59 protein-coding genes (1 of these 59 cut by a window edge) are annotated in these 52872 nt (G+C 70.4%); 30 read left to right on the forward strand and 29 right to left on the reverse strand.

The genetic code is table 11. The features are described from left to right. The 3 genes in view from KV106_RS25895 to KV106_RS25905 are tightly spaced (at most 32 nt apart) and all read right to left on the reverse strand, a layout consistent with a single transcriptional unit that may run on beyond the window. Window positions 1–102: the 5' end (the start) of an AraC family transcriptional regulator gene (locus KV106_RS25895; RefSeq protein WP_261213413.1), read on the reverse strand. Its footprint begins 930 nt before the window's first position; 102 of the gene's 1032 nt are visible here — the first part of the coding sequence; the start codon lies at window positions 100–102; its stop codon lies beyond the left edge, outside the window. Then, window positions 99–560 (reverse strand): (2Fe-2S)-binding protein, encoded by a 462-nt coding sequence (locus KV106_RS25900; RefSeq protein WP_261213415.1) that lies wholly within the window; start codon window positions 558–560, stop codon window positions 99–101. Before KV106_RS25900 ends, KV106_RS25895 begins: the two co-directional genes overlap by 4 nt. A gap of 32 nt (window positions 561–592) precedes the next feature. Next, window positions 593–2884: a xanthine dehydrogenase family protein molybdopterin-binding subunit gene (locus tag KV106_RS25905; protein WP_261213416.1), complete on the reverse strand. Its 2292-nt coding sequence runs from the start codon at window positions 2882–2884 to the stop codon at window positions 593–595. Window positions 2885–3289: 405 nt separating this feature from the next. On the opposite strand from KV106_RS25905, the gene KV106_RS25910 reads away from it, so the two are divergent. From KV106_RS25910 to KV106_RS25930, 5 genes are all read left to right on the forward strand, one after another. Next, window positions 3290–4711: an EAL domain-containing protein gene (locus tag KV106_RS25910; protein WP_261213417.1), complete on the forward strand. Its 1422-nt coding sequence runs from the start codon at window positions 3290–3292 to the stop codon at window positions 4709–4711. Further along, complete coding sequence (locus tag KV106_RS25915; protein ID WP_057596902.1) at window positions 4708–5040, forward strand: hypothetical protein; 333 nt, start codon at window positions 4708–4710, stop codon at window positions 5038–5040. The genes KV106_RS25910 and KV106_RS25915 overlap by 4 nt, the downstream gene beginning before the upstream one ends. 125 nt (window positions 5041–5165) lie before the next feature. Then, complete coding sequence (locus tag KV106_RS25920) at window positions 5166–5933, forward strand: Crp/Fnr family transcriptional regulator (protein WP_057596903.1); 768 nt, start codon at window positions 5166–5168, stop codon at window positions 5931–5933. Window positions 5934–6111: 178 nt separating this feature from the next. After that, on the forward strand, window positions 6112–6375 hold the full coding sequence (locus tag KV106_RS25925; RefSeq protein WP_261213419.1) for a hypothetical protein: 264 nt from the start codon (window positions 6112–6114) through the stop codon (window positions 6373–6375). Between the two features lie 183 nt (window positions 6376–6558). Continuing rightward, window positions 6559–6987, forward strand: a complete 429-nt coding sequence (locus tag KV106_RS25930) for a hypothetical protein (protein WP_057596905.1) — start codon at window positions 6559–6561, stop codon at window positions 6985–6987. A 33-nt stretch (window positions 6988–7020) separates the two neighbouring features. Here the strand turns inward: KV106_RS25930 and KV106_RS25935 are convergent, their stop codons facing one another. From KV106_RS25935 to rtcR, 5 genes are all read right to left on the reverse strand, one after another. After that, window positions 7021–7305 carry a hypothetical protein gene (locus tag KV106_RS25935; RefSeq protein WP_057596906.1) on the reverse strand — a complete coding sequence of 95 codons (285 nt, stop codon included), beginning with the start codon at window positions 7303–7305 and terminating at the stop codon, window positions 7021–7023. A 134-nt stretch (window positions 7306–7439) separates the two neighbouring features. Beyond that, complete coding sequence (gene lhpI, locus KV106_RS25940) at window positions 7440–8411, reverse strand: bifunctional Delta(1)-pyrroline-2-carboxylate/Delta(1)-piperideine-2-carboxylate reductase (protein ID WP_261213421.1); 972 nt, start codon at window positions 8409–8411, stop codon at window positions 7440–7442. Continuing rightward, the gene (locus KV106_RS25945; protein ID WP_261213423.1) at window positions 8408–9292 is read right to left on the reverse strand and encodes an alpha/beta hydrolase; all 885 of its coding nucleotides are present in this window, start codon (window positions 9290–9292) and stop codon (window positions 8408–8410) included. Before KV106_RS25945 ends, lhpI begins: the two co-directional genes overlap by 4 nt. Beyond that, the gene (locus tag KV106_RS25950; protein ID WP_261213425.1) at window positions 9289–9873 is read right to left on the reverse strand and encodes a 3'-5' exonuclease family protein; all 585 of its coding nucleotides are present in this window, start codon (window positions 9871–9873) and stop codon (window positions 9289–9291) included. Before KV106_RS25950 ends, KV106_RS25945 begins: the two co-directional genes overlap by 4 nt. Next, window positions 9870–11480, reverse strand: a complete 1611-nt coding sequence (rtcR, locus tag KV106_RS25955; protein WP_057596594.1) for an RNA repair transcriptional activator RtcR — start codon at window positions 11478–11480, stop codon at window positions 9870–9872. The genes KV106_RS25950 and rtcR overlap by 4 nt, the downstream gene beginning before the upstream one ends. Window positions 11481–12176: 696 nt before the next feature. On the opposite strand from rtcR, the gene KV106_RS25960 reads away from it, so the two are divergent. The 7 genes from KV106_RS25960 (at window position 12177) to rtcA (ending at window position 18554) form a co-directional block, all read left to right on the forward strand. Then, window positions 12177–13328 (forward strand): slipin family protein, encoded by a 1152-nt coding sequence (locus KV106_RS25960; protein WP_261213428.1) that lies wholly within the window; start codon window positions 12177–12179, stop codon window positions 13326–13328. A gap of 289 nt (window positions 13329–13617) precedes the next feature. Beyond that, window positions 13618–14844: an RtcB family protein gene (locus KV106_RS25965; RefSeq protein ID WP_057596596.1), complete on the forward strand. Its 1227-nt coding sequence runs from the start codon at window positions 13618–13620 to the stop codon at window positions 14842–14844. 60 nt (window positions 14845–14904) lie between these two features. Continuing rightward, the gene (locus tag KV106_RS25970; protein WP_261213431.1) at window positions 14905–15822 is read left to right on the forward strand and encodes a zinc-ribbon domain-containing protein; all 918 of its coding nucleotides are present in this window, start codon (window positions 14905–14907) and stop codon (window positions 15820–15822) included. Next, window positions 15819–16031 (forward strand): hypothetical protein, encoded by a 213-nt coding sequence (locus tag KV106_RS25975; protein WP_261213432.1) that lies wholly within the window; start codon window positions 15819–15821, stop codon window positions 16029–16031. The genes KV106_RS25970 and KV106_RS25975 overlap by 4 nt, the downstream gene beginning before the upstream one ends. A 9-nt stretch (window positions 16032–16040) precedes the next feature. After that, window positions 16041–16496, forward strand: a complete 456-nt coding sequence (locus KV106_RS25980) for a hypothetical protein (RefSeq protein ID WP_261213434.1) — start codon at window positions 16041–16043, stop codon at window positions 16494–16496. Window positions 16497–16523: 27 nt separating this feature from the next. After that, window positions 16524–17402 (forward strand): nucleotidyltransferase domain-containing protein, encoded by an 879-nt coding sequence (locus tag KV106_RS25985; RefSeq protein WP_261213436.1) that lies wholly within the window; start codon window positions 16524–16526, stop codon window positions 17400–17402. 66 nt (window positions 17403–17468) lie between these two features. Beyond that, complete coding sequence (gene rtcA / locus KV106_RS25990) at window positions 17469–18554, forward strand: RNA 3'-terminal phosphate cyclase (protein WP_261213437.1); 1086 nt, start codon at window positions 17469–17471, stop codon at window positions 18552–18554. 9 nt (window positions 18555–18563) lie between these two features. On the opposite strand, the gene KV106_RS25995 is transcribed toward rtcA, so the two are convergent. After that, window positions 18564–19013 (reverse strand): MarR family winged helix-turn-helix transcriptional regulator, encoded by a 450-nt coding sequence (locus tag KV106_RS25995; RefSeq protein WP_057596600.1) that lies wholly within the window; start codon window positions 19011–19013, stop codon window positions 18564–18566. A gap of 74 nt (window positions 19014–19087) precedes the next feature. On the opposite strand from KV106_RS25995, the gene KV106_RS26000 reads away from it, so the two are divergent. From KV106_RS26000 to KV106_RS26025, 6 genes are all read left to right on the forward strand, one after another. Next, entirely contained in the window at window positions 19088–20074 is a 987-nt protein-coding gene (locus KV106_RS26000) for a Bug family tripartite tricarboxylate transporter substrate binding protein (RefSeq protein ID WP_261213439.1), read from the forward strand. A 7-nt stretch (window positions 20075–20081) separates the two neighbouring features. After that, the gene (locus KV106_RS26005; protein ID WP_261213441.1) at window positions 20082–21053 is read left to right on the forward strand and encodes an amidohydrolase family protein; all 972 of its coding nucleotides are present in this window, start codon (window positions 20082–20084) and stop codon (window positions 21051–21053) included. Between the two features lies 1 nt (window position 21054). Further along, window positions 21055–22293: a 3-hydroxybenzoate 6-monooxygenase gene (locus KV106_RS26010; protein ID WP_261213444.1), complete on the forward strand. Its 1239-nt coding sequence runs from the start codon at window positions 21055–21057 to the stop codon at window positions 22291–22293. After that, entirely contained in the window at window positions 22290–23681 is a 1392-nt protein-coding gene (locus KV106_RS26015; protein ID WP_261213446.1) for an MFS transporter, read from the forward strand. The genes KV106_RS26010 and KV106_RS26015 overlap by 4 nt, the downstream gene beginning before the upstream one ends. After that, window positions 23678–24091, forward strand: a complete 414-nt coding sequence (locus KV106_RS26020; protein WP_261213448.1) for a DoxX family protein — start codon at window positions 23678–23680, stop codon at window positions 24089–24091. The genes KV106_RS26015 and KV106_RS26020 overlap by 4 nt, the downstream gene beginning before the upstream one ends. 98 nt (window positions 24092–24189) lie before the next feature. Further along, window positions 24190–25251: a maleylacetate reductase gene (locus KV106_RS26025; RefSeq protein WP_261213450.1), complete on the forward strand. Its 1062-nt coding sequence runs from the start codon at window positions 24190–24192 to the stop codon at window positions 25249–25251. A 45-nt stretch (window positions 25252–25296) separates the two neighbouring features. Here the strand turns inward: KV106_RS26025 and KV106_RS26030 are convergent, their stop codons facing one another. Both KV106_RS26030 and KV106_RS26035 read right to left on the reverse strand, forming a co-directional pair. Beyond that, window positions 25297–25758 carry a hypothetical protein gene (locus KV106_RS26030; protein WP_261213452.1) on the reverse strand — a complete coding sequence of 154 codons (462 nt, stop codon included), beginning with the start codon at window positions 25756–25758 and terminating at the stop codon, window positions 25297–25299. A 168-nt stretch (window positions 25759–25926) separates the two neighbouring features. Then, window positions 25927–27570, reverse strand: a complete 1644-nt coding sequence (locus KV106_RS26035) for an adenylate/guanylate cyclase domain-containing protein (RefSeq protein ID WP_261213453.1) — start codon at window positions 27568–27570, stop codon at window positions 25927–25929. A 53-nt stretch (window positions 27571–27623) separates the two neighbouring features. Between KV106_RS26035 and KV106_RS26040 the strand changes: the two genes are divergently transcribed. Then, window positions 27624–28370 carry a Crp/Fnr family transcriptional regulator gene (locus KV106_RS26040; protein ID WP_261213454.1) on the forward strand — a complete coding sequence of 249 codons (747 nt, stop codon included), beginning with the start codon at window positions 27624–27626 and terminating at the stop codon, window positions 28368–28370. Window positions 28371–28382: 12 nt separating this feature from the next. On the opposite strand, the gene KV106_RS26045 is transcribed toward KV106_RS26040, so the two are convergent. Beyond that, window positions 28383–28847, reverse strand: coding sequence for a DoxX family protein (locus KV106_RS26045; RefSeq protein WP_261213455.1), 465 nt, complete (start codon window positions 28845–28847; stop codon window positions 28383–28385). Window positions 28848–28999: 152 nt separating this feature from the next. After that, entirely contained in the window at window positions 29000–29932 is a 933-nt protein-coding gene (locus tag KV106_RS26050; RefSeq protein ID WP_057596609.1) for a LysR family transcriptional regulator, read from the reverse strand. 163 nt (window positions 29933–30095) lie between these two features. On the opposite strand from KV106_RS26050, the gene KV106_RS26055 reads away from it, so the two are divergent. The 3 genes from KV106_RS26055 to KV106_RS26065 all read left to right on the forward strand — a co-directional run bounded on the left by KV106_RS26055 (window position 30096) and on the right by KV106_RS26065 (window position 32468). Continuing rightward, window positions 30096–30971, forward strand: coding sequence for an intradiol ring-cleavage dioxygenase (locus tag KV106_RS26055; protein ID WP_261213457.1), 876 nt, complete (start codon window positions 30096–30098; stop codon window positions 30969–30971). A gap of 29 nt (window positions 30972–31000) precedes the next feature. After that, window positions 31001–31465, forward strand: a complete 465-nt coding sequence (locus KV106_RS26060) for a nuclear transport factor 2 family protein (protein ID WP_261213459.1) — start codon at window positions 31001–31003, stop codon at window positions 31463–31465. Window positions 31466–31706: 241 nt separating this feature from the next. Next, window positions 31707–32468, forward strand: coding sequence for a sulfite exporter TauE/SafE family protein (locus KV106_RS26065; protein WP_261213461.1), 762 nt, complete (start codon window positions 31707–31709; stop codon window positions 32466–32468). A 16-nt stretch (window positions 32469–32484) separates the two neighbouring features. Here the strand turns inward: KV106_RS26065 and KV106_RS26070 are convergent, their stop codons facing one another. The 5 genes from KV106_RS26070 to KV106_RS26090 form a co-directional block, all read right to left on the reverse strand. Then, entirely contained in the window at window positions 32485–32844 is a 360-nt protein-coding gene (locus KV106_RS26070; protein ID WP_057596612.1) for a DUF1428 domain-containing protein, read from the reverse strand. Window positions 32845–32908: 64 nt separating this feature from the next. Continuing rightward, complete coding sequence (locus KV106_RS26075) at window positions 32909–34384, reverse strand: DHA2 family efflux MFS transporter permease subunit (RefSeq protein WP_261213463.1); 1476 nt, start codon at window positions 34382–34384, stop codon at window positions 32909–32911. 61 nt (window positions 34385–34445) lie between these two features. Further along, a complete protein-coding gene (locus tag KV106_RS26080) occupies window positions 34446–34865 on the reverse strand; it encodes a VOC family protein (RefSeq protein WP_261213465.1) in 420 nt (139 codons plus the stop codon). 49 nt (window positions 34866–34914) lie between these two features. Then, complete coding sequence (locus tag KV106_RS26085; RefSeq protein WP_057596446.1) at window positions 34915–35451, reverse strand: SRPBCC family protein; 537 nt, start codon at window positions 35449–35451, stop codon at window positions 34915–34917. A 45-nt stretch (window positions 35452–35496) separates the two neighbouring features. Beyond that, the gene (locus KV106_RS26090) at window positions 35497–35922 is read right to left on the reverse strand and encodes a VOC family protein (protein ID WP_261213468.1); all 426 of its coding nucleotides are present in this window, start codon (window positions 35920–35922) and stop codon (window positions 35497–35499) included. A 160-nt stretch (window positions 35923–36082) separates the two neighbouring features. On the opposite strand from KV106_RS26090, the gene KV106_RS26095 reads away from it, so the two are divergent. Then, complete coding sequence (locus KV106_RS26095; protein ID WP_057596448.1) at window positions 36083–36748, forward strand: TetR/AcrR family transcriptional regulator; 666 nt, start codon at window positions 36083–36085, stop codon at window positions 36746–36748. A gap of 17 nt (window positions 36749–36765) precedes the next feature. On the opposite strand, the gene KV106_RS26100 is transcribed toward KV106_RS26095, so the two are convergent. The 5 genes from KV106_RS26100 to KV106_RS26120 all read right to left on the reverse strand — a co-directional run bounded on the left by KV106_RS26100 (window position 36766) and on the right by KV106_RS26120 (window position 41840). Then, entirely contained in the window at window positions 36766–37266 is a 501-nt protein-coding gene (locus KV106_RS26100) for a MarR family winged helix-turn-helix transcriptional regulator (RefSeq protein WP_057596449.1), read from the reverse strand. A 73-nt stretch (window positions 37267–37339) separates the two neighbouring features. Next, a complete protein-coding gene (locus KV106_RS26105) occupies window positions 37340–38335 on the reverse strand; it encodes a Bug family tripartite tricarboxylate transporter substrate binding protein (protein WP_093347478.1) in 996 nt (331 codons plus the stop codon). Between the two features lie 29 nt (window positions 38336–38364). Then, window positions 38365–39129 carry an SDR family NAD(P)-dependent oxidoreductase gene (locus KV106_RS26110; RefSeq protein WP_261213475.1) on the reverse strand — a complete coding sequence of 255 codons (765 nt, stop codon included), beginning with the start codon at window positions 39127–39129 and terminating at the stop codon, window positions 38365–38367. Window positions 39130–39160: 31 nt separating this feature from the next. Then, window positions 39161–41020, reverse strand: a complete 1860-nt coding sequence (locus KV106_RS26115) for a feruloyl-CoA synthase (RefSeq protein WP_261213477.1) — start codon at window positions 41018–41020, stop codon at window positions 39161–39163. Between the two features lie 46 nt (window positions 41021–41066). Next, the gene (locus KV106_RS26120; protein ID WP_057596453.1) at window positions 41067–41840 is read right to left on the reverse strand and encodes a crotonase/enoyl-CoA hydratase family protein; all 774 of its coding nucleotides are present in this window, start codon (window positions 41838–41840) and stop codon (window positions 41067–41069) included. Window positions 41841–41943: 103 nt separating this feature from the next. On the opposite strand from KV106_RS26120, the gene KV106_RS26125 reads away from it, so the two are divergent. After that, complete coding sequence (locus tag KV106_RS26125; RefSeq protein ID WP_057596454.1) at window positions 41944–42822, forward strand: amidohydrolase family protein; 879 nt, start codon at window positions 41944–41946, stop codon at window positions 42820–42822. Here KV106_RS26125 and KV106_RS26130 read toward each other — a convergent pair whose 3' ends face one another. Then, window positions 42823–43710, reverse strand: a complete 888-nt coding sequence (locus KV106_RS26130; protein WP_261213479.1) for a MurR/RpiR family transcriptional regulator — start codon at window positions 43708–43710, stop codon at window positions 42823–42825. Between the two features lie 134 nt (window positions 43711–43844). Here KV106_RS26130 and KV106_RS26135 point away from each other — a divergent pair, with 134 nt between their 5' ends. Further along, complete coding sequence (locus KV106_RS26135) at window positions 43845–44840, forward strand: Bug family tripartite tricarboxylate transporter substrate binding protein (protein WP_057596456.1); 996 nt, start codon at window positions 43845–43847, stop codon at window positions 44838–44840. Then, a complete protein-coding gene (locus KV106_RS26140) occupies window positions 44837–45787 on the forward strand; it encodes a M14 family metallopeptidase (RefSeq protein ID WP_261213482.1) in 951 nt (316 codons plus the stop codon). The genes KV106_RS26135 and KV106_RS26140 overlap by 4 nt, the downstream gene beginning before the upstream one ends. On the opposite strand, the gene kefC is transcribed toward KV106_RS26140, so the two are convergent. Together kefC and kefF are read right to left on the reverse strand one after the other, a co-directional pair. Next, entirely contained in the window at window positions 45784–47634 is a 1851-nt protein-coding gene (gene kefC / locus KV106_RS26145) for a glutathione-regulated potassium-efflux system protein KefC (protein ID WP_057596458.1), read from the reverse strand. The genes KV106_RS26140 and kefC overlap by 4 nt on opposite strands. Beyond that, window positions 47635–48351: a glutathione-regulated potassium-efflux system oxidoreductase KefF gene (kefF, locus tag KV106_RS26150; protein WP_261213483.1), complete on the reverse strand. Its 717-nt coding sequence runs from the start codon at window positions 48349–48351 to the stop codon at window positions 47635–47637. Window positions 48352–48430: 79 nt separating this feature from the next. Between kefF and KV106_RS26155 the strand changes: the two genes are divergently transcribed. Together KV106_RS26155 and KV106_RS26160 are read left to right on the forward strand one after the other, a co-directional pair. Further along, complete coding sequence (locus tag KV106_RS26155) at window positions 48431–49051, forward strand: ParA family protein (RefSeq protein WP_261213484.1); 621 nt, start codon at window positions 48431–48433, stop codon at window positions 49049–49051. 94 nt (window positions 49052–49145) lie between these two features. Further along, a complete protein-coding gene (locus KV106_RS26160; RefSeq protein WP_172705582.1) occupies window positions 49146–49607 on the forward strand; it encodes a MaoC family dehydratase in 462 nt (153 codons plus the stop codon). 21 nt (window positions 49608–49628) lie between these two features. Here the strand turns inward: KV106_RS26160 and KV106_RS26165 are convergent, their stop codons facing one another. The 3 genes from KV106_RS26165 to KV106_RS26175 form a co-directional block, all read right to left on the reverse strand. Further along, window positions 49629–49922 carry a hypothetical protein gene (locus KV106_RS26165; protein ID WP_057596462.1) on the reverse strand — a complete coding sequence of 98 codons (294 nt, stop codon included), beginning with the start codon at window positions 49920–49922 and terminating at the stop codon, window positions 49629–49631. Between the two features lie 131 nt (window positions 49923–50053). After that, window positions 50054–50515 carry a tRNA (uridine(34)/cytosine(34)/5-carboxymethylaminomethyluridine(34)-2'-O)-methyltransferase TrmL gene (trmL, locus tag KV106_RS26170; protein ID WP_261213487.1) on the reverse strand — a complete coding sequence of 154 codons (462 nt, stop codon included), beginning with the start codon at window positions 50513–50515 and terminating at the stop codon, window positions 50054–50056. A 19-nt stretch (window positions 50516–50534) separates the two neighbouring features. Then, window positions 50535–51251 (reverse strand): ComF family protein, encoded by a 717-nt coding sequence (locus KV106_RS26175; RefSeq protein ID WP_261213490.1) that lies wholly within the window; start codon window positions 51249–51251, stop codon window positions 50535–50537. 23 nt (window positions 51252–51274) lie between these two features. Here KV106_RS26175 and KV106_RS26180 point away from each other — a divergent pair, with 23 nt between their 5' ends. Beyond that, entirely contained in the window at window positions 51275–52192 is a 918-nt protein-coding gene (locus tag KV106_RS26180) for a methyltransferase domain-containing protein (protein ID WP_057596465.1), read from the forward strand. 178 nt (window positions 52193–52370) lie between these two features. Further along, entirely contained in the window at window positions 52371–52847 is a 477-nt protein-coding gene (locus KV106_RS26185) for a DUF2244 domain-containing protein (protein WP_057596472.1), read from the forward strand. Window positions 52848–52872 lie beyond the last annotated feature (25 nt).

Here is a 52872-nt window from a genome sequence, read left to right on the forward strand (position 1 = left end):
GCCCGCGCGGCGCAGCATCGACTGCGTGTCGAAGCCCAGCAGCCGCAGCCGCTGCTGCATCACGGCGGGCACGACGATCAGGTCGGGCGGGCGCTGGGTCATCGCGGGTCGTCGCCCGCCGCGAGGTGGATCGCCGCGCGGATGCGCGGATAGGTGCCGCAGCGGCAGATGTTGCCGCTCATCGCGGCGTCGATGTCGGCGTCGCTGGGCTTCGGCGTGTGGCGCAGCAGCGCGCAGGCCGACATCAGCTGGCCGCTCTGGCAGTAGCCGCACTGCACCACGTCGAGTTCGGTCCAGGCGCGGCGCAGCGCGTCGATCTCGGGGCCCTGCACGCCCTCGATGGTCGACACCGCGCGGCCCTGCACGGCCGCCAGCGGCGTGGCGCAGGAGCGCACCGCCTCGCCGTCGAGCATCACGGTGCAGGCGCCGCACAGCGCCTTGCCGCAGCCGAACTTGGTGCCGGTCATGCGCAGCTCGCCGCGCAGCACCCACAGGAGGGGCGTGTCGTCCTCGGCCGTCACGGCGACGGGGCGGCCGTTGATCTGGAGCGTGGTGGTCATGGGCTTCCTTCCTTTTCTATCGGGCCGTGCGTTCAGGCCAGGCGCAGCGGCAGCGAACGCAGCCGCTGGCCGGTGAGTGCGAACACCGCGTTGGCCACGGCCGGCGCCACCGGCGGCGTGCCCGGCTCGCCCACGCCGGTGGGCGGCGCGCTGCTCGGCACGATCGCGATCTCGATCTGCGGGCATTCGTTCATGCGCAGCGGCGCGTAGTCGTGGAAGTTGCTCTGCTGCACCTGGCCGCGCTCGATGGTGATCTCGCCATGCAGCGCGGCCGAGAGGCCGAACACGATCGCGCTCTCCATCTGCTGGCGCACCAGGTTCGGGTTCACGGCCAGCCCGCAGTCGACCGCGCAATACATGCGCCGCACGCGGATCTGCCGCTCGGGCGTCAGCGAGACCTCGGCCACCTGCGCCACCACGCTGCCGAAACTGCGGTGCAGCGCGAGGCCGCGCGCGCGGCGCGTGCCGTCGGCCTCGGGCGCCAGCGGCGTGCCCCAGCCCGACATCGCCGCCACCCGCTGCAGCACGCCCAGGTGCCGCGCCTCGGCCGGGCTGCCCGCCAGCAGCGCGGTACGGAAGGCCACCGGGTCCTGGCCCGCGGCATGCGCGCATTCGTCGATGAAGCTCTCGGTGAAGAAGCCGTTCTGCGAATGGTTGACCGAGCGCCAGATGCCGACCGTGACGGCCGACTCCATCGTGCGATGCGCCACGCGCGCGTTGGCGAAGCGGTAGGCGGTGGTGGCCGTGCCCTCGGCCGCCGCGCTCAGGAAGGCCGGCGAGCCCAGGCTCGAGCCCGCGGTGTCGACGCGCCAGGCCACCAGCCGGCCCTGCGCATCGAAGCCGGCCTTGCTGCGCGCCACGTAGGCCGGGCGGTAGTAGTCGTGCGCCATGTCCTGCTCGCGCGACCACATCAGCTGCACCGGCATGCCGTCCGTTTCGCGCGCCAGCGCCGCCGCCTGCATCACGAAGTCGCCGAGGTAGCGGCGCCCGAAGCCGCCGCCGAGGTAGGCCAGCCGGATGTCGACCTTCGCGGCCTCGATGTCCAGCACCTTGGCGATGCCGCCGCGCAGCATGCCGGGCCCCTGCACGCCGACCCAGACGGTGGCCGCGCCGTCCTTGAACTGCACGGTGCAGTTCATCGGCTCCATGGTGGCGTGCGCGATGAAGGGCACGCGGTACTCGGCCTCGATGGTGCGCTCGGCGCTCTTCATCGCGGCATCGGCGTCGCCGGTCTCGAGGTGCACGTCGGCCTGGTCCGGCGCATCGAGGCTCTGCGCGAGCCGGTCGATCAGCGCGCGGCTCGACAGGCTGGCGGCCGCGCCGTGGTCCCAGTCGATCATGACCTTGTCGAGCGCGCGCATCGCATGCCAGGGCGTGTCGGCGATCACCGCCACCGCGCCCGAGGTCATGCCGCCCGAGCCCAGGCCGCCGCCCACCGGCGCGAGCGCCACCACCTTGCGCACGCCGGGCATCGCGCGCGCGGCCGTGTCGTCGAAGCGCGCCACGCGGCCGCCCAGCGTGGGGCACATCGCGAGCGTGGCGTGGAGCAAGCCGTCGGGCGGCAGCGCGTCGAGCCCGTAGCGCGCCGAGCCGTCGAGCTTGGCGGCGCTGTCGAGGCGGTGCACCGGCCGGCCGATCAGCGTGTAGCGCGAGGGATCCTTGAGCGTCGGCTGCGCGGGCAATGGCAGCGTCGCCGCGCGCGCCGCCAGTTCGCCGAAGCGCGCGCTGCGTTGCGAGGCCGGGTGCGACACTCGGCCGGCCGCCACCTCGCATTCGGCCGCCGGCACGCCCCAGGCCGCCGCCGCGGCGCCCACCAGCATCGCGCGCGCCGAGGCGCCGGCCTCGCGCAGCGGCAACCACTGGTCGACGATGCCGGACGAGCCGCCACTGCCCCAGAGCCCGGGCACCTCGCGCAGCAGCTTGCTGACCACGTGGCGGGTGCCGCGCTTGAGCGCGCCGTCGTCGTCGGGCTTGAACATCGGCAGGTTGTCGAGCAGCGCCGCCTGGTTGTTGTAGATCGGGTCGTAGCCGGCCTGCTCGAGCCGCAGCTGGGCGAGGTCGGCATCCATCTCCTCGGCCAGCAGCATCGCCAGTCCGGTATGGATGCCCTGGCCCATTTCGGCCGCGGCCATCATCAGCGTGACCGTGTCGTCGCTCGAGACCTTGACCCAGCCGTTCAGAGCCACCTGGCCGCTGGCCGTGGCCGGCAGCGGCTCGGCGGTGGTCAGCCGCTGGCGCGTGGGCGAAGCGGACCAGCCGACGACCAGCGCGCCGAGGGTGGCGGCCGTGCCGAGCAGGAAATGGCGGCGTTTGAGGGCGGGCATGGGGCGAACTCCGGGCGGCTTCGGAGGGCCGCGATGGGCGGGAGTGTGCGCGGCACGGCGCGCGCTGGCCAATCCGATCGCGCCAATCGAACGGCGGATCGCGCCAGCCCGCCGCGGGCCGTGGCGGGTGCCGGTTTCGGCGCCACGCGCCGGCCAGGCGTTTTCGGCCGTTCGGCGCGTTTTTTGAGCCCCTGCGTTACAGCGCCTGTGAGCTAGGACACATTTGTCACCAGAAAGTTAATGCGGGTTGCTACCGGGATCCGTAGTATTCATTTCGGTTTAAGCATTCCATGCGCAATCCGCATAACGGCCCGTTCTCGAACGTGCAGCGGCCGACCTCGGCGTCGGCAGTGGAACCACCCAGCGTGTTGCGGTTCGGCGAACTTACCTAGCGGAGGAAACCAGATGGCCGTACGTGATCGCGTCACCAGCCCCGTGGCGCTTGCCTTGCCGACGCCAGGGCCCGGTCATGTCGTGCGGTCCTTCGTCGCGCCCGTGGTCGCGCGCCTGCGGGCGGGCTTCGATGGCATGCGCCGCCGCAGTCCGGTCGCGCCGCGCCATGTGCCGATGCCACGACCCGCGGCCTCGATGGCCGTGCCGACCGTCCCCGGCGCCGGCGCGCCGGTGCGGGCCTGTGCCTTCGTCTTCATCGCGAACCTGCCGCAGCTCATGGAGGTCTACGGCGCCGAGTTCGCGCTGCATGCCAGCATCGAGATCAAGTACCGCCTGCTGACCGGCTTCGTCAGCGTGGCCGACGCCGACCTCGCGATGCTGCGGCACGACTGCTTCCTGCTGTGGAGCAACCCGGCGTTTCCGGTCGAGGACGCGCAGGCGCGCCAGGGCGCCTCGGCGCGGCTCGAGAGTCTGCTCACCGGCCTCGGCGGCACGCCGGTGCAGCTACGCGACACGCGCGCGCTGGTGCAGCTGCACGTGGGCTGGAGCGACGCGCCCAGCCCCGGGCGCATGAGCCAGTCCGAGGTCGAGCTGCGCCTGTGGGCCGCGCAGCCCGCGCCAGACTTCCAGCTCGTGCGGGCCGAAGGCTGGCAGCAGCTTTACCGCGAGGACATGGCGGTTGCGCTGCAGGTCGGCGACGCACTGCATGCGCGCCGTCTCGCGATCGAATGGCATCCCGTGGTGGGCGCCCCGGCGCAGGCCGCCGCCTTCGCGGCGCCGCTCTATCACGAGGCGCGTTTCCACACCGAGGGCGAACCGCACGCCGCCTCGCTGCGTTCCGAACTCTTCATGCCCTGTCTGCAGCGGCTGGGCCTGGTGCGCACCTTCGACCACCTCGCGGCCGGCTGCGTGGTGCGGCAGCTGCGCCTGGGCGGCACCGTGCGCCTGGGCCTGAGCATCTCGGCGCAGAGCGCGCGGCGCGACCACTGGTGGGCCTCGCTGATGGTGCTGCTGCGGCGCGAGCCCGAGCTGGCGGCGCGCCTCGTGGTCGAGATCGCCGGCGAGCCCACGCTGCCCGATCTCGAATCGGTGCGCGACTTCTGCCTGCAGTTGCAACTCTGCGGCTGCCGCGTCGCCATCAAGCATTTCGGCGGCGACTCCGGCAACCTCGCCGCCGCCAAGGTCTGCCGGCCCGACATCATCAAGCTCGACCCGGTGTTCATCCGGCGTGCGCGCGAGGACCGCTTCGGCCGCGAGCTGCTCGAGGAGATGCTCGCGCTGTGCGGCAGCTTCGCGCCCTCGATCGTGGTCGACGGCATCGAGCGCGAGGAGGACATCCGCGTGGCGCTCGAGGCCGGCGCCGAATGGCTGCAGGGCTGCGGCGTGCCGCTGCACGATGGCGCGCCGGCGCGCGGCCCCGGAGGGCGCGCGTGAATCCCTCGCCCGACTTCCATCTGCAGCTTGCCCGCCTGGGCGCGCAGATCGACAGCCTGCAGCGCACCCTGCACGAGGTCATGCGCCACGGCGTCCTGCTGCATGGCGACGGCGCGCGCGAGAAGCTGCTGGCGCGCGACCAGTACCTGGCGCTCGAAGCCGCGATCCGCGAGCAGGAGCTGCGCGATTCGCCCGCGCTGCGTGCCGTGCGCTCGGTGTGCGCGGCTTGCGCGGCGGGCGCGCAGGCGCCGTCCGCGGCTGCGATGCCCGATCGCGCCGATGACGCCGATGGCTCGCGATCTCGTGGCGTGTCCGACTCCATCGCCTAGGGCCCGTCCGTGGCGCCGAGCGCCGCATCCGTTGGTCGGCGCGCGCTGCCGTCCACGTCGGCCGCGCACGTTCCCCTGCATGTCCCGCCCGGAGAAAGCGAATCGGATGGAGCCTGTTTCCGACCATGTATCTGCATTCCCTTTTTCGAAACGTTCCGGCGGCGGAGCGCGCGGCGCTGGTCGCGCGCAGCGAACTGCGTTCCTTCCGGCGCAACGAGACCGTGCTGCGGATGGACGAGTGGACCGACAAGGTCTATTTCGTCGCCTCGGGACTGCTGCGCGTGGTGGTCGGCGGCAACGGCGGCAGCGCGGGCGTGACCACCGACTTCGTGCGCCCGCGCGACCTGTTCCTGAGTCCGACGCTCGACGAGGCGCGCTACCAGTCGATGGCCAACCTCGTGGCCGCGCTGCCGAGTTCGGTCTACCTCATTCCGGCCTCGGCGCTGCACGACATCTGCGCCCGGCATCCGTCGGTGGCGCTCGAGCTGCTCGAGCTCACCGTCAAGCGCATGACGATCATCCGCAGCCAGTTGCGCCGCATCTCCTCGCTGACCTCCGAGACCCTGGTCGCGCGCGTGCTCTATGAGTTGACCCAGCTCGCGCCGGCCGACACCGGCGGCTTCGACAAGCGCATCTCGCAGGCCGTGATCGCGTCGTACGCGGGCCTGTCGCGAGAGGTCGTCAACAAGACCATGCGCGAGATGGAGAGCCGCGGCCTGTTGTGGAAGGACGAGCACGGCATCCACGTGGTGGCCGATTTCGCGTCGACCGACCATGGCAGTTTCGAGTCGCTCGAGCCGCGCGTGCCCGGCGATGAACGCGACGAGGCTGCGCCGTTCGACGATCTCGATCTGCTCAAGGCACTGGGCGAGCGCGGATCGAGCGCGAAGTGATGCCGCGTGCTCGCGTTGTTTTCGCGCGCTGTTTGGCACGAGCTGTGAACCGCCACACAGTTGCGATGCGATCGAAGGTGCATCGACAAGGATCGATTCCTAGCATCGAGACCACGCGGCGATCCGTGCGATTCGGACCCTCGCCGCAACCACCGATTGCGCACCTTTCGAGGCTTTCATGAGTTCCATCTTTTCCGCCTGCAACTGCAGCATCCACTACCTCGGCCGGGTCCAGCGTTCGGGCTGGATGCGGTTCTTTCCCTGGATGCGGCTGTACCAATGCGCGAACTGCAGGAAGCTGCAGTTGCTGCCGCAGAAGGAGGTGGATCGGGCCAAGGTGGAATATGGAAGCCGGGGCGCGTATCGCGATCGGCTGGCGCCGCGGTCGGTCGATCCGAACAAGGGCCTGGGCATCGGGGAGCGGCCCAAGGTCGGCGGCTGAAAGAGCGTACGGCGCACTCGCGCCCCGCCCTGGCAGAAACCGCCCGACTCTGCTGGCGCACTCCTCGTCAACCGGCACGCGCCCGGGGGCGTCATCAGTTCGCCTTACAGGAGGACTACCGTGATCCAGGGTTTTCCCTAGAGAAAAACCCTGTCCAAACAACTCCTCCGACATCCAACCGACATGAAGACCTCCTACCAACTCGCCCTCGCGGCCGCTTTTTCCGTGATGGCCGTGGCCTCCGTCCAGGCCCAGACCACGGGCGGCCGCAGCCGCGAAGCCGTCGAAGCCGAAGCCATTGCCACGGCCCATGCGCCCAACCAGAACGTGGTTCGCGGCTCGCGCGGTCCCGAAACGGTGAAGCCGATGGCCGACGCCGATGCCATGTACCAGCAGGCCGTGGCCACCGCCCACGCGGCCGACCAGAACGTGACCCGTGGCTCGCGCGGCCCCGAAACGGTGAAGCCGATGGCCGACCCGGCCAAGGTCTACAACGAAGCCGTGGCGGCCGCCGCGGCGCCCGACCAGAACGTGGTGAGCGGCTCGCGCGTGAACAGCAAGGTGATCTCGACGATGCAGAACCCGGCGCTGACCGCGGCGCAGGGCAAGTAAGCGGCAAGCGGCCCGCGGCGCTCCGGGACCTGCTCAGGCGAAGGAGGTGCGCGGCGGCGAACCCGATGCCATGCGCCTCAGCATCGCGTTCTGCCGCGCCTCCTCGGCGTCGCGCAGGCTCTTGGCGGCGCGCGCCGCCACGTAGCTCACGTACAGGGTCTCCACCGCGCGGCCCCAGTCATGGGCCTGCTGCGAAACGCCCTCGGCCTGCACCGGCGAGCCCGTGAGCCCATGCGTCGACAGGTCGTCCTCGGGGCGCGCCGGCACGTCGATGCCGGCCTTGCCGAGGATGGCGGCTTTCTGAACGATGGTGAGCATGCGTGGGTCTCCCTGTGTGCCGTGCCAGATTAACGGCCTCCCCCGCGAAGCGCCATCCGTCGCTTGACGTATGCGCGCGCCGTCGCGGGGCGCCGACTGGCCATAAGCACTAGGCGTGCCATGCAGTCATAGGTCTACAGCGGCGCCGCGGCCGACGAGGACTGCCACACCAGCGTGGCAGCGGTCAGGTCCTCGAGCGCGCTGCCGACGGCCTTGAAGACCGTGCGTTCGTCGCTGTCGGGTTGCGTGCGTCCGCCACGTTCGCCACGGCACAGCGCGGCCAGCGTGCCCTGCACCGCCTCGGCGCGCAGCGTGCCGGCCGCGATCGCGTCGAGCAGGTCGCCGGCCTTCGTCAGCGCTTCGGGCGTGTCGATGAAGGTGCGCGCACCCTCGAAGCATCGTGCATCGGCCTCGCGCATGGCGGGCGTGAAGCTGCCGATCAGGTCGAGGTGCGAACCCGGCGCGAGCCATTCGCCGCGCACCAGCGGCGCGGTGGCCAGCGTGGCGCAACTGACGATGTCGGCCTGCCGCACGGCGGCCTCGAGGCCCGCGGGGCCCGGCGCGGCCACGCGCGCACCGGCCCAGCCCTGCGCGCGCCATTGCGCGGCCAGCGCCTCGGCGCCTTCGATGCGATGGTTCCACACCGTCACTTCCTCGATGGGGCGCACGCTCGCATGGGCCGCGGGCAGCATGCGCGCGATGCGGCCGGTGCCCAGCACCAGCAGCCGACGCGCATCGCCACGCGCCAGGAACGAGGCGCCGAGCGCCGAGGCGGCGGCGGTGCGGTGGGCCGTGAGCTCGTCGCCGTCCATCAGCGCCAGCGGCACGCCGGTGCGCGCGTCGTACAGCACGTAGGTGGCATGCAGGCCGGGCAGGCCGCGCGCGCCGTTGCCCGGAAAGATGTTGATGGTCTTGATGCCGAGAAAGCCGGCCTCGCTCCACGCCGGCATGATCAGCACGGTGCCCTTGTCGCCGCTCGCGTTGTCGATGGCGTGCACGTGGCGCTGCGGCACCTGGGCCTCGGCCGCGAAGGCGGCGCGCAGCGCGGGCACGAGGCGCTCGAAGCCCAGCGGGGCGCGGGTGGCGGCGGCGTCGAAGTGCTTCATCGGGCGGGCGGGGTGGGTGCGATGGGGGCGGTCGCCAGCGCGGCTTCGAAGAACCCGGCGAGCGCGCGCTGGTAGGTGGTGCCGAAGCGGGCCTCGTTCATCGGCTCGAGATGGCCGGCGTCGGGCACCTCGATCAGCCGCTTGGGCTCGCGCGCATCGGCCAGCAGGCGCCGCGAGTGGTCGACGGGGATCACGGCATCGGCCGTGCCGTGGATCAGCAGCAGCGGGATCGGCGAGAGGGCGGCCACGTACTTCGAGGCGGCGTAGCGATCGCCCACGAGCAGGCCGGCGCCCGAGACCTTGTCGTTGGCGATCGACGCGTAGGAATAAAAGGTCGACTCGATCGCCACTGCGCGCACGCCGGCGCGGTTGCCCGCGCCCACGGCCGCGATCGCGTTGGTGCCGCCGAGGCTCTGGCCGAACACCAGCAAGCGCGCGGGATCGACGTCGGCGCGCGAGCGCACGTGATCGATGGCGCTGCCCGAGTCCTCGAACACGCCGCGGGGCTCGGGCTTGCCTTCGGAATCGCCGTAGCCGCGGTAGTCGAACACGAAGACATTGAAGTCCTGCTTCGGCAGCCAGGCGACGAAACGCCAGTGCGAGGACATGTTCTGCGCATTGCCGTGGAAATGGATCACCGTGCCCTTGGCCTCGCGCGGATCGGCGCGGCCCGCGGCCGGAATGAACCAGCCGCTGAGCGCCGTGCCGTCGGTGCTCTGGAAGCGCACCCGCTCGTAGCGCAGCCCCAGCGCATCGGGCGTTTCGTAGCGCACGCGGTCGGGGTAATAGAACATCGACTCGACGCAGCCGCCGAGCAGCAGCAGGGGCAGCGCGAGCAGCGCACGGCCGGCCAGGCGCGCGAGACGGCGTGGAACGCTCATGGCGTGGCGGCGCGGCTTTCCGCCAGCATGTTGCAGAACAGCGCGCCCTGCTCGATCGCATCGTCGAGCGCCACGTGGGTGTGCGGCAGGCCGGGGTCGAACCAGCGCCGCGGCATCGCGCGCTTGGTGCTGTCGCGGTAATCGGTCTTCAGCAGGGCCATGGCGAAGGACTTGACGTCGAGCGCCGAATGGCTGAACGGGCTCTCGCCCGCGAAGCGCATCAGGTACCAGTAGACGAACAGGAAGTCGAAGCCCGCCGGGTAGGCCACGAAGACCGGCCGCGCCTTCAGGCCCTTGAGCCAGGCCACGTAGTTCTTCATCGCGTGCGCGGGTTCCTGCGGGTCGCGGCGGCAGGCGGCCCAGGCTTCGGGCTGCGTCCGCCACCACGCGGCGGTCTTCGGGTCGGCCTCGGCGCCGGGCAGGGTGTGCAGGTTGGCGCTGAAGGTGGACACCAGCTTCTTGTCGGCCGTGTAGGCGGCCGAGCCGAAGCTCAGCATCGAATGCGGGCCGGGGATGGGGCCGTCGGATTCGACGTCAGTGCTGATGTAGATCTCGGTCATGGGATTCGATGCTTCGTTCATGCGCTCGTCATGGTGCCCCATTCCAGCCCGAACTTCGCGAGGTACTTGCGCAACCGATCCGCATCGTTCACCACGCTGCGCTGCGCCCGCGAGGCCTGGAACAGCTGCCGCCCCGCGTCCGACAGGCTGCGCGATTTCCGGCACACGCGCAGCACGGCCTCGAGCTGCAGCCGGTCGAACAGGTCGAGCGAGGCGGCGCGCGCCTCGCCGAGCAGCGCGTCGAGGTCGACGGCCCGCGACTCGCCTGCGGAAAGCGCCGGCTGCGCGCGCTTCCACAGCCAGCGCAATCGCGCGATCTCGGCCTCGACCAGCGCGACCGGGATGCGCCCGCCATCGGCCAGCGTGGCCAGCCGCGTGACGCTGGCCGAGAGGTCGCGGAAGTTGCCGCTCCACAGCGCCTCGGGGCTCTGCGCGAAGCGCAGGTAGGCGGCGCGCGCCTCGGCGTTGAAGCGCACCACGCGGTGGTTCTCGGCCGCATGCAGCGCCAGCAGGTGGTCGACGTTGGGCTCGATGTCCTCGGGGCGCTGGGCCAGGCCCGGCAGGTCGTAGGTCCAGAGGTTGATGCGCGCGAACAGGTCTTCGCGGAAGCGCCCCTCGGCCACATCGCTGCGCAGGTCGCGGTTGGTGCCGGCGATGAGCTGGAAGTCGCTCTCGACCTCCTTGTCGGCCCCGACGGGGAAGAAGCGCTTCTCCTCGATCGCCTTGAGCAGCATGGCCTGCTCGTCGAGGCCCAGTTCGCCGATCTCGTCGAGGAAGAGCACGCCCTGGTGCGCGGTGCGCAGCAGGCCGGCGCGCTCGCTCGCGGCGCCGGTGAACGAACCCTTCTTGTGGCCGAACAGCGTGGAGGCGGCTCCGTCGCCGCGCAGGGTGGCGCAGTTGACCTCGACGAAGGCGCCCGTGGCCTGGTGGCGCGACTGCTTGAGCTCGAACATGCGCCGCGCGAGGAAGGACTTGCCCGCGCCCGTCGGGCCCACCAGCAGGATCGGCGCGCGCGAGCGCACCGCCACGCGTTCGATCTCGTCGATGAGTGCGTTGAAGCGCGCGTTGCGCGTGGCGATGCCGCTCTTGAGGAAGGCCACCGCGTCGCGCTGCTCGGCGTCGAAGCGGCGCGCGATGACGTCGTAGCGCGAGAGGTCGAGGTCGATCAGCACGCACTTGCCGGCCTCGCCCTCGCGCTGGCGCCGCGGCGGCGAGGTCTGTGCCAGCACGCCGGGGATGGTGCGCGACTCGGACAGCAGGAACATGCAGATCTGCGCGACGTGGGTGCCGGTGGTGATGTGCGACCAGTACTGCTCGCGCTCGGTGTCGAAGGGGTAGGCGCGTGCCCAGTCGTACAGGCGCGAGTAGACCTCGCCGAAATCCCAGGGGTCGGCCAGGTCCATCGGCACCAGGTTGACCGTGGTCTCGGGCGAGACGGCCGCGATGTCGGCCTTGACGAGCTCGGCCAGCGTCTTGTGCTTGAGCGTGTAGAGCAGCTCCATGCGCGCCACCACCATGTCCTCGTGCTGCGCGAGCGAAACGGTGGGGCGCCACTTGCTCCAGCGGCCGGCGCCCTGGCCGGCGTCGAGCTGGGTGCCGAGGAAGCCGATGACGACGATGGGTTTCATGGATAAGAAACTAGCTCAATTTATAAGTTTATCTAGATGCTAGCCGGATGAGCGGCGAGATGTCAAAGAAGGGCAAGAAGTTTTTCCCAGGAATATCAATGACTTGCACGCTTCCGATCGCTCCGTGCCACGGATTGCCGCGACCTGGCACGCGGCCTGCAATGAAGAACCCGTCCGGATGCAGTTCATCCGCTCGCAGGTACCGCATGAAAGCGGTCCGGTGCCGCAGGCCAGACCTGTCTTGGGTCGGCGGTATGCCGCTGTCGAACTGCCTGGCGACTGGACTCGATCCAGTTTGCTCATGGTTGAGCACCGTGTGGTTCACATGGCGTTGCGGGTTCGATTCCCGCGAAACACCCGGCGGTGCGTGCACCGCCATCTGATGGGGCGAAAGCCCCCCGCCCCGGCACACCGGAGCGATGGCGCAGGGCCCCGGCCCTGCGGCGCGCGACACCGTGCCAAGCGCAGGCGGCTTGCGCACCGTGCGTGCGTCAGGGAACTGCGCGCGGCCATCGACGGCGAGGAAGGTGAGGAGGGCGTTGCGATCGCGACGACAGGAGTCACCACCGGACCGCGCGAGCGCCGCGCTGCAGCCCCTGGCGACCGCGAGGCCCGCCGCCTGCCCTTTCGAGGGTCTGGATTCATTGCCAGGAACAAGACGACGAAACGAACGAAAAGCGAAGTAGGAGAGAAGAAATGTTGGGCTTCCACCAGATCACCATCAAGAAGAACGAGCGCGCGCTGCTGCTGCGCAACGGCGATTTCGAGCAATTGCTCGGCCCGGGAAAGCATCGCGTGTTCGCGGGCTTCGATACCGTGAAGCTCGAGCGCTTCGCGCTCGGCGAGCCGGTGTTCGAGCACGAACTGGCCGACTACTTCCTGGCGCGCGAGCCCGAACTGGTGGCACGCGAGTTCGTGCAGGTTTCCTTGGGCGAGACCCAGGTGGGCCTGCGCCACGAGGACGGAGTGCTGGTGCAGATCCTGCCGCCCGCAACGCGCAAGCTGTACTGGCGCGGGCTGCGCGAGCAGCGCGTCGACGTGATCGATGTGGCGGTCGATGCGCGCCTGCCGGCCGATCTGCTGTCGAAGCTGCAGAGCGTGGCGCTGCGTCCGCGTGCGGTGCAGGGCCTCGAAGGCGTGCTGCTGGTGCAGGTGCCCGAGTTCCACGTCGGCGTACTGACCCTCGAGGGCCAGATGCAGGCGCTGCTGCCGGCGGGCAACCACGGCTTCTGGCGCTTCAACCGCCAGGTGGCGGTGAATTGCATCGACCTGCGTTCGCAGATCGCGGAAGTGAGCGGCCAGGAGATCCTGACCCGCGACAAGGTGGGGCTGCGGCTGAACCTGTCGGCGGTGTGGCGCTTCGCCGACGTGCGGCAGGCCCTGGCCCAGATGCCGAAGCCGGCCGAGCATGTCTATCGCGAATTGCAGTTCGGTCTGCGCGCCGCGGTGGGCGAACAGACGCTCGATGCGCTGCTGGAGAACAAGGCGGCCATCGACCAGACGGTGCTGGCGCAGGTGCGCGAACGGCTCGAGGGTTCGGGTGTCGTGCTCGAGAGCGTGGGCGTGAAGGACATCATCCTGCCGGGCGAGATGAAGACCATCCTCGCGCAGGTGGTGGAGGCCGAGAAATCGGCCCAGGCCAACGTGATCCGCCGCCGCGAGGAAACCGCGGCCACGCGCTCGCTGCTGAACACCGCGAAAGTGATGGAGGGCAACCCTGTCGCATTGCGGATGAAGGAACTCGAGACGCTGGAACGCGTGGCCGAGCGGATCGACAAGATCTCGGTGGTCGGCGGCCTGGACCAGGTGCTCAACGGGCTCGTGACGCTGCGGCCGAACGGGGCTTGAGCGACGGGAGATGAGGGTTAAGGGCACGCAGGCATTGAAGGGAGCGCCACTGCCAAAAATGTTGATGTTGCCGGCAGCCTGGGTAAGACCAGGTACGGCGGGCAAGTCGGTCGACGAGCAAGGTTGAGGATGCAGGTGCTGGCTCCGATGACGGGTCTGTCACTGGCGCGCGTTTCCAATCGTCGACTGGGCCGCTGGATTCAAGCACCACGGTCGCCGTATTGATGCGGGTTCGAATCCCGCCGTGTCCACCAGAATGATCGTGAAGAACAGATAGACGGAGAGAAAAATGAAAGAACAGAACTACAACCTGCACGAAGTCCCCAACGGCGTGCCCGTGAAGATGTGGACCCGCGGCGTGCCCGTGGAAGACGAGGCGCGCAAGCAGCTCGAGAACGCGGCTCGCCTGCCGATCGTGTTCAAGCACATCGCGGCCATGCCCGACGTGCACTACGGCATCGGCGCGACCGTGGGTTCGGTGATCCCGACCTTCAAGGCCATCATCCCGGCCGCGGTGGGCGTGGACATCGGCTGCGGAATGATGGCGTGCAAGACCACGCTGCATGCCAACGACCTGCCCGACAACCTGGGCCCGCTGCGCTCGGCGATCGAGAAGGCCGTGCCGCACGGCTCGAACCCCAAGCGCATGGGCCGCGACAAGGGCTCGTGGGAAACGCCGCCCGACGAAACCGACGCTGCCTGGGCCAAGCTGGTGGATGAGTTCGATGCGATCTGCGAGGACTACCCGCGCATCAAGAACACGAACAACCACAAGCACCTGGGAACGCTGGGGACCGGCAACCACTTCATCGAGGTCTGCCTCGACGAGGCGGGTTCGGTGTGGTTCATGCTGCACTCGGGTTCGCGTGGCGTGGGCAACGCGATCGGCACGCACTTCATCGAACTCGCGAAGAAGGACGCCGAGCTGCACCAGCGCAACCTGCCCGACCAGGACCTGGCGTACTTCGAGGAAGGCGCCCGGTACTTCGGCGACTACGTGCGCGCGGTGGGCTGGGCCCAGAAGTTCGCGCGTGCGAATCGCGAGGTGATGATGCAGCGCGTGGTCGCGGCCGCGCGCAAGGTCATCGCGAAGCCCTTCGAGGCGCACGTGGAAGCGGTGAACTGCCACCACAACTACGTGAGCCGCGAAACGCACTTCGGCGAGGACGTGCTCGTGACCCGCAAGGGCGCGGTGAGTGCGAAGGCCGGCGAGCTCGGGATCATCCCCGGCAGCATGGGCGCCAAGAGCTACATCGTGCGCGGCAAGGGCAACCCCGAGAGCTTCATGAGCTGCAGCCACGGCGCCGGTCGAAAGATGAGCCGTACCAAGGCGAAGAAGCTGTTCACGATCGCCGACCAGATCGCCGCGACCGAGGGCGTGGAATGCCGCAAGGACGCCGACGTGATCGACGAGATCCCGATGGCCTACAAGGACATCGACGCGGTGATGGACGCGCAGAAGGACCTGGTGGAGGTGGTCTACACGCTCAAGCAGGTGGTGTGCGTGAAGGGTTAGTGCAAGGAGGTCGTCCCGATCGGCCTCCCTTTTTCAGAGAGACCGGACGAGGACGACGAGATGAAGAGCAACAAGCAACGCCGCGCCGAGATCCGCGGCCGCCGCCTCGAGCGCGCGGCGCGCATCGAGGCGCAACTGCGCCTGCCCGACCAGCGGCACCTGCTGTCGCGGCGCGCGCCGGGCCTCGAGCCTGCCGACGTGGCGGTGCTGGCACGCCACAACAACACCTACGGCGCGCTGCCCACCTATTACGTCGACCGCGCCTTCACCTGCCGCGACTGCGGTGCCGAGCAGGTGTGGACGGCGAAGCAGCAGAAGTGGTGGTACGAGACGATGCACGCCAGCATCGACAGCCGCGCGGTGCGCTGCCTGCCATGCCGGCGGGCGTTGCGCGCGGCGCGGTCCGCCTCGCGCGAAGGCGAGGGCGCGAACCTGCTGGGCGAGATGTCGCAACGGCTGCGCGCGTTCGCCAAAGCACCTGCTACGCCCGCGGCGCGCGCCGAAGTCGACGCCGCGCTCGAGAGCAAGTGGTGGGGCCTGCGCACGCTGGCGGTCGAGGCACTGGGCCATTGGGGTTCGGCGGCCGATCTCGCGCGGCTGCGCGCGCTGGTCGATGCCTGGCAACCGTCGTGGAACAGCTGGGAGCGGCAGGGCGCGCAGGCGGCGGTCGAGGCGCTGGCCGCGAAGCTGCGCCATCCCGCCGACGAGGACTGGGCACTCGAAGCCTGCCTGCGCGGCCATGCGAACCCGTGGAACTGGCGTGCCTTTCTGGCTGCCATTCCATCGGCGCGCCTTGCGGCATGCGGCGAAGCGGAGTTCGCGCGGCGCGGCGAAGGGCATCATCGGCTGTTGCGATGGCTGGCGGTGGCGCATTGCCTGGGTCTCGCGCCCGGGCCGGCGCAGGTCGCGGCCTTGAACGCCCATGCGGACAAGAAGGTCCGCCAGTGGGCCCAACGATTCGGGAGAAAGCCGGAATGAGCGCATCGAAGGACGAGGTCGTGCCGATGGCATCGGAGGCGGCGGCCGCCCACGACGCGCTGCGCGCCACGCTGCAGCGCGTGGGCGTGGTGTTCGAGTTCAGCGTCTGCCGCGTGGCCGGCGAGGCACCGGTGGTGGGCGAAGCGCATCACCGCGAGGTGTTGCGGCGGCTGGGCGAGGAAACGATGGCGCGGGCCGAACGCCACTGACGCGAGGCCATGGAAAAGAACCCGTCCCTGCAGCCGGCCAGCTTCGATGCGCAACGGGCCTTCGACGTGGCGAGCGCAAGCGCGACGCGGCTCGACGCGGCGGCGGTGGTCGCGGCCGACAGCTATCCACCGAACCATCGCATCGCGCACACGCGCGACCTCGACGAGGTGGACTGGTTCGAGTGGCTCTGCCAGGCCTTCGGCGATCCGCCGTATCCGTTGACGGTGGCCGACGAAGCCGAGCGAGCCACGCTGTTCCCGCGCTTCTGCGAGGCCATCGGGCTGCTGCCGGACGAAGGCCTCGTGCTGCTCGATTGGGTCGGCGATCCGGAGCGCGAACCCGAGCGCAGCACGTGGAGTGCGTATTTCGAGGACGGCAAGGAGTGGTGGGGCATCTGGTGCTTCACCGTGTGGAATCCGCGGCGCGGCACGCTGGCCGCGGTGATGGCGAGCACGACGGATTGAATGACGAACGACAGGGAAAGGACAACGATGAAACCGCAACGACATGAAGAAGAACGCATCCGCTCGGCCCACCCGGTCGAGCCCGCCATGCGCGCGCAGATCATGGAGGAACTCGCCGCCATCGAGGCCCGGCACGAGGTCACGGTGCTGTTCGCCTGCGAATCGGGCAGCCGCGGCTGGGGCTTTGCCTCGCCCGACAGCGACTACGACGTACGCTTCATCTACGTGAACCGCCTGCCGTGGTACCTCACGGTGACGCCGCGGCGCGACGTGATCGAGCTGCCGATCAGCGGCGAGCTCGACATCAACGGCTGGGACCTGCGCAAGGCGCTGGGGCTGATGCGCGAATCGAACCCGACGCTGCTCGAGTGGCTGCGCTCGCCGATCGTCTACCGCGAGGACGCGCAGGCGATGCCGCGCTTTCGCGCGCTGTCGGAGGCCGTGTTCTCCAACGCGCGCGGCTGGCATCACTACGCCTCGATGGCGAAGAAGAACTTCCGCGAGCACCTGCAGGCCGAGACGGTGCGCTACAAGAAGTACCTCTACGTGCTGCGCCCGCTGCTGGCCGCGCGCTGGATCCGCATGCGGCCCGATGTGCCGCCGATGCGCTTCGCCGATCTCGCGCAGCACACGCTCGATGCGGTGCGCGACGCCGCGCTGATCGACGAGATCAACGCGCTGCTCGAGGTGAAGATGCGCGCGGGCGAGGCCGCGACCAGCCCGCGCTGGCCGGGCATCCATGCCTTCATCGAGGCGGAGCTGGCCGCGCATGCGGCCGAGCCCGTGACGGCGCTGCCGCCGGCCGATGCGTCGGGGCTCGATGCCTTTCTCAGCGAGACGGTGCTGCGCTTCGGGGGCAGCGATGCGAAGAGCGCGGTGCGCCACGAGTCGCAGGGTTGCGGCTGAGGACGTAGCAAGGACAACGGGGAACAGGGGCGTGCGATAACCGCACCCACGACAAGAAGAACAGCCATGAAAGAAGAAATCCAACGAGAACAGGCGCATGCGGCGCCGTTGCAGACCGTCGTGCTCGACGGCTCCCAAGGCGAGGGTGGTGGCCAGATCCTGCGCACCAGCCTCGCGCTGTCGATGGTCACGGGCCAGCCCATGGCCATCGAGAAGATTCGCGCCGGCCGGGCCAAGCCGGGCCTGATGCGCCAGCACCTCGCGTGCGTGAACGCGGCCGCCGCCATCAGCGGCGCGGCCGTCGAGGGCGCCGAACTCGGTTCGCAGTCGCTGCGCTTCGCGCCGGGCCCGGTGCGCGCGGGCGAGTACCGCTTCGCGATCTCGGGCGCTGGCAGCTGCATGCTGGTGCTGCAGACCGTGCTGCCGCCGCTGCTGCTGGCTGGCGTGGCGAGCCGGCTGCACCTGAGCGGCGGCACGCACAACCCGATGGCGCCGCCGTTCCATTTCCTCGAGCGCGCCTTTGCGCCGCTGGTGCGCCGCCTCGGCGCCGACCTGCGACTGCAGTTGCGCCGCCACGGCTTCTATCCGGCCGGCGGCGGCGAGGTCGAGGCGGACATCGTGCCGGCGACTGGCGCGCTGCAGCCCTTCGACCTGCTCTCGCGCGGCGAGGCGCTGGAGCGCCATGCCGAGTGCCTGGCGCCGGGCATCGCGCGCCATGTGATGACGCGCGAACTCGAGACCCTGGGCGCGGCGATGGGCTGGACCGGCGAGCAGCTGCGCTACGGCGCCACGCGGCAGAACGAGGGCCCGGGCAATGCGCTGATCGCGACGCTGGTGCATGCCGAGGTGACCGAGGTGTTCACGGCCTTCGGCGAGAAGACGCTGAGCGCCGAGCAGGTGGCGCATGCGCTGGTGAAGGAGCTGCGCGGCTTCCTCAAGAGCGAGGCGGCCGTCGGGCCGCACCTGGCCGACCAGCTCGCGCTGCTGCTGGCGCTGGCCACCTGGCAGAGCGGCCGCGGCGCCGCGTTCACCTGCAGCGAGGTGACCGAGCACACGCGCACCAACTGCGCGGTGATCGAGCGCTTCCTGCCGGTGCGCTTCGCGATCGCGCAGGCGCGCGCGGCCTCGACGGTGCGCGTCGAACCGGCCTGAGCCGGCGCCTCAGGCCAGCGGCGTCGCGTTCGCGTACAGCCGCAGCAGCATCGCGCGCAGGGTCTTGACTTCGGCCGGGCTGAAGTCGGAGATCGCGACCGCCTCGTAGTGCTGCGCGAGCGGGATCAGCTCGAGCGTGAGCGCGAGCCCGCGCTCGGTCAGCGCGATGCGCACCGCGCGCTTGTCGGTGTCGCACTTCTCCCGCATCACCAGCTCGTTGGCCGCCAGCCGGTCGACGATGCGCGACAGCGCCGACAGGTCGGTCGAGGCATGCGTCGCGAGCTCCGAGAGCGTCTGGCGCGGCGTGTGCTGCAGCGACGCGCACACGCGCCACTCGCTGAGGCTCAGCCCATAGGGCTTGAGGGCCTTGGCGAAGGCATTGCCCATGCGCGCGCCGGCGCGTGCCAGCAGGAAGGGAATGGCCTTTTCGAGGTCGTGTTCTTGGCTCAGGGTTTTCATCTAGACATGCTTGATTGTTCAAGTATATAGTCCGCCCACTTATTTGAATAATCAAGTAAATGGAGACAAAAAAGATGAGCCTCGGACACTCGCGCAGGCACGCCGTCGCGGCCCTGCTGGCCCTCGTTTCGGCACTGCCGGCCGCACAGGCGCAGACGGCGGCGAAATGGCCCGCCCAGGCCGTGCGCTTCATCGTGCCGTTCCCGGCCGGCTCGGCGCCCGACGTGCTGATCCGCCTCGTGGGCGCGAAGCTCGGCGAGAAGTGGGGCCAGGGCGTGATCGTCGACAACAGGCCCGGCGGCAGCGGCGTGATCGGCATGAACGGCATCCTCGCCGCGCCCGCCGACGGCTACAGCTTCGGCTTCGTGCAGGGCTCGGCGATCTCGGTGGCGCCGAGCACGATCAAGGGCGTGAGCTACGACTTCAACCGCGACTTCGTGCCGGTCACGCTCGCGGCGGTGGCGCCCTTCATGCTCGCGGTGCCCGGCAACTCGCCGCACAAGACGCTGGCCGACTTCATCGCGGCCGCGCGCGCCAGGCCGCAGGGCGTCGAGGTGGCCGACAACGGCCGCGGCACGGCGCCGCACCTGGCCTCGGCGCTGCTCGGGCTGCAGTCGGGCGCGCAGTTCCTCGAGGTGCACTACCCGGGCGGCGCGCAGGCGATGCAGGCCACGCTCGGCGGCCAGACCCAGATGATGGTCGAGACCTACAACGTGGTCGCGGGCAACGTGCAGGGCGGCCGCATGCGCATCCTGGCCAGCATGGGCGACCGCGTGGAGCCCGGCCTCGAGGCCTTCCCGCTCGCGAGCAAGACCGTGCCCGGCGCGGTGGCGCACGGCTGGTTCGCGGTGATCGCGAAGAAGGGCGTCGACGCGCAGGTGCTCGCGAAGCTCAACAAGGACATGAACGAAGCGCTGCTGCTGCCCGAGGTGGTCGCCAAGTCGCGCGAGCTCGGCACCTATCCGCGCCCCGGCACGCCCGAACAACTGGCGCGCTACATCGCCGAGGACCGCAAGACCTGGCAGGACGTGCTCGACAAGCTGAACATCAAACCGGAGTGAACACCCCATGAAAGACAAGATTGCGCTCGAAGAGCATTTCGCGATCGACCTGACGATCGCCGACTCGCAGGTCTATGCACGGCCCGAGGTGTGGCAGACGCTCAGGAGCAACCTGCTCGACTTCGAGCAGCAGCGCCTCGAGCAGATGGACCAGTGGGGCACGGCCTTCTCGATCCTCTCGCTGAACTCGCCCGCGGTGCAGGGCATTCCCGACGCGAAGCGCGCGGTGGAAGTCGCGAAGCGCGCCAACGACGTGCTGGCCGAGCAGGTGCGCCGCCATCCCGCGCGCTTCGGCGGCTTCGCGGCGCTGCCGCTGCAGGACCCCGAGGCGGCGGCGCGCGAACTCGAGCGCTGCGTGAAGGAACTGGGCTTCCACGGCTTCCTGGTCAACGGCTTCTCGCAGGTGGGCGACGAGCAGACGGTCGTCTACTACGATGATCCGCGCTTCGCCGATTTCTGGCGCGCCGCCGCGGCGCTGGGCAAGCCCTTCTACATGCATCCGCGCGACCCGCTGCTGCCGCGCGAGCCGATCTACGAAGGCGCGCACTGGCTCACCGGCCCGACCTGGGCCTTCGCGGTGGAGACCGGCATCCATGCGCTGCGCCTGCTGTCGAGCGGCCTGTTCGACCGCCATCCCGAGCTGCAGATGATCCTCGGCCACTTCGGCGAGGGCATCCCGTTCAACATCTGGCGCGTCGACCACATCCTGCGCAAGGGCCGCCGCGGCATGCCCTGCGACAAGGAGATCGGCGACTACCTGCGCAGCAACGTGCACATCACGACCAGCGGCAACTTCCGCACGCCCACGCTGCTGTCGACGATGCTCGAGGTGGGATCTGACCGCATCATGTATTCGGTCGACTATCCGTTCGAGAAGCACGAGGACGCGGCACGCTGGTTCGACCGCTGCGAGATCAGCGAGAACGACCGCCGCAAGATCGGCCGTGACAACGCGCGCCGGCTGTTCGGGCTGAACTGAGATGGGCGCTGCGAAAGACACACGGCCGGTGCTGGTGGCCGGCGGCGGCATCGGCGGGCTGGCGGCGGCGCTCGCGCTGGTGCGCGAGGGTTACCGCGTCAAGGTGATCGAGCAGGCCGGCCGGATCGGCGAGATCGGTGCCGGCATCCAGCTGAGCCCGAACGCCTTCGCGGCCTGCGATGCCCTCGGGGTGGGCGCGCAGCTGCGCGCCAAGGCGGTCTACACCGACGAGATGGTGATGTTCGACGCGCTCGATGCGCGGCGCGTGGCGGGCATCTCGCTGGCCGACGCTTTCCGCGAGCGCTTCGGCAATCCCTATGCGGTGATCCACCGCGCCGATATCCATGGCGCGCTGCTCGACGGCGTCCAATCGGCGCGCGACGGGCAAATCGAGTTCCTGACCTCGACCAAAGGCGTGAAGATCGAACAGGACGCGGAGGGCGTGACCTTGATCGACGCGCAGGGCGGGCGGCACGAAGGCCAGGCGCTGATCGGCTGCGACGGCGTGCGCTCGGTGGTGCGCCAGCAGTACGTGGGCGACGGCATCCGGGTGTCGGGCCACGTGGTGTTCCGCGCGGTGGTCGACACGGCCGAGTTCCCCGAGGCGCTGCGCTTCACCGCGCCGTGCATCTGGGTCGGCCCCAACTGCCACCTGGTGCACTACCCGCTCAAGGGCGGCGACAAGTTCAACCTGGCCGCCACCTTCCACAGCGACCGGCCCGAGGAATGGGGCTCGATGGATGGCGACCCGGCCGAGCTGCTGCGCTTCTTCGCCGGCACCTGCGAGCGGGTGCAGCAGATCCTGCGCGTGCCCCAGGCCTGGAAGCGCTACTCGACCGCCGACCGCAACCCGATCGAGCAATGGACCTTCGGCCGCGCCACCCTGCTGGGCGATGCGGCGCACCCCATGGTGCAGTACCTCGCGCAGGGCGCCTGCACGGCCTGCGAGGACGCGGTCACGCTCGGCCTCGCGCTGCGCCGCGAACAGGGCGACTGGCCGCGCGCGCTCGCGCTGTACGAGCGTTCGCGCGTGGCGCGTACCGCGCGCGTGGTGCTGTCGGCGCGCGTGGTGCTGTCGGCGCGCGAGATGGGGCGCATCTATCACGCCAAGGGCGTGGAGCGGCAGGTGCGCAACAACATGTGGAAGGGCCGGCCGCAGGAGCGCTTCTACGACGCGCTCGAATGGCTCTACGGCTGGAGCGCCGAGCACTGCCTGGATCTCGACGAGGCGCTCGCGTGAGAGCCATCGCCGAATCCGCGGGCACGGGCGGTGCCGCCGACGTGCGCGCGCCGATCGACATCCCCGCGCTGATCGACAGCCATCCGGTCAGCAGCTTCCAGCGCTGGATCCTGGTGCTGGTGGGCTGCGCGGTGGTGATGGACGGATTCGACGTGCAGGCGATGGGCTTCGTGGCGCCCGCGATCGTGCACGAATGGGGCATCGAGAAGGCCGCGCTGGGTCCGGTGTTCGGCGCCGGCCTGCTGGGCATGCTGGTCGGCTCGCTGGTGCTGAGCATCTGCGCCGACCGCTTCGGCCGCCGGCCGGTGCTGATCGCGGCCACGGTGTTCTTCGCGCTGTGCATGCTCGCGACCACTCTGGTCCACACGCTGGGCCAGCTGCTCGCGATGCGCTTCGTCACCGGCATCGGGCTGGGCGGCATCATGGCCAACGCCAGCGCGCTGGCCAGCGAGTACAGCCCGCACCGGCGGCGCGTGACGCTGATGATGTGGGTCTCGTGCGGCTTCACCGGCGGCGCGGTGCTTGGCGGCGCGATCAGCGCGCTGCTGCTGCCGCTGGGCGGCTGGCGCGCGGTGTTCGTGTTCGGCGGCGTGGTGCCGCTGGTGATCGCCGCGCTGATGCTGCGCTACATGCCCGAATCGATGCAGTTCCTGGTGCTGCGCGGACGCCGGCTCGACCGCGTGCAGCAATGGCTGCGCCACATCGCGCCCGGCGTGCCGGTGGATGCCGCCAGCCGCTACGTGGTGCACGAGGCGAAGCAGGACGGCGCGCCGGTGGCCGAGCTGTTCCGCAGCGGCCGCGCGCGCGCCACGCTGCTGTTGTGGGGCATCAACTTCCTCAACCTGCTGAACCTGTTCTTCCTCGCCAACTGGCTGCCCACGCTGGCGGTCGACGCGGGCTACAGCGCGAACGTGGCGGTGGCCGCCGGAACGCTGCTGCAGGTGGGCGGCGTGGTGGGCACGGTGGCGATGGGGCCGCTGATCGACCGCGTGGGCTTCTACCGCGTGCTGGTGCCGGTGTTCGCGCTCGCGGTGCTGACCATCGCGCTGATCGGCCAGCCCGCGCTGCCGCTCGCGGCCATGCTGGCGGCGGTGGTGGTCAGCGGCTTCTGCATCGTCGGCGCGCAGCCGGCGCTGATCGCGCTGGCCTCGAGCGTTTACCCGACCACGGTGCGCGCCACCGGCATGGGCTGGAGCCTCGGCATCGGCCGCGCGGGCTCGATCGCGGGACCGCTGGTGGCGGGCTGGCTGATCGGGCTGCACTGGTCGAACGGCGCGCTGTTCGTGGCGGCGGCGCTGCCCGCGCTGCTGTCGTGCGCGATGGTGTTCTGCATGGGGCGGACTGGATTCACGAACAGCGCCACGGTGCGCGAAGGAGAGAGAGCATGACGAATGGAACGGCGACGAGGCCGATGGATGGCGGCGCGGCGGTGCTGGCGGCCCGCGTGCTGATGGCCGCGATCTTCCTGATCGCGGGCGTGCGCAAGCTCATGACCTATGGCGCCACGCTCGGCTATTTCGCCAAGCTCGGCATCCCGCTGCCCGACGTGGTGCTGCCGCTGACCATCGCGCTCGAGATCGGCGGCGGCCTGCTGCTGGTCGCGGGCTGGCGCGTGAAGTGGGTGGCGGGTGCGCTCGCGCTCTTCACCCTCGCCACCGCCTTCGCGGCGCATGCCTTCTGGTCGGCCGACGCGGCGCAGTTCAATGCGCAGCTCAACAACTTCCTCAAGAACGTCGCGATGGCGGGCGGTTTCCTGCTGCTGATCGTGCGGGCCCGCGCCAGGGACACTGTGCGCTGAGCGGAAAACTGCTTTCCGTTGGCGGCATGGCAGCGCGCACTGGCGCGCGGGAGACTCGCGGCGGGCGCCTCGCGTCCCGAATCCGAAAGCCCGACCCCATGACCCATTCTTCCTTCGTCTACAACAGCGCGCCCCAGCGCGTGGTCTTCGGTGCCGGCGCGCTGCGGCACCTGGCGCGCGAGATCGAGGCGCTCGGCGCTCGGCGCGCGCTGGTGCTGTCCACGCCCGAGCAGCGGCCGCAGGCCGAGCGCATCGCCGCGCTGCTCGGCGACCATGCGGCCGGCGTGTTCGACCGCGCCGTGATGCACGTGCCGATCGAGACCGCGCGCGAGGCGCGCGAGGTGGCGCGGCGGCTCGATGCCGACTGCGCCGTGGCCATCGGCGGCGGCTCGACCACCGGCCTGGGCAAGGCGATCGCGCTCGATTCGGGGCTGCCGATCCTCGCCATTCCCACCACCTATGCGGGCTCCGAAATGACGCCGATCTACGGCATCACCGAGGCCGGCCTCAAGAAGACCGGCAAGGACGCGCGCGTGCTGCCGCGCACCGTGATCTACGACCCCGAGCTCACGCTGAGCCTGCCGGTGGCGATGAGCGTGACCAGCGGCATCAACGCGATCGCGCATGCGGCCGAGGGCCTCTACGCGGTCGATGCCAATCCGATCATGGACCTGATGGCGGTGGAGGGCATCGCCGCGCTGGGCCGTGCGCTGCCCGTGCTGCGTGCCTCGGCCCAGGACGTGGCGGCGCGCGGCGATGCGCTGTACGGCGCATGGCTGTGCGGCACCGTGCTCGGCAACGTCGGCATGGCGCTGCACCACAAGCTCTGCCACACGCTCGGCGGCAGCTTCAACCTGCCGCATGCCGAGACCCACACCATCGTGCTGCCGCATGCGCTGGCCTACAACGCCGCGGCGGCGCCGCGCGCCATGGAGCGCATCGCCGGCGCGCTCGGCGGCGGCAGCGCGGCGCAGGCCGTGTACGAGCTCGCGCGAGACAACGGCGCGCCGGTGGCGCTGCGCGACATCGGCATGAAGGAAGCCGATCTCGACGTGGCCTGCGCGCAGGCGCTGCAGAACCAGTATCCGAATCCGCGGCCGCTGGAGCGCGACGCGATCCGCGCGCTGCTGCAGAACGCCTGGGAAGGCGCGCGGCCCTGAGCGGCGGGACCTTCGCGCCTTGCGCGCGAGGTCCGTCTGCCGCTCTCAGTTCGCGGCCGCTTCGCCGCCCGCGGGCTGCGTGCTGGCCACCGAGGGCACGCCCTGCAGCTGCTTCACTTCGGCCAGGTAGGCCGGGCTGTTGCGCAGGCGCTCGTAGGCGGCCGTGCGTTGGCGGAAATCGGGGTTGGTGCTGTCGATGCCGTCGATGCGCGCGTACTGGTTGAGGCCGGCGCGGGTCCACAGCGCGAGGTCGGCCTTGACTTCGGCACGGCTCAGCGCGCCCGCGGCCACGTTCTCGCCGGCTTCGCTGCCGACCCATGCTTCCTGCGGCGCCTGGGCCACGGTCTTCGAACGGTCCAGGTCGGCGCGCACGTCGGTGCGGCTCAGCGCGCTGCCGGTGGTGGCGATCGGCGCGCCCACCCAGGCTTCGGCGGGCACGGTCTGGGCCGAGGCGGCGCCGGCTGCGAGTGCGAGAGCGGAGAGGGCGATGAGTTGCTTGGTGTTCATGGTGAGAGTCCCTTCGGATGTCTGTGTGGGCGGCGGACATTCGTCGTTGCCACGGGATGCAGTGTGAAACCGCATCGTGGTTCGCGCTGTGCGTTTGCGCACTGCTTTCGATCGATCGCGCGCGGGCCGTGAACCCCACTGGCAGTGGGGAGAAACGGGGATGAGGGCTCAGGCCGTTCGTGCCGCGTACAGCACCGCCAGCGGCTCGGTGCGCCCGCGCACGGCGAGCATCTCGGGCGCGCCGAGCGCCTCGGCCGCGCCGGCCTGCTGCGCCGCGAACAGCGAGAGCACCAGCCGCGCCGAGGCCTTCTTCGAATGGTCCTGCAGCCGGCTCGCGGTGTTGACCACCTCGCCGATCGCGGTGAAGGTGGTGGTCTCGAGGTAGCCGACCTCGCCGACCGCGGCGCGGCCCGCGTGCAGGCCCATGCCGAAGTCCAGCCGCTGGCCGAACTGGGCCTCGAAGCCCTCGCTCCAGGCGTCCATGCGCTCGCCGATCAGCGTGGTGGCGCGCAGCGCCTGGCGGCAGGCGGTGGCGAGGTCGGTCTCGAGGCCGAAGATCGCCATCACGCTGTCGCCGATGAACTGGTTGGGCACGCCGCCGGCCTCGCGCACGGCGGCGCCCACGGTGGCGAAGTAGCGGTCGAGCACGTAGGCGAGGTCGAAGGGCCACTGGCGTTCCGACAGCCCCGACCAGCGCCGCAGGTCGACGAACAGGATCGCCACGTCGCGCTCGTGGCCGAAGCTGCCCACGGGCGCGGGCCGGCCCTCGTTGGGGCGCGGCGCGAACAGCGGCGTGACCTCGATGTCGCCGCGCGGGCGCAGCTGACAGGCCAGGCGTACGTCGGCCGGCGCGCGCACGCGTTCGAGCGTGCGCTGCTCGTCGCGGCCCGGCGGGTCGACGTGGCCGGCCGGGCCGTTCACGCGCACGCGGCAGGTCGAGCAGCGCGCGCGGCCGCCGCAGGCCGACAGGTGGGCGATGCCGTGCGAGCGGCTGGCCTCGAGCACGCTCCAGCCGCGCGGCACGTGCACCGTGCGCTCGGGATAGCGCAGCGCGACCGAGGGCCGGCCCGACCAGCGATAGAAGGCCGTGCGGCCCCAGCGCGCGAGCAGCAACGCGGCCAGCGCCAGTGCATAGAAGAGCTTGATGTTGCGCTCGATCGCGCCGAGCGCGCGTGACTGCTCGGCAGTCGGGACCACCGTCGGCGGCACGCCGGTCCACTGGAACTCGCGCCCCATCGAGACGAAGCCCAGGGCGGCCAGCAGCGGCAGCACGACGGCGATGGCCAGCAGCAGGTGCGAGAAGCGGCGGTACCAGGGCTGCACGCGCAGCGCGAAGTGCAGGCCCAGGCAGCCGTGCGCCCAGGCCGCGAGCATCAGCGCGAACTGCGCGCTCGCGCCCGGCAGGTCCCACAGGCCCCAGACCACGCGCGCGTACGAGCCATCGATGCCGTAGAGGGTGTGGGCGCCGCGCATCGCCGTCAGGTGGGCGGCCAGCAACAGCGGCAGCGAGAAGCCCAGCAGCACGCGCAGGCCCTCGAGCGGCGGCATGCGCAGCGTGCGCCGCTCCCACAACGCGACCACGGCCAGCGCCAGGTGCGCCAGCGCGGCGCCATACAGCAGCAGGGTGCCGGGCAGGCTGTGCCAGAAGGCGCGCAACTGGTCGAGCACCGCCTCGGCCCGGGCGAAGGAGGCGATGCCCAGCGCATGGTTGAGCAGGTGCAGCGTGACGTAGGCCATCAGCACGATCCCGCTGGCCCAGCGCAGGTTGCGCCGCGTGGGCGTTCTCAGGGCGGATGGGGAACGTCTTTGCATGCGGCGGGTCGGAAGGGCACCCGAGCATAATGCGCGGCGCCCACCGACCCGGCATGGCCTCCACCACACCTTCCCCGTCTTCCGCCCCGGCTTCGGCCGCCCCGCGTTCCAGCCTCGCGCTGCGCCAGATCGCGCTGCTCGCGGGGCTGTCCGACCAGCGCCTGGACCAGCTCGCGCAGCAGTGCCTGTGGCACAGCGTGGCGGCCGCCAAGCCGCTGCTGCTGCGCGCCGAGCAGCAGGGCGAGGTGTTCCTGCTGGTCTCGGGCCGCGTGCGCGTGACCACCTATTCGGCCAACGGCCGCCAGGTGACCTTCCGCGACTCCGAGGCCGGCGAGCATTTCGGCGACATCGCCGCCATCGACGGCGGGCCGCGCTCGGCCGACGTGGTCACGCTCGAACCCTGCGTGGTCGCCAGTCTCGACCGCGCCGCCTTCCTGGCCCTGCTGCGCGACGAGCCGCTGGTGGCCGAGCGCGTGATGCAGCGGCTGGCCGCGCTGGTGCGCCAGCTCAGCGAACGCGTGATCGACCTGAGCACCCTGGGCGTGCAGAACCGGCTGCATGCCGAACTGCTGCGGCTGGCACGCGGCGCCGGCGTCGACGGCAACCAGGCGCGGCTCGAGCCCGCGCCGCGCCACGCGGCCCTGGCCAGCCAGATCAGCACCAACCGCGAGCAGGTCACGCGCGAGCTCAATGCGCTGGTGCGCAGCGGCGTGCTGCGCAAGGACGGCCGCGCGCTGGTGCTGGAAGACGCCGGCCGATTGGAGCGGATGGTGGCCCAGGTGCGCGGCGACGCGTCCTGAGCCTGCGCGCGCTCAGTTCCAGCGGCCGGTCGTGCCGCCCACGCTGAAGCGGCCAGCGCCCAGCAGCACCACGGCGAGCGCGCCGAACAGGTACAGGCCCTGCAGTTCCAGTGCCCAGCCGCCCTGCTTGGTCAGCGCGAAGAAGTCGCCCATGTGCACCAGGCCGAAGGCGAACAGCATGTTGACCACCACCACGGCGGCCGCGGCGCGGGTCCAGAAGCCGGCGATCAGCAGCAGCGGCGCGACGATCTCGCCGACGTAGACCAGGTAGGCCAGGCCGCCGGGCAGGCCGGACTTGGCCAGCATGCCGCCGATGAAGCCGACGCCGGCCGAGAGCTTGAAGATGCCGTGCAGCAGTACGAGCACGCCGATGGCGACGCGCAGCAGCAGCTTGCCGGCGTCGTCGCCGTTGGCGAGGGTGGGGGCGGCGAACGACGAAGCGATCGGCGCATGCGTGGTGGCGGCCTGGGTGTTCATGGCGGTTCCTCGAGCGGTCAGGATGGAAAAAGACAGTGCCCGCCCGCGGGATGCGGGCAGGTCCGTTTCGAGTGTGCGCAGGGGGCGGCGGGCCGGTCGGTGCGTTTACGCACCTTTTTTCGCGAAAGCCGGGCGGGGGCGGCGGCGGGGGATCAGCGGCCCAGGAAATGTCCGGTCCACTTGCGCTCGTAGTCCATCTTGTGGAAGTGCGCCGCCATGAAGTCGATGAAGCTGCGCACCTTGGCCGACAGGTGCTTGCGGCTCGGGTAGGCGAGGTTGATGCGCAGGTGCGGCAGGTCCCAGTCGTCGAGCGTGGGCACCAGCCGGCCGGCCACGATGTCGTCGTAGACGATGTAGGTGGGCTGCACCAGGATCCCCATGCCGTCGAGCGCCGCGGCGCGCAGCACCTGGCCGTCGTTCGATTCGAGCAGCCCCTGCACCGCCACCGTGCGGACTTCGCCGTCGCGGCCGGTGAAGCGCAGCTCGTTGGGGTTGTTGGCGTAGGTGTAGATCAGGAGCTTGTGCTGCAGCAGCTCCTCCAGCGTCTTCGGGAAGCCGTGCTGCGCGAAGTAGCGCGGCGAGGCCGCGAGGATGCGCCGCGTCTCGCCGAGGCGGCGGATCGTCACGTTGGAATCGGGCTCGTACTCGCGCGTGCGGATCGCCACGTCGATGTTGTTGTCGATCAGGTCGAAGTAGCGGTTGGCCGCCTCCACGTGCACCTTCACGCCGGGGTAGCGCTGGGTGTACTCGCGCAGCAGCGGCGCGATGTGGTGGATCGAGAACGACAGCGAGGCCGTGATGCGCAGCGTGCCCGTGGGCTGCAGCGCGGTGGCGTTGACGGCCGTCTCGGCATCCTCGAGGTCCGACAGGATGGTGCGCGCGCGGCCGCAGAACTCGCGGCCGGTGTCGGTCAGGTAGAGCCGGCGCGTGTTGCGCTCGACCAGCCGGGCGCCCAGCCGCGCCTCGAGCGCGCTCAGGTGGCGGCTCGCGGCCGCGTTCGACAGCCCCAGCGCCTCGGCGGCGCGGCTCAGGCTGCCGGCGTCGGCAATCTGCACGAGCAGGGCGATTTCGGTCCAGCGGTCCATGGGTGTCTCCGGCGAGCGTCTTTTTCGGGCTGGGCGATTTTGTGCCAGGCGATGGGTCGACCGTTCCGCTGGGCGGAAAAATCATTTGCGCCGAGGTGCTTTGCGCCCGCCGGTGCGCCGCCTAGAGTCGGGCGAACCCCTCGAACGAATGGAGACAGCCGCCATGCGCAATCTCAACCAGGACAACATCACCCAGGCCGTGCTCGCGCGCTTCGCCGACACCCCGAACCCGCGGCTGCACGAGATCGTGACCAGCCTGGTGCAGCACCTGCACGCCTTCGCGCGCGAGGTGAAGCTGACCGAGGCGGAGTGGAAGCAGGGCATCGACTACCTGACGGCCACGGGCCGGATGTGCGACGACACGCGCCAGGAGTTCATCCTGCTGTCGGACGTGCTGGGGCTGTCGATGCTCACGATCGCGATGAACAACGACAAGCCCGCGGGCTGCACCGAGGCGACGGTGTTCGGGCCCTTCTACGTCGAGGGCGCGCCCGAGTACGCGCACGGCGACGACGTGGCCAACGGCGCGGCCGGCGAGCCCTGCGACGTCAGCGTCACCGTGCGCGGCCTCGACGGCGCGCCGGTGGCCGGTGCCGTGGTCGACGTGTGGCAGGCCGACGCGGGCGGGCACTACGACGTGCAGCGTCCCGAGCTCGGCCATGCCGAGAACCGCGGCCGCCTGCACACCGGGCCCGACGGCGCGCTGCATTTCCGCAGCGTGCTGGCCGAGGCCTACCCGATCCCGACCGACGGCCCGGTGGGCCAGCTGCTGGATGCCACCAGGCGCCATCCGTGGCGGCCCGCGCACCTGCACTTCATGATCCAGGCGCCGGGCTACGAACGGCTCATCACCCACGTGTTCCGCGAGGGCGACCAATGGCTCGATTCCGATGCGGTGTTCGCGGTGCGCGAATCGCTGGTGGCGCCCTGGACGCGGCAGGCCGACGGCCGCTGGCGGCTCGATTTCGACTTCGTGCTGAACCCGCTGGCGCCGTCGCCGGCGACCGGTGCGGCGAAGGCCGTGGCCCAGCCCGCATGACATCCACCCCCCGACAGGAGACGCAGGGAATGAACGACACGCTGCAGCAGGAGCTGCTGATCCGCCGCATGATCGAACGCTGGGCCGTCTGGCGCGATGCCGGCGACTGGGAGCGCTTCGCCACCGTGTGGCATCCCGAGGGCGTGATGATGGCGACCTGGTTCCAGGGGCCGTTCTCCGAGTTCATCCGCGTCACGCAGGAGGGCTGGGCCAAGGGCGTGAGCATCCTGCACTTCCTCGGCGGCTCGGCGATCGAGCTGGCGGGCGAGCGCGCCATCGTGCAGACCAAGATGACGATCTCGCAGCGCGGCCCGGTCGAGGGCGTGCCCTGCGACGTGGTGTGCACCGGCCGCTTCTACGACTTCGTGGTGCTGCACGAGGGGCAGTGGAAGCTGCTGCACCGCCAGCCGATCTACGAGAAGGACCGCATCGACCCGATCGACCCGGCCGCCACCGTGACGCTCGATGCCGCGAAGCTGGCCGAGCTGCCCTAGGGCTACCGCCACCTGGCCTACATCCAGCAGCGCATCGGCTACACGGTGAAGCTCGACATGCCGATGCTCAAGGGCCCGGCGGTCGAGGCGCTCTACCAGCGCGGCGCGCGCTGGCTCGCGGGCGGCGCGCTCGAGCGCTGAGCCGGGCCGGATCGGGGCCGCAGCGGCCCGCGCGCCTTCCTGCTACGCTCGCCGGGGCCCGCCGCGACGACGGGCTTTTTTTCGCGCGCCCTCCCTGCCCATGGTCTTCCCCCTCATCACCGACCCGCACTTCTACGCGGTCGCCATTCCCGCCGTGCTGCTGCTCGGCATCAGCAAGAGCGGCTTCGGCGCCGGCTTCGGTTCGCTCGCGGTGCCGCTGATGGCGCTGGCGGTCACGGTGCCGCAGGCCGCGGCGATCCTGATGCCGCTGCTGCTGCTGATGGACCTGCTGGGGCTCGCGGCCTTCCGGCGCGACTTCGACCGTTCGCTGCTGAAGTTCCTGATCCCCTTCGGCCTGCTGGGCACGGTGATCGGCACGATGCTGTTCCGCGCGCTGTCGGCGCACACGGTGGCGGGCATTGTGGGCGTGTTCACGCTGCTCTTCCTGGCGCAGCGCGTGCTGTTCCCGCCCAAGCCGGACGATCCGCTGCCCTCGCGCGGCATCGGCGCCGCGCTGACCACGGTGTCGGGCTTCACGAGCTTCATCGCGCATGCGGGCGGGCCGCCGATCAATGCCTACGTGATCCCGCTGCGGCTGTCGCCGGTGGTGTTCACGGCCACCATGGCCTACTTCTTCTTCGTGGTGAACCTCAGCAAGTGGATCCCCTACGCATGGCTGGGCCTGATCGACCTGCGCACGCTGGCCACCTCGCTGGCGCTGATGCCCTTCGCGCCGCTGGGCGTGTGGGTCGGCATCCGCATCGCGCGGCGCATCGACGCCACCTGGTTCTACCGCTTCGTCTACCTGGGCATGCTGCTGACGGGGCTCAAGCTCGTCTACGACGGCTTCGTGGCGGCCTGAGTCCCCGCCGCGGCGCTCAGAATTCGACGATCGACTTGAAGCCGCCGAAGATCATCCGCCTGGCGTCGAAGGGCATGGTCTTCGGGTCCATCGCCGCGATGCGCGGGTCGGCCATCACCTTGGCGTTGACCGTGTCGCGGTGCTTGCGCGACTTGTAGACGATCCACGAGAACGCGACCACCTCGTCGGCCTTGAGCTTCACGCTCTGCGGGAACGAGGTCAGCTTGCCGGGCTTGACGTCGTCCGCGACGCACTCCACGTATTCGAGCGCGCCGTACTCCATCCAGACCTTGCCGGCCTTGCGCGCCACCTTGCGGTAGGCCTCCACGTTCTTGGCGGGAATCGGCACGATGAAACCGTCGACATAGCGAGCCATGGGAACACTCCTTGAAAAGAAGGGAAAGAGAAACAGAAACGGCGGCCGGCCCAGCAGCAGCCCGTCAGGACGTTGCCGCGCCATTCGCCGCGCTCCCGGGGCCCGCCGCTTCCTCGTGGTTGTGCATCTGCCCCGGCATGGCGGAGCGAAGAAGCAGGGCGCCCAACAAACCCGCCACCGCCGCGAACACGGCGCCGACGAGAAAGGCCATCTGGTAACCGCCGGTGAGCGCCAGCGGCGTGCTCGCGCCGGCCGCGAGCATCGAGCCGGTCTGCGCGGCCGCGATGCTCGCGAGCACCGCCAGGCCCAGCGCGCCGCCCATCATGAAGGCGGTGTTGACAACGCCCGAGGCCAGGCCCGATTCGCTAGGGCTCACCTCGCTCATCGCGGCCAGCAGCAGCGGGTTGAAGGCCATGCCGGCGCCCAGGCCCAGCAGCAGCATGCCGGGCAGCACGTCGATCGCGAAGCGGCCGTCGACCGGGGCGCGCGCGAACAGCGCCAGTCCGATGGCCGCGAGCCACAGGCCCGCCGCGAGCGGGCGGCGGATGCCGAAGCGCATCACGATCTTCGCCGACAGCCCGAGCGAGAACACGGCCATGATGACGTTGGCCGGCAGGAAGGCCAGGCCGATCTGCATCGGCGTGTAGGCGAGCACCAGCTGCATGTAGAGCGCCGAGATGAAGAACCAGGCGAACATCGCCGCGGCCCACAGCACGCCCACCACGTTCGAGACCGAGACGCTGCGCAGCCGGAACAGGCCCAGCGGCATCAGCGGATGCTTCACCCTGGCCTCGATGGCGATGAAGATCGCGAGCAGCGCGACCGCGGTGCCGAGCAGGCCCAGCGTCTGCGCCGAGCGCCAGCCGGCCTCGTTGCCGTTGACCACGCCGTAGACCGCGAGCATCAGCGACAGCGTGACCGTGACCGCGCCGGCAACGTCGAGCTTCTCGCCATGGGCCTGGCCGCGCGCGCTCGGCAAGAGCGCGATGCACAGCGCGTACACGGCCACGCCGATCGGCAGGTTGACCAGGAAGATCCAGTGCCAGCTCAGCGAGCTGGTGAGCAGGCCGCCGAGCAGCACGCCGATGCTGCCGCCGCCGGCGCAGACGAAGCCGTAGACGCCCATCGCCTTGGCGCGGTCGGCCGGCTCGGTGAAGAGGTTCATGATCAGCGACAGCGAGACGGCCGACACGATCGCGCCGCCCAGGCCCTGTACCGCGCGCGCGGCGATCAGCAGGCCCTGCGTGGTCGAGATGCCGCAGGCCAGCGAGGCCAGCGTGAACAGTACCAGCCCGGCGAGGAAGACGCGGCGGTGGCCGTAGAGGTCGCCGAGCCGCCCGCCCAGCAGCAGGAAGCCGCCGAAGGTCAGCATGTAGGCATTGACGACCCACACCAGCGAGGTCTCGGTGAAGCCGAGGTCGGTGCGGATCGAGGGCAGCGCGACGTTCACGATGGTGGTGTCGAGCACGATCATCAGCACGCCCAGGCACAGCACCATCAGGGCGAGCCAGCGCTTGCGGTTGTCGAGGGATTCGGTCATGGAAAGGATTCCTCAGGGGCCGGGCGGCGCGCCGCCCGGCGGATGGTTGTGGCGTTCTTCGTCAGACGAGGGAGGCGCCGCCGTTGATCAGCCAGGGCGTGCCGTAGCGGTCGGTCACCATGCCGAAGCCCTCGACCCAGAAGGTCTTCTCGAACGGCATGCCGACCTGGCCGCCTTCGGCGAAGGCGTCGAACACGCGCTTCGCCTCGGCGACCGTCGGGTAGTTGAGCGCGACGCCGAAGCCCTTCATGCCTTCGTACGGCATGCCCGGCATGCTGTCGGAGGCCATGAGCGTGCTGTCGCCGACCACGAGGCTGGCGTGCATCAGGCGGCTCGCGGCCTCGGGCGGCATGTCGGCGGCCTCGGGGCTGTCGCCCACGGTCATGAGCATTTCCATTTTTCCGCCGAGCGTCTTCTCGTAGAAGCGCATGGCCTCGGCCGCGTTGCCGTCGAAGGTGAGATAGGCGTTGAGGAGCGACATGGGAGTTCCTTCGTGAGTGGGTGGATGGGAGAACGGGAGGGGGACAGGCTCAGGATCCCGCCGGCTTCTCGGCCGCGGTCTTGAGGTTGGCGAGGCCGGCTTCGAAGTCCTTGCCGATCAGGGTGTCCATGTCGAAGACGAGGCCCATGAGCTTGGAGATGTAGGGCGCCGGGCCGTGCATGGCCCAGGTGACCTGGGTCGCGTCGCCCTGCGGCTGGAAGCTGAAGTCGGCGGTGTTGCGGGCCTCGAAGGGCTTGAGGAAGTCGAGCTTGATCGAGACCTTGGTGGGCGAGGCCTCGAGGATCTCCATGCGGCCGGCGCCGGCCTTGTCGTTGCCTTCCCAGGCGTAGGTCGCGCCCGGGCCGCTGGCGGCGCCGCCGAAGCTGCGCTTCATGGCCGGATCGAGCTTCTCGTAGGGCGACCACTCGCTCCAGCGGTGGAAGTCGGCGACCAGCGGCGCGATCCGCTCGGGCGGTGCCTGGATGCGCGTGCTCCGCTCGACGCGGAAGCTGTCGGGGCGCGTGGCCGCGTACAGCAGGACGCCGGCGATCAGCACGACGAGGAGGAGGGCGATTTTCTTGAACATGGAGCTCCGGGGAGGAAAGGGCGCGGGGTCTTGCGGGGCGTGGCTTCAGTGGCCGACCACCACCATCCAGCCCACGCCGAAGCGGTCGCCGACCATGCCGAAGCCCGGCGAGAAGAAGGTGGGGATCAGCGGCTGCATCACCTGGCCGCCGTCGGCCAGCGCGTTGAACCACTTGCGCGCGTCGGCCTCGGTGGGCGCGGTGATCGCCAGCATGATTCCCTTGAACTCGGCCTGGCCCGAGCAGCGGCCGTCGGAGGCCATGAGCTCGGTCTCGCCGATGCGCAGCACCGCATGCATGACCTTGTCGGGACCGGGCATGGCGCCGGCGCAGCCGTCCGCGTCGGGCGGCATGTCGGCGGGGGCGTCGCTGTAGCGCATGAGCTGCACGACCTCGGCGCCGAGCGCCTTCCCGTAGAACGCGATGGCCTCGTCGCAGCGGCCTTCGAACGAGAGATAGGACTGGACTTTCATGGCAATTCCTTTTCGCTGGTGCGGTTATTCCGTGGGCGCCGTTGGGCGAAAAAGGCCCTGGCGAATACGATGGCACTACTTTGTGTACACCGTCCACAAAGAATAGCAAAGATAATGGACACTGTCCACATCGAAAAATCGTAGTCCGAGAAAGAAGGAAATGGTCCGCAACGCCGCCATCGCCGCCGAATCCGCGCCGCCCTCGCGCTCCACCTACCGCCACGGCGACCTGCGCCGGGCCTTGCTGGACGCGGGCATCGAACTGGCGCGCGACGGCGGCCCCGATGCCGTGGTGCTGCGCGAGGCCACGCGCCGCGTGGGCGTGGTGCCCAACGCGGCCTACCGCCACTTCGCGAGCCGGCACGAACTGCTGCTGGCGGTGCGCGGCGCCGCGCTGTCGGCCGCGGCGCGTTCGATGGAGAAGGAACTCGGTGCGATCTCGCACGACCAGCCGCCGGCCGACTACGCGCGCGCCTGGGTGCGGGCGATCGGCTCGGGCTACCTGCGTTTCGCGCAGGACGAGCCGGGGCTGTTCCGCACCGCCTTCGTGATCTCTTCCGACGAGGCGCGCGGCACCATCGGCCCCTCGAGCGCGGGCGCGAGCGGCATGGACCCGTTCCAGCTGCTGGGCTCGGGCCTGGACCGGCTGGTGGAGGCCGGCGCGCTCGATCCGGCACGGCGCCCGAATGCCGAATACCTGGCCTGGTCGGCGGTGCACGGGCTCGCGCTGCTGATCATCGAGGGCCCGCTCAAGGAGGCCGACCCGTCGGTGCTGGAGCCGCTGACGCTGCGGCTGCTGGAGATGGTGGAGCTGGGCCTGCAGTAGGCGCGGCGCTCAGAGGCTCAGAGATAGACCTTCTGCAGCAGCTTGATCAGCGTCTCGCGCTCGCGCGCGCTGAGCCGCGCGCTGGCATCGAGCTCGAGCTGGATCACGGCCTGCTCGGCCTCGCGCACGAGCGCCTCGCCGGCCGGCGTGAGATGCAGGCCGACCGCGCGGCCATCGTGCGGATGCGGCTTGCGCTCGATCAGCGCGCGCGCGTCGAGCTCGGCCACCAGGCTCACGAGGTTGGGCGGCAGGATGTCGAGCGTGCTGCAGATCTGGCGCGAGGTGGCGCCCGGGTTGTGCGCCAGCAGCGAGAGCACCGAAAAGTCGATCTGCTTGAGCTTGAAGGCCGCCATGCGCTTGGCGAACAGCGCGCTCACCACCAGCCAGGCGCGGCGCGCGTTGTAGCCGACCAGGGTCTCGAGCACGCGCGCGTCGAGGCGGTCCGTCCTGCCGAGCGGCGCGGCGGCCGCGTCGCTCTTCGCGCCCTTGGGGTTGGCGGATTTCGGGGAGGTGGGCATGCCGCAAGCGTAACCGCGAGCGGGGCCCCGAAGGGCCGGGCCGGTGGCGACTTGGCGACAGCCCGGCGCCGGCTCAGGACTCCGCGGTGAAGCCGATCTTCTTCACCAGCGGGCCCCAGCGCTCGTATTCGGACTGCAGCGACCGGCGCATCTCCTCGGGCGTGGAGCCCTGCGCGATCAGGCCCACCGACAGCAGGCCGTCGGCCACGGCCTTGTCCTTGAGCGCGGCCTGGATCGCGCCGCTCGCGGCGGCGATCACCGGCGCGGGCGTCTTCGCGGGCGCGAAGAAGCCGAACCACTCGTCGGCCACCAGCTCGGGGAAGCCCTGCTCGGCGAAGGTCGGCACCTCGGGCAGGTAGGCGGCGCGCTGGGCGCCCGAGGTGGCGAGCACGCGCAGCTTGTTGGCCTTGACGAAGGGCAGGTAGTCGCCGCTGGGCGTGAGGCTCGAGGCGATCTGGCCGCCCACCACGTCGTTGACCGCCGGCAGCGAGCCGCGGTAGGGCACGTGGCGCAGGTCGGCGCCGCTGTTGAGGCCCAGCAGCGCGCCGAGGAAGTGCGGCGTGGAGCCCGCGCCCGGCGAGCCGTAGCTGGCCTGGCCCGGGTTGGCCTTGGCCCAGGCCACGTAGTCCTTCAGCGTCTTCACGCTGGCAGGCACCATCGGGCCGACCGCCAGGCCGTGCGTCATCACCGCGCCGATCGAGACCGGTGCGAAGTCGGCCAGGCCGTAGCTCAGCTTGCTGTAGATGTAGGGATAGGTCGACAGCGCCGAGGCCTGCGAGAGCGCGAGCACCGAGCCGTCGGCCGGCGCGCTCTTGAGCGAGTCGAGCGCGATGCGCCCGCCCGCGCCGGGCTTGTTCTCGACCACGGGGTTGAGCTTCGTGAAGTCGGTGCCGCCGAGCTTGTCGGCCACGCGACGGGCCACGCTGTCGCCCGCGCTGCCGGCCGGGAAGCCGTAGTAGATCTTTACCTGCTGGGCGACGATCTCGGCCAGCGCGGCCAGGGGATGCTGCAGGGCGCCGAGCGCGGCTGCGCCGCCGAGCGCCGTCACGAACTGACGTCGGTTGGTCATGGTCTTGTCTCCGGTGGTGTTGCTGGGGCTTATCGCGGCGCCATGCGCAGTGCGCCGTCGAGGCGGATCACCTCGCCGTTGAGGTGGCCGTTGGTCACGACGTGGCAGGCCAGCTCGGCGAATTCCGAGGGCTGGCCCAGCCGCGGCGGGAACGGGATCGAGGCCGCGAGCGACTGCTGCACCGGCTCGGGCAGCTCGAGCAGCAGCGGCGTGGCGAACAGCCCGGGCGCGACGGTGCACACGCGGATCGCGTGCTGCGCGAGGTCGCGCGCCATCGGCAGGGTCATGCCGACCAGCCCGCCCTTCGAGGCGCTGTAGGCCTGCTGGCCGACCTGGCCGTCGAAGGCCGCGACCGAGGCGGTGAACAGCATCACGCCCTTCTCGCCGTTGGCGAGCGCCGCTAGCTTCGCGCAGCGCGCGGCGAACAGGCGCGCCATGTTGTAGCTGCCGATCAGGTTGACGTTGACCACGCGCACGAAGTCCTCGAGCGGCGCCGGGTTGCCGTCCTTGCCGACGATGCGTTTCGCGCTGCCGATGCCGGCCACGTTCATCAGGATGCGCGCCGGGCCATGCGCGGCCTCGGCCCGGTCGAGCGCGGCGCTCACGCTCGCGGCATCGGTGATGTCGCAGGCGCAGGCGATGCCGCAGATCTGGTCCGCGACCTTCGCGGCCAGCTCGGCATTGCGGTCGAGCAGCGCCACCTTCGCGCCCAGGCGCGCGAGTTCGCGCGCGGTGGCCTCGCCGAGGCCCGATGCGCCGCCGGTCACGAGCGCGGCCTGTCCTTCGATCTTCATGGGTTCGTCTCCAGAGATGGAAAAAAAAGCCTCAGCGCGGCCGCAAGGTGAAGGGCAGCGTGCCGTCGTGCAGCGCCTCGACCAGCGCGGCGCGGTGCTTGAGCACGGCGCGCTGGTTGATCGAGCCCTTGTCGGTGATCTCGCCCTTGTCGATCGAGGGCGGCTCGCTCATCAGGTGCAGCCGCGCGATGCGGTTGGCGCTGCCGGTGCTCGCGGCCGCGAGCTGGTCCAGCACCTGCTGGAAGTGCGCCTGCACCGGCGCGCTCTCGAGCACCTGCCGCATGCTCGCGCCGGCGTCGAGGCCCGCGAGCTGGCGCACCTTCTGCGTAGGGAAGACCAGCGCGCCGACCTCCTTGAGGTTGATGCCGGTCAGCACCGCGTCCTGCACATAGGGCGAGCCGGCCGTCGCGATCTTCGCGCGCAGCGGGCCCACGCTCACGAAGGTGCCGGTGGCGAGCTTGAAGTCCTCGGCGATGCGGCCGTCGAAGCGCAGGCCGCGGTGGATGTCGGCGTCGTCGATCCACTTGACCGCGTCGCCGGTCGAGAAGAAGCCTTCCTCGTCGAAGGCCTCGGCCGTGGCCTCCGGCGCGCGCCAGTAGCCGGGCGTGATGTTGGGACCGCGATAGCGCACCTCGGTCTTGCCGTCGACCTCGATCAGCTTGAGCTCGATGCCCGCCGCGGGCAGGCCGACGTCGCCCGACTTCACGTCGGGGCCGGTCACGTAGAGCGCGAACGGCCCCGATTCGGTCATGCCCAGGCCGGTGCCCATCACGATGCGCTCGCCGACCTCGGCCTCCTGGGTGCGGTGCAGGCTGTCCCAGACCGGCTGCGACAGCGCCGCACCCGAGTAGAAGAACATCTTCACGCGCGACAGCAGGTTGCGCCGTAGCACCGGGTCTGTCTCCATCGCGTGCGCGATCGCCTCGAAGCCGGTCGGCACGTTGAAGTAGATGGTGGGCGCGACCTCGCGCAGGTTGCGCAGCGTCTCGGCCATGCCGGTGGGCGTGGGCTTGCCCTCGTCGATGTAGAGCGTGCCGCCGTTGTCGAGCACGATGCCCACGTTGTGGTTGCCGCCGAAGGTGTGGTTCCACGGCAGCCAGTCGACCAGCACCGGCGGCTCGTCGCCCAGCGCCGGGATCGACTGGCGCAGCTGCTGCTGGTTGGCGCACCACATGCGGTGCGTGTTGACCACCGCCTTGGGCATCTTGGTCGAGCCCGAGGTGAACAGGAACTTGGTGATGGTGTCGGGGCCGGTGGCCTGCATCGCGGCGTCGATGGCGGGCGTGGGCACCGTTGCCGCGAGCGCGTCGAACGAGGTGGTGGCGCGCCCGGGCAGCTCGCCTTCGGCCAGCACGATCTCGACGCCGGCATCGGCCGGCAGCGTGGCCTCGATCGCGCGGGCATAGCGCGCGGCGTCGGCCGCGAACACCAGGCCCGGCGTGAGCGTGGCCAGCACATGGCGCAGCTTGTCGAAGTCCTGGCTCACGAGCGAGTAGGGCGGCGAGACCGGGCAATAGGGCACGCCCGCGTAGAGGCAGCCGAGCGCGAGCAGCGCGTGCTCGATGCCGTTCTCGCTGAGGATGGCCACCGGGCGCTCGGCATCGAGGCCGCGCGCGAGCAGGGCCTGGCCGATCGCGCGCGCCTTGTGCAGCGCCTCGGCATAGCTCACGCGCAGCCAGTCGCCGGTGCCGCCGTCGGGCAGCCGCGCGCGGCGCGCGATGAAGGTGCGCTCGGGCGCGGCCTCGGCCCAGTGGTGCAGCCGGTCGGTCATGCGCTCGCGGTAGGGGCGAAGCGGCGTTTCCGCGCGCAGGTACTGCGTGCCCGGCGCGCCGTCGCGCAGCAGCGCGCGCGTGACGCCGAAGGCGAGCGGTCGGTATTGGATGGCCGTCATCGGGGCGCCCGTGCGTGAGTGGATGAGTGAATGAATGAAGAGGGCCTCAGCCCTTGCTGACCTTGGCGCCGCGGCCTTCGAGGAAGTCGCGCACGCGCTGCTTGGCCTCGGGCGCGGCCTGCACGATGCCGGACATCAGCGCCTCGGTGAAGAAGCCGTGGTCGGCCGGCTGCTCGGCGATGCGCGGCAGCGCGTGCATCAGCGCGTAGTTGGTGAGCGGCGCGTTGGTGGCCACGCGCTTCGCGAGCTCGAAGGCCTTGTCGAAGGCCGTGCCCTCGTCGACCAGGTACTGCGCGAAGTTGGCGCGCTCGCCTTCCTCGGCGTTGTAGACGCGGCCGGTCATCATCATGTCGGTCATGCGCGCCACGCCGATCAGCCTGGGGATGCGCACCGAGCCGCCGCCGCCCACGAAGATGCCGCGCGAGCCCTCGGGCAGCGCATAGAAGGTGCTGCGGTCGGCCACGCGGATGTGGCAGGCGCTCGCGAGCTCGAGCCCGCCGCCGACCACCGCGCCGTGCAGCGCGGCGATCACCGGCACCGGGCCCTTCTCGATGCAGTCCAGCGCCGCATGCCACAGGCGCGAATGGGCGAGGCCCTGGCCCGCGTCGCGCTCCTTGAGTTCGCTCAGGTCGAGGCCGGCGCAGAAGTGCGGGCCCTCGCCGTCGATCACGGCCGCGCCCACGCTGGCGGGCAGGTTCTGGAAGGCATCGCGCAGCGCGAGGATCAGGCCGTCCGACAGCGCGTTGCGCTTGGCGCCGCGCGTCAGGCGAATGATGGCGACGTCGTCGCGGAGTTCGATGTGGAGGTCGGAAGAGGTCATGTTGCGTTCGGGATTGAAGCGGATTATGGTTATGTGAAATAATCAATTCAAGGCATTCGACGATGCCGCGGACTAGGGACTTTCCCGTAAAGGAGACGATGAAGTGGACCACCAGAACCTGATCGCGATCGATATCCACACCCATGCCGAGGTGAGCTGCTGGAACCCGTTCGACAACTACGGCGAGGAGTACGACCGCGCGGCCGACAAGTACTTCGGCTCGAACCGCCGCCCGACGATCGAGGAGACGGTGGCCTACTACCGCGAGCGCAAGCTGGGGCTGGTGATGTTCATGGTCGACGCCGAGTCGAACATGGGCCGGCGGCGCATCCCGAACGAGGAGATCGCCGAGGCGGCGCAGAAGAACGCCGACATGATGATCGCCTTCGCGAGCATCGATCCGCACAAGGGAAAGATGGGCGCGCGCGAGGCGCGGCGGCTGATCGAGGAGCACGGCGTCAAGGGCTTCAAGTTCCACCCGACGGTGCAGGCCTTCCATCCCTACGACCGCATGGCCTGGCCGCTCTACGAGGTGGTGGCCGAGTACGGCATGCCCGCGATCTTCCACACCGGCCACAGCGGCATCGGCTCGGGCATGCGCTGCGGCGGCGGCCTGCGGCTCGAGTACAGCAATCCGATGCACCTGGACGACGTGGCGATCGCCTTCCCCGACATGCAGATCGTGATGGCGCACCCCAGCTTCCCCTGGCAGGACGAGGCACTGAGCGTGGCCACGCACAAGCCCAACGTCTGGATCGACCTCTCGGGCTGGAGCCCCAAGTACTTTCCGAAGCAGCTGGTGCAGTACGCCAACACGCTGCTGAAGGACCGCGTGCTGTTCGGCAGCGACTACCCGCTGATCACGCCCGAGCGCTGGATGAAGGACTTCGAGGTCGCGGGCTTCAAGCCCGAGGTGATGCCGGGCATCTTGAAGGGCAACGCGGTGCGGCTGCTGCGGCTCGACGCCGCCGCTGCGGCCTGATCAGTCCGCCTTGCGCGCCGGGCCCGCCGGCGCGGCGGCGTCGTTCCAGTGCTGCTCCCACAGGGCGTCGCCGCGTTCGAGCGCGGCGCCCAGCTCCTTCCTGCGCCGCTGCACGACCGCGGTGACCAGCGCATTGCACAGCGAAAAGGCGGCCGTGTAGGAATCGAAGGGCGAGGCGCTCGAGGTGCGCACCAGCATCAGATGGTCGGCCGAGGCGGCCGCGGCCGCCGAGGGGCTGTCGGTGATCACGATCACCTTCGCGCCGCGTTCGCGGAAGTAGGCCGCCGCGCGCGCCGTGGCCAGCGAGTGGCGCCTGAAGGTGACCGCCAGCAGCACGTCGTTCTCGCCGACCCACAACAACTGGTCCTCGAGCGGCAGCGCCGCCGTGCCGGCCAGCGGCCGCACCTCGGGCAGGCACAGGTTCAGGTGCAGCGCCAGGTGGCCCGCGATGGCGGCGGCATGCCGGTGGCCCAGCACGTGCACGCGCGCCTTGCGCTGCACCAGCAGCCGCACGGCGGCCTCGAAGGCCACGGGATCGATGGCCGCGAAGGTCGAGCTCAGGTTGTGCTGGTCGTGCAGCAGCGCGTTGGCCAGGCAGGTGCGCACCGAGGCGTCGTCGACGATCACGGCATCGGCGCGCGTGGCGGGCGAGGCCAGCCGCGCCGTGACCTCGGAGCGGGCCTCGAGCTGCGCTTCCGCGTAGCTGGGATAGCCGAGCTTGGCGAGCAGCCGCACCACGGTCGAGGCGCTGGTGCCCACCTTCTTTGCAAGGCTCGTTGCAGATTCGAGCAGGCCCTGGGGATAGCGCGTCTGCAGTTCCTCGATCAGCCGCTGCTCGCTCTTGGTGAGCTTGCGGCCATAGCCCGAGATGCGTTGGTTGAGGTTCATGGTCGCCGGGCATTCTGCCCGCGCGGTGGGCGCGATGGGCTTCGATTTTGCAATGGTTATTGCAAAAATGTGACGTTCTTGCAAGAATGCGCGCACATTCAGGCCCCATCCCTTCCCGATTCCAGGACGCTTCCATGACCTTCCCCCTTTCCGCCTCCGCGCTGCGCCGCCGCACCTTCCTGGGCGCGGGCCTCGCGGCCGCGCTGCCGCTGGCGGCGCATGCGCAGGCCTATCCGTCGCGTCCGGTCACGCTGGTGGTGCCGTTTCCGGCCGGCGGCTCGGTGGACCTGATCGCGCGGCTCTATGCCGACCCGCTCGCCAAGGCGCTGGGCGCGCCGGTGGTGATCGACAACCGCGGCGGCGCGGGCGGCTCGATCGCCAGCGCGCAGGTGGCGCGCGCCAAGCCCGACGGCTACACGCTGGTGGTCTCGTCGCAGAGCTCGCACCTCGCGAATCCGCTCACGCAGGCCAACCCCGGCTACGACCCGATCAAGGACTTCGCCTCCATCAGCCAGCTCGCGCGCTCGATCAACGTGCTGCTGGTGAACCCGGCCGTGCCCGCGAAGAACTTCAAGGAATTCGTCGCGCTGCTGAAGGCCCGCCCCGGCGAGCTCAACTTCTGCAGCGCCGGGCCCGGCAGCATGGGCCAGCTCAACGTCGAGCTGATGAAGTCGCAGCTGCAGCTCAATGCCACGCACGTGCCGTACCGCGGCGGCGGGCCGCTGGTCACGGCGCTGATCTCGAACGAGGTGCAGTTCGGCCTCGACAACCTCGCGCCCTTCCTGCCGCACATCCAGGCCGGCAAGCTGCGCGCGCTCGCGGTGGCCGCGCCGGCGCGCGTCGCGGCGCTGCCCGACGTGCCGACCTTCGCGGAGCTCGGCTATCCGGTGCTCAACACCACCTCGTGGATCGGCCTGGCCGCGCCCGCGAAGACGCCGGGCGACGTGATCGCCACCCTGCACAAGGCCGTGCGCTCGGTGGCCGACCAGCCTTCCATGGTCGAGGCGCTGGAGTCGCGTGGTTCGCTCACGCCCGAGCAGCAGTCGCCCGCGCAGTTCACGGCCATGATGTCGGAGCGTCTCGCGCTGTACGGCGAGATGGTGAAGCGCGCGGGGATCCGCGGCGAATGAGCGCGTCCTCGTTCACCCCCGACACCGCGCCGCTCGAGGTGCTGCCGCGCGACCTCTCGGCCTACCGCGCGGGCAACACCGGCATCGACTACGTCCATCGTTTCGAATCGGGCCGGCCCGGGCCGCATGTGCTGGTCAATGCGCTGACGCACGGCAACGAGATCTGCGGCATGGTGGCGGCCTCCGACCTGCTCGACCGCGGCGTGCGACCGAAGATCGGCACGCTGACCGTGAGCTTCGCCAACGTCGAAGCCTACGAGGCCTTCGACATCGAGCGGCCCTACGAGAACCGCCAGCTGGTGCACAACCTCAACCGCATCTGGACGCCCGCGCTGCTCGACGGCAACGAGAACAGCCCCGAGCTGCGCCGCGCGCGCGAGCTGCGGCCGGTGCTCGATGCGGCCGACTACGTGCTCGACATCCATTCGACGCGCGCGCCGGTGCAGCCCTTCTGGGTCTATCCGGAGCTCGAGCGCAATGCGCGGCTGGCGCTGGCCGTGGGCGCGCCGCTGGTGCACCTGGTGATGCCCGCGGGCGCGGCGCCGGGCACCGGCGTGATCGGCTACGGCCGCCACGGTGAAGTCGAGGGAAATGGCGCAGCCGTCGTGGTGGAGTGCGGCCAGCACTTCAGCCGCTCGGCCGCCGAGCTCGCGGTCGACGTGACGCGGCGTTTTCTCGCGCATCTCGGGCTGGTCGATCCGGTGGCCCCGCAGGCGCCCGCCGCGCCCGCGCGCCGCTTCCGCCTGCTCGAGGTGCACATGGTGAAGACCGAGAGCTTCGCCTTCACGCGGCCGCTGCTGGGCTTCGAGACCTTCGACCGGGGCGAGCTGATCGCGGTCGACGCGGGGCAGGAGATCCGTTCGCCCTGCGACGGCTGCACGGTCTTCATGCCCACGCGCGCGGCGCTGGTGGGCCGCGAGGGCGTGTACCTGACGGTGCCGGTCTAAGGCACCCGCTCCTCGTCCTCCTCCTGCCGGTCCCAGTCGTTCCCGGCGCGCCGCTTGCGCTCCTCGCGCTCGCGCGCCATCTGCTCCTCGAACTGCTGGCGGCCCGCCTTGTTGACCGCGATCAGCTTCGCGCGGTCCTTGTAGTGCGGGTAGATCTCGTCGGTGAGCTTGAGGTTGCGCTCGCGGAAACGCATGCTCGATTCGCGCGCCTCGTGCGCGGGCCAGCCCAGCACCTCGAGCACCGAGCGCGCGCTGCGCAGCGAGGACTCGAAGACCTCGCGCTCGACCAGCGTCACGCCGCGGTCGCGCAGCTGGAACAGGTGGCTCACGTTGCGCGCCCGCGCGATGATCCGCGTCTGCGGGAAGTTCTCGCGGAACAGGTCGACGATCTCCAGCGACTGCTCGATGTCGTCGACCGCCACCACCACGGCCTTGGCCGTGCCGGCGCCCGCGGTGCGCAGCAGGTCGAGGCGCGTGGCATCGCCGTAGAACACACGGAAGCCGAATTCGCGCAGGCCCTCGACGTTGTCGGCATCGTGGTCGAGCACCGTCACCTGCAGTCCCTGCGACATCAGCATGCGGCCCACGATCTGGCCATAGCGGCCGAAGCCGCAGATCAGCACCTTGGCGTCCTGCTGCTCCGAGATCTCCTCGAGCTGCGGCCCGCCGGAGCGGCTGTAGCGCGGCAGCAGGTAGCGGTCGAGCAGCACCAGCAGGAGCGGCGACAGCAGCATCGACAGCGCGACCGCGCCGATCAGGAGCGAGGTGACCTGCGGCGGCAGCACATCGGGCCCGGCCGACTGGAACACCACGAAGGCGAATTCGCCGCCCTGCGCCAGCAGCAGCGTGAACACCGGGCGCTCCTGGTAGGCCAGCCCCATCGCCTTGGCCAGCGCGTAGATCACCACCAGCTTGATGGCCATGAAGCCGACCACCAGCATCGCCATGATCCAGGGGCTCGCGAGCAGCACGCCGAAATCGATCGTCATGCCCACGGCGATGAAGAACAGCCCGAGCAAGAGGCCCTTGAAGGGCTCGATGTCGGTCTCGAGCTCGCGCCGGTATTCGCTCTCGGCCAGCAGCACGCCCGCGAGGAAGGCGCCCAGCGCCATCGACAGGCCGACGAACTGCATCAGCGCCGCGATCGCCACCACCAGCAGCAGCGCGGCGGCGGTGAAGATCTCGGGCGTGTCGCTGCGCGCGATCCAGCGCAGCACCGGGCGCAACGCGAGCCGGCCGCCGAGCACGATGCCGCCGATCACGCCGAAGATCTTCAGGCCCTCGAGCAGGCGGTCGAGGCCGCCCATCGACTGCTCGGCCGCGGTGGCGCCGGCCAACAGCGGCAGGATGGCGAGGATCGGGATCGCCGCGACGTCCTGGAACAGCAGGATCGAGAAGCCGGCCTGGCCGCTCGGCGTGCGCAGCAGGTTGCGTTCGCCGAACACCTGCAGCGCGATCGCGGTCGAGGACAGCGCCAGCCCCAGCGCCGCCACCAGCGACACGCGCCAGGGCGCGCCGACAGCGCAGCCGATCGCGAACAGCACCGCGGCGCAGCTGAGCACCTGCGCCGTGCCCCAGCCGAAGATCGGCCGGCGCAGGTTCCACAGCCGCTTGGGCTCGAGCTCGAGGCCGACCAGGAACAGCATCAGCACCACGCCGAACTCGGCGAAGTGCAGCACGTCCTCCACGCGCGACACCAGCCCCAGCCCCCACGGGCCGATGGCGATGCCGGCCACCAGGTAGCCGATGATGGAACCGAGGCCCAGGGCCTTGGACAGCGGCACCACCAGCACGGCGGCGCTCAGGTAGATCAGGCTGTTGGTCAGCCAGGCGGGCGCGTGCTCCATTCAGGCGCTCCCGCCGGTCGTGGCGGCCAGCCGGCGGCTCATGGTGGTGTGGAACACCCGCTCGACCACCTTGCCGATGTCGTCCGATTCGGCCGGCCGGTCGCTCTCTGGCACCGGGCAGGCCACGCAGGCGTCGAGCTCGTCCATCTCGGGCCAGTCGGGGTAGCTGCCCAGGCGCTGGGCAAAGACCTCGACGTGCGCGGCCACCTCGGCCTCGGCGGCGCTGCGCGCGCCATGGAAGATCAGCGGCGGCAGGAAGCGCATGCCGCACAGCGCGGCGGTCTGCTCGTAGGGCGGCAGGAAGGCGTCGAAGAAATAGCGGTGGTAGCCCTGCGGGTGGTAGCTGCTCTCGGGGCTGCCGGTGGTGGCGACCAGCCACAGGTCCTTGCCTTGCAGCGCGATGCCCTCCGGGCCGTAGGCCCAGCCGTAGGCCAGCACCTCGTCGACCCAGAGCTTCTGCAGCGCCGGCATCGAGTACCACTGGATCGGATGCAGCAGCACCACCAGCTGCGCGCGCTCGAGGCGCCGCTGCTCAGCCTCGACGTCGATCGCGTAATCGGGGTAGGTGCCGTAGAGGTCGTTGACATCGACGCCCGGCACCGCGCGCGCCGCGGCCAGCAGCCGGCGGTTCACGCGCGAATCGCGCCAGTGCGGATGGGCGGCGAGCACGTAGGTGCCTCCACCCTGAGGGGTTCCCGTGGATGTTGTTGTCGTCATCCCGCGAACATAGCGCAGTCCCGGGATTTTGGGCGCCAGCCACTACCATGGCGGACTGTCCCTTCTGGAGGAGATTTCCATGCCGGTGGTTCTGGTCGCCAATCCCAAGGGTGGCGTTGGCAAATCCACGCTCGCGACGAACATCGCGGGCTACTTTGCAAGCCGCGGCCACGCCGTGATGCTCGGCGACGTGGATCGCCAGCAGTCCTCCCGGCTCTGGCTCGGGCTGCGCCCGCCGCAGGCGCGGACCATCTCGACCTGGGACGCCACCGAGGACAACAGCGTGGTGCGCCCGCCGCGCGGCACCACCCATGCGGTGCTCGACACGCCGGCCGGCCTGCACGGCTGGCGCTTCAAGGACGTGATCGGGCTGGCCGACAAGCTCATCGTGCCGCTGCAGCCGAGCATCTTCGACATCTACGCCACGCGCGAATTCATCGACCGGCTGCTCGAGCAGCGCCGCGCCGAGAAGACGCAGATCGGCCTGGTCGGCATGCGCGTCAACGCCCGCACGCTGGCGGCCGACCGGCTCAACGAATTCATCGCGGGGCTGGGCGTGCCGGTGGTCGGCGAGCTGCGCGACACGCAGAACTACGTGCAGCTCGCGGCGCGCGGACTCACCGTGTTCGACATCGCGCCGGGACGGGTGCAGCGCGACCTCGAGCAATGGCAGCCGATCTGCCAATGGCTCGAAAGCTGAGCCGCCGCGTGTCTGGGCGCCCCAGGTATTCCCTGAGGCCGCTTGTCGCGGTGCCGACACCCGCGGCCGCGGCCTTGCCGCTAGAGTGCGGCGCATGACCAAGAAGACCTTCCAGACCCTTCAGGATCTGGCCGCCTGCGTCGGCCAGGAAGTCGCGGTGAGCGACTGGATCACCATCACCCAGGAGCAGGTCAACCAGTTCGCCGAGGCGACCGGCGACCACCAGTGGATCCATGTCGACCTCGAGCGCGCGAAGGCCGGTCCCTTCGGCGGGCCGATCGCCCACGGCTTCCTCACCCTGTCGCTGCTGCCGCGCTTCTACGAGACCGCGCTCGACGTGGTGGAGTCGCGCATGGGCGTGAACTACGGCCTGAACCGGGTGCGCTTCATGTCGCCCGTGCCGGTGGGCAAGCGGCTGCGCGCGCGCATGAAGCTGCTGACCGCCGAACCCATTGCCGACGACGGCATCCAGATGACCTGGGAAACCACCATCGAGCTCGAAGGCGCGGCCAAGCCCGCCTGCGTGGCCGAGTCGGTGGTGCGCCGCTACCGCTGACGCGGGCGGCCCCTTCTTTTCTTACATGCGGCGGTCGCTGATCTCGCCATAGGCGGCCGCGCCCTGGCGCGTGATGCCGACCGCGCTGGCGCGCACCGCGGCGCGGTCGGTCATGCCGTCGGTCGGTCGGGCCACGCCGGTGCCGCCATTGGTGATGCGCAGCGGCCGCATGGCCTGGGCCTGCACCTCGGCGCGCGACAGCGTCGACTGGAACGGTGCCGCGGGCAGCGGATTCTGTTCGCCCTGGAAGGCCTGGGCGCCGTGGCTCAGGACCAGGGTGGCGAGGGCGGCGAAGGCGATGGACTTGGCTTGCATGGTGGAACTCCTCGTGCCCCGTGTGGAGCGTGGGTGGATCGGCATGCCGGAATGCATCGAGCCGGCATGCTTTCCATACGGGGGATTCCGCCGTTCGGATGCGACCCCATCGCGCGAGGGGTCGCGAAGCCTCATTTGAATCCGTTCTGCCGCCAGGCCTCGAACACCGTCACCGCCACCGCGTTCGACAGGTTCAGGCTGCGCTGGCCCTCGCGCATCGGCAGCCGCAGCCACTGCGCGGGATCGAAGCTCTCGCGGATCGCGGGCGGCAGGCCGCTGGTCTCGGAGCCGAACACCAGCCAGTCGCCGGGCGCGAAGCGGATGTCGTGCACGGCGCGGGTGCCGCGCGTGGTGAGCGCGAACAGGCGCTCGGGCGCCGGCCGTTCGCTGTCGACCAGCGCCTGCCAGCTCGCATGGCGGCGCACCTCGGCGTACTCGTGGTAGTCGAGGCCGGCGCGGCGCAGCAGCTTGTCGTCCATCGAGAAGCCCAGCGGCTCCACCAGATGCAGGGTGCAGCCGGTGTTGGCGGCCAGGCGGATCACGTTGCCGGTGTTCGGCGGAATCTCGGGGTGGACCAGGACGATATGGAACATGGCCCGATTGTCGCCACGCTCAGTGCGGCTTGCCGGTGCGCGCCAGCACGATGCCCGCGACATGCGCCGCGCCCGCGCGCCGCAGCACCTGGGCCGCGCTGAACAGCGAGGCGCCGGTGGTCATCACGTCGTCGACCAGCACCACGCGCCGCCCGGCCAGCGCATCGGCGCGCAGCGGCTCGACCGCGAAGGCGCCCTGGAGGTTGCGCATGCGCTCGGCGCGCGAGAGGCCGCGCTGGGCCGGCGTCTCGCGCGTGCGCAGCAGCAGCGCGGCATCGGTCTTGCCGGGCGCGAGCCGGCGCGCCAGCTCGAGTGCCTGGTTGAAGCCGCGCTCGCGCAGCCGGCCCGGCGCGAGCGGCATCGGCAGCACGCGGTCGCAGGCATCGAGCAGCGCCGCCGCCCGCGGGATGGCGCGCAGCAGCTGCGCGAGCGGGCCGGCCCAGCCGGTGTCGCCGCGAAACTTGAAGTCGGCGACGCAGTCCGGCCAGGGCCAGGCGTAGTCGCAGGCCGCGAGGCAGGCATCGAGCGGCGGCGGGTGCACGACGCAGTCGCCGCAGCGCGCCACGCCCGCGGGCAGCGGCAGCGCGCAGGTCTGGCAGCGCGGCGCGCTGGCGGCGAAGCGCGCGGCGCAGGCCTCGCACACCGGGCGCGACGGCCAGTCGCGGCACAGCGCGCACTGGCTGGGCAGCCGTGCCAACAGCGAGGTCAAAGGGCGTGCGGTCCAGCGGCTGAGCATGGGCTCAATATACTCACGCCCCCATGGCCACCGACCCCCAACGACGACCGCCGACCATCGATGCCGCGGCGGCCGCCCGCTGGCGCCGGCTGGCGCCCGCCGACGGCTCGCCCTGGCTGCACGAGGAGATCGGGCGGCGCATGGAAGACCGCCTGCAATGGATCAAGGCCAGGCCGCGCCACTGGGCCGACTGGGCGCCGCTGCGCGGCGGCCTCGAGGCGCACGAGCTGCTGGCGCGCCGCTACCGCGAGGCCGAGGCCTTCGTGATCGAGCCCGAACCCGCGCTGGCCGCCGCGACCTCGGCCGCGCTGGCCGCGCCCTGGTGGAGCGCGCGCCGCTGGCAGGGCGGCAAGCTGCGCTTCGACGGACTGCCCGAGGAGGGCGTCGACCTGCTCTGGGCCAACATGGCGCTGCACATGGCGGCCGACCCGGAGGCGCTGATCGCGCACTGGCACCGGCAGGTCGCCACCGACGGCTTCCTGATGTTCTCGTGCTTCGGCCCCGACACCCTGCGCGAACTGCGCGCCCTGCATGCGCGCCTGGGCTGGCCGGCCGCCAGTCACGAGTTCACCGACATGCACGACTGGGGCGACATGCTGGTGCATGCCGGCTTCGCCGAGCCGGTGATGGACATGGAGCGCATCGTGCTGACCTGGGCCACGCCCGAGGCCGCGCTGGCCGAGCTGCGCACGCTCGGGCGCAACCTGCATCCGGCGCGTTTTCCGGCCCTGCGCGGCCGGGCCTGGCACGCGGCCTTGCGAAAGGCGCTGCCCGAGCTCGCGCCGGCCGAGGGCGGCGAGGGCCGGATCGCGCTGACCTTCGAGATCATCTACGGCCATGCCTTCAAGCCGACCCCGCGGGTCTCGCTGTCGGCCGAGAGCGCGGTCTCGCTGCGCGAGATGCGCGCGATGCTGCAGCGCGGGCGCCCGCCGGCCCACTGAAGCCGGTTGTCGAGCGGCCCGCGCGTGCCGCATTCGGTACACGGCCGCTGGTATCTACCCGCTACAATCCGCCGTTGCGTGAAACTCGTGGGTACATGCCCGCGATCGAGGTCCGTCGGAACCCGTGGAAGACAAGGGTTCGGGCGGGCGCCGATTGACCGATTTGCTGAACTCGCCCGTGTCGAATTCCGTGTTTCGATTTGCCACCGTTTCAGGCCAGAACATCCACTGGTTCCTGAAGCGGAACTGCTCGGTGACGCCGAGCCAGCTCGGCTGGCTCTACGCTTCGCTGTGCGTGGTATCGCTCGGTATAGGCACGGTCTTCTGGCTGCATGGCGCGCCGCTCGTGCTGCCGTTCGCCTGGCTCGAACTGGCCGCCGTGGGGTTCGCGTTCATGGCCTACGCGCGGCATGCGACCGACGGCGAGAGGATCATGTTGCAGGCAGGTCGGCTCGTGGTCGAACTCGAGAACGGCGGGAGCTACGAGCGCACGGAATTTCTTCCGCACCGGGTGCGGATCGAGCCGCAGACCGGCGACCGATCGCTGATCGAGTTGTCGGGCCAGGGTCGGTCGGTCAGGGTGGGACGCTATGTGCGGCCGGAGTTGAGGGCCGCACTGGCGCGCGAGATCCGGATGGCGTTGCGCGGCGCCTGAGGGGGCTCGCGCGGTGCCGCACGGT

It is taken from the genome of Variovorax endophyticus (assembly GCF_025376855.1).
Lineage (GTDB): Bacteria > Pseudomonadota > Gammaproteobacteria > Burkholderiales > Burkholderiaceae_C > Variovorax.

What these genes read in the sequence shown, in the direction of transcription:
- KV106_RS25970 (WP_261213431.1), top strand. Translation starts at nt 14,905, where the DNA reads ATGAAGAGCAACAAGCAACGCCGCGCCGAGATCCGCGGCCGCCGCCTC.
- KV106_RS26115 (WP_261213477.1), bottom strand. Translation starts at nt 41,020, where the DNA reads ATGACGGCCATCCAATACCGACCGCTCGCCTTCGGCGTCACGCGCGCG.
- KV106_RS26050 (WP_057596609.1), bottom strand. Translation starts at nt 29,932, where the DNA reads ATGGACCGCTGGACCGAAATCGCCCTGCTCGTGCAGATTGCCGACGCC.
- KV106_RS25930 (WP_057596905.1), top strand. Translation starts at nt 6,559, where the DNA reads ATGAAGACCTCCTACCAACTCGCCCTCGCGGCCGCTTTTTCCGTGATG.
- KV106_RS25985 (WP_261213436.1), top strand. Translation starts at nt 16,524, where the DNA reads ATGAAACCGCAACGACATGAAGAAGAACGCATCCGCTCGGCCCACCCG.
- KV106_RS25980 (WP_261213434.1), top strand. Translation starts at nt 16,041, where the DNA reads ATGGAAAAGAACCCGTCCCTGCAGCCGGCCAGCTTCGATGCGCAACGG.
- KV106_RS26120 (WP_057596453.1), bottom strand. Translation starts at nt 41,840, where the DNA reads ATGACCTCTTCCGACCTCCACATCGAACTCCGCGACGACGTCGCCATC.
- KV106_RS25975 (WP_261213432.1), top strand. Translation starts at nt 15,819, where the DNA reads ATGAGCGCATCGAAGGACGAGGTCGTGCCGATGGCATCGGAGGCGGCG.
- KV106_RS26055 (WP_261213457.1), top strand. Translation starts at nt 30,096, where the DNA reads ATGCGCAATCTCAACCAGGACAACATCACCCAGGCCGTGCTCGCGCGC.
- kefC (WP_057596458.1), bottom strand. Translation starts at nt 47,634, where the DNA reads ATGGAGCACGCGCCCGCCTGGCTGACCAACAGCCTGATCTACCTGAGC.
- KV106_RS26090 (WP_261213468.1), bottom strand. Translation starts at nt 35,922, where the DNA reads ATGAAAGTCCAGTCCTATCTCTCGTTCGAAGGCCGCTGCGACGAGGCC.
- KV106_RS26130 (WP_261213479.1), bottom strand. Translation starts at nt 43,710, where the DNA reads ATGAACCTCAACCAACGCATCTCGGGCTATGGCCGCAAGCTCACCAAG.
- KV106_RS25995 (WP_057596600.1), bottom strand. Translation starts at nt 19,013, where the DNA reads ATGAAAACCCTGAGCCAAGAACACGACCTCGAAAAGGCCATTCCCTTC.
- rtcR (WP_057596594.1), bottom strand. Translation starts at nt 11,480, where the DNA reads ATGAAACCCATCGTCGTCATCGGCTTCCTCGGCACCCAGCTCGACGCC.
- KV106_RS26135 (WP_057596456.1), top strand. Translation starts at nt 43,845, where the DNA reads ATGACCTTCCCCCTTTCCGCCTCCGCGCTGCGCCGCCGCACCTTCCTG.
- KV106_RS25925 (WP_261213419.1), top strand. Translation starts at nt 6,112, where the DNA reads ATGAGTTCCATCTTTTCCGCCTGCAACTGCAGCATCCACTACCTCGGC.
- lhpI (WP_261213421.1), bottom strand. Translation starts at nt 8,411, where the DNA reads ATGAAGCACTTCGACGCCGCCGCCACCCGCGCCCCGCTGGGCTTCGAG.
- KV106_RS26035 (WP_261213453.1), bottom strand. Translation starts at nt 27,570, where the DNA reads ATGCAAAGACGTTCCCCATCCGCCCTGAGAACGCCCACGCGGCGCAAC.
- KV106_RS26060 (WP_261213459.1), top strand. Translation starts at nt 31,001, where the DNA reads ATGAACGACACGCTGCAGCAGGAGCTGCTGATCCGCCGCATGATCGAA.
- KV106_RS25920 (WP_057596903.1), top strand. Translation starts at nt 5,166, where the DNA reads ATGTATCTGCATTCCCTTTTTCGAAACGTTCCGGCGGCGGAGCGCGCG.
- KV106_RS26065 (WP_261213461.1), top strand. Translation starts at nt 31,707, where the DNA reads ATGGTCTTCCCCCTCATCACCGACCCGCACTTCTACGCGGTCGCCATT.
- KV106_RS26175 (WP_261213490.1), bottom strand. Translation starts at nt 51,251, where the DNA reads ATGCTCAGCCGCTGGACCGCACGCCCTTTGACCTCGCTGTTGGCACGG.
- KV106_RS26030 (WP_261213452.1), bottom strand. Translation starts at nt 25,758, where the DNA reads ATGAACACCAAGCAACTCATCGCCCTCTCCGCTCTCGCACTCGCAGCC.
- KV106_RS26140 (WP_261213482.1), top strand. Translation starts at nt 44,837, where the DNA reads ATGAGCGCGTCCTCGTTCACCCCCGACACCGCGCCGCTCGAGGTGCTG.
- KV106_RS26045 (WP_261213455.1), bottom strand. Translation starts at nt 28,847, where the DNA reads ATGAACACCCAGGCCGCCACCACGCATGCGCCGATCGCTTCGTCGTTC.
- KV106_RS26070 (WP_057596612.1), bottom strand. Translation starts at nt 32,844, where the DNA reads ATGGCTCGCTATGTCGACGGTTTCATCGTGCCGATTCCCGCCAAGAAC.
- KV106_RS26105 (WP_093347478.1), bottom strand. Translation starts at nt 38,335, where the DNA reads ATGACCAACCGACGTCAGTTCGTGACGGCGCTCGGCGGCGCAGCCGCG.
- KV106_RS26000 (WP_261213439.1), top strand. Translation starts at nt 19,088, where the DNA reads ATGAGCCTCGGACACTCGCGCAGGCACGCCGTCGCGGCCCTGCTGGCC.
- KV106_RS26100 (WP_057596449.1), bottom strand. Translation starts at nt 37,266, where the DNA reads ATGCCCACCTCCCCGAAATCCGCCAACCCCAAGGGCGCGAAGAGCGAC.
- KV106_RS26025 (WP_261213450.1), top strand. Translation starts at nt 24,190, where the DNA reads ATGACCCATTCTTCCTTCGTCTACAACAGCGCGCCCCAGCGCGTGGTC.
- KV106_RS26155 (WP_261213484.1), top strand. Translation starts at nt 48,431, where the DNA reads ATGCCGGTGGTTCTGGTCGCCAATCCCAAGGGTGGCGTTGGCAAATCC.
- KV106_RS26005 (WP_261213441.1), top strand. Translation starts at nt 20,082, where the DNA reads ATGAAAGACAAGATTGCGCTCGAAGAGCATTTCGCGATCGACCTGACG.
- KV106_RS26080 (WP_261213465.1), bottom strand. Translation starts at nt 34,865, where the DNA reads ATGTCGCTCCTCAACGCCTATCTCACCTTCGACGGCAACGCGGCCGAG.
- KV106_RS25900 (WP_261213415.1), bottom strand. Translation starts at nt 560, where the DNA reads ATGACCACCACGCTCCAGATCAACGGCCGCCCCGTCGCCGTGACGGCC.
- KV106_RS25945 (WP_261213423.1), bottom strand. Translation starts at nt 9,292, where the DNA reads ATGAGCGTTCCACGCCGTCTCGCGCGCCTGGCCGGCCGTGCGCTGCTC.
- KV106_RS26160 (WP_172705582.1), top strand. Translation starts at nt 49,146, where the DNA reads ATGACCAAGAAGACCTTCCAGACCCTTCAGGATCTGGCCGCCTGCGTC.
- KV106_RS25905 (WP_261213416.1), bottom strand. Translation starts at nt 2,884, where the DNA reads ATGCCCGCCCTCAAACGCCGCCATTTCCTGCTCGGCACGGCCGCCACC.
- KV106_RS25935 (WP_057596906.1), bottom strand. Translation starts at nt 7,305, where the DNA reads ATGCTCACCATCGTTCAGAAAGCCGCCATCCTCGGCAAGGCCGGCATC.
- KV106_RS26020 (WP_261213448.1), top strand. Translation starts at nt 23,678, where the DNA reads ATGACGAATGGAACGGCGACGAGGCCGATGGATGGCGGCGCGGCGGTG.
- KV106_RS26040 (WP_261213454.1), top strand. Translation starts at nt 27,624, where the DNA reads ATGGCCTCCACCACACCTTCCCCGTCTTCCGCCCCGGCTTCGGCCGCC.
- KV106_RS26095 (WP_057596448.1), top strand. Translation starts at nt 36,083, where the DNA reads ATGGTCCGCAACGCCGCCATCGCCGCCGAATCCGCGCCGCCCTCGCGC.
- KV106_RS26110 (WP_261213475.1), bottom strand. Translation starts at nt 39,129, where the DNA reads ATGAAGATCGAAGGACAGGCCGCGCTCGTGACCGGCGGCGCATCGGGC.
- KV106_RS25910 (WP_261213417.1), top strand. Translation starts at nt 3,290, where the DNA reads ATGGCCGTACGTGATCGCGTCACCAGCCCCGTGGCGCTTGCCTTGCCG.
- KV106_RS26075 (WP_261213463.1), bottom strand. Translation starts at nt 34,384, where the DNA reads ATGACCGAATCCCTCGACAACCGCAAGCGCTGGCTCGCCCTGATGGTG.
- KV106_RS25960 (WP_261213428.1), top strand. Translation starts at nt 12,177, where the DNA reads ATGTTGGGCTTCCACCAGATCACCATCAAGAAGAACGAGCGCGCGCTG.
- rtcA (WP_261213437.1), top strand. Translation starts at nt 17,469, where the DNA reads ATGAAAGAAGAAATCCAACGAGAACAGGCGCATGCGGCGCCGTTGCAG.
- KV106_RS26010 (WP_261213444.1), top strand. Translation starts at nt 21,055, where the DNA reads ATGGGCGCTGCGAAAGACACACGGCCGGTGCTGGTGGCCGGCGGCGGC.
- KV106_RS26165 (WP_057596462.1), bottom strand. Translation starts at nt 49,922, where the DNA reads ATGCAAGCCAAGTCCATCGCCTTCGCCGCCCTCGCCACCCTGGTCCTG.
- KV106_RS26180 (WP_057596465.1), top strand. Translation starts at nt 51,275, where the DNA reads ATGGCCACCGACCCCCAACGACGACCGCCGACCATCGATGCCGCGGCG.
- trmL (WP_261213487.1), bottom strand. Translation starts at nt 50,515, where the DNA reads ATGTTCCATATCGTCCTGGTCCACCCCGAGATTCCGCCGAACACCGGC.
- KV106_RS25950 (WP_261213425.1), bottom strand. Translation starts at nt 9,873, where the DNA reads ATGAACGAAGCATCGAATCCCATGACCGAGATCTACATCAGCACTGAC.
- kefF (WP_261213483.1), bottom strand. Translation starts at nt 48,351, where the DNA reads ATGACGACAACAACATCCACGGGAACCCCTCAGGGTGGAGGCACCTAC.
- KV106_RS25965 (WP_057596596.1), top strand. Translation starts at nt 13,618, where the DNA reads ATGAAAGAACAGAACTACAACCTGCACGAAGTCCCCAACGGCGTGCCC.
- KV106_RS26085 (WP_057596446.1), bottom strand. Translation starts at nt 35,451, where the DNA reads ATGTTCAAGAAAATCGCCCTCCTCCTCGTCGTGCTGATCGCCGGCGTC.